Below are 57,671 nucleotides of genomic sequence, written 5' to 3'. Positions count from 1 at the left end.
TGGCTGCAAAGCCTACGGAGCTTGTTCCCATAACGATGATAGTACCAATGGAAGCGGGTCCCATACAAAGTGGAATTGCAAGTGGTACAACACTAATATCGTCATCACTGTTAATTTTATTCTTTTCTGGAGAATCATTCATTAGTGACACTGCAGTGATAAATAGCAACGCTCCAGAACCAATACGGAATGCATCAAGAGTAAAACCAAAGACACTAAACATGGTATTACCAAAAAAGAATAGCACTATACCGATGATAAATACGGCACAGGATGTTTTGAGTGCTGTTTTGCGTCTAAGCTGTTCGCCGTATTGTTTTGTGCCACTTAAAAATGCACTTAAAACAGCAGGAGGTGTCATTAATGCAAATAGCTTTACAGTTGTGGCAAGGATATTAACAAGATAGTCATCCATAGTGTTACCTTTCAAAGAATAACAATTAAATTCCCTTTAATTTTGTTAACATTATTAGTTGCTAGGGAATGATTTTTGTTAGATACAAAAACGGCCACCAAAAGGGTGACCATGTTTAATCTGATATTTTTTAATTGGTTTTAGACAATTAAACCAATTAAATTTAGTTAAGGCGCTCTTTGATACGAGCTGCTTTACCACGAAGTTCGCGTAAGTAGTAAAGTTTAGCTTGACGTACTTGACCACGACGTTTCACAGTAATTGAATCAACAATTGGTGAGTGAGTTTGGAATACTCGTTCAACACCTTCACCATTCGAAATCTTACGTACGGTAAATGCAGAGTGCAAACCACGGTTGCGAATGCCAATAACAACACCTTCATAAGCTTGAAGACGTTTTTTGTTACCTTCAACAACCCATACTTTTACTTCAACCGTGTCACCAGGGCGAAAAGACGGGATGTCTTTTTTCATTTGTTCTTGTTCTAATTGTTGAATAATTGCATTTTTCATAATATTATCTCTTACTAGTTATACTGAAATATTAATTGCTTAGTTTGTCACTGTATTCTTGTTGGAATTCAGCGAGTAAACATTGCTCTTCATCAGTCAGAGCTAGATTTGCAAGAAGTTCTTCTCTTCTTAACCAAGTTCGTCCTAGTGATTGTTTTAATCGCCAGCGACGAATCGCTTCATGGTGACCAGACATTAATACGTCAGGTACCGCCATTCCATCTAACACCTCAGGACGAGTATAGTGTGGACAGTCAAGTAAACCGTTAGCAAAAGAGTCTTCTTTTGCCGATGATTGGTGATTTAGCACGCCAGGAATAAACCTTGCTAATGCATCAATCATGGTCATCGCTGGTATTTCACCACCACTTAACACGTAGTCCCCAATTGACCATTCTTCGTCAATTTCGGTTTGAATAACGCGTTCATCTATACCTTCGTATCGTCCACAAATCAAAATTAAATTTTGATTTTGTGACAATTCGCAAACACCTTGTTGGTCTAATTTGCGCCCTTGTGGGGAAAGATAGATTACTTTTGTATTGTTACCTGCCACTGTTTTTGCCGCATGAATTGCATCTTTAAGTGGTTGAACCATCATTAACATGCCAGGACCACCACCATAAGGCCTATCATCGACAGTCTTATGCTTATCATGCGCAAAATCGCGAGGGTTCCAATACTCTACTGTTAACAGCCCGTTTTTAACGGCTCGACCAGTTACGCCATAACAGGTAATAGCTTGAAACATTTCGGGAAAAAGGCTAATTACGCCAATCCACATAGTTTTACCTTACCAATTAAAAAGCAGGATCCCAATCGACCACAATCATTTTTGTTGTTAAATCAACTTGTTTTATAAATTGATTATCAACAAAAGGGATTAAACGTTCTGTTGCTCCAAATGCATCTTTTAGATTTGCTTTAACTACTAATACATCGTTAGATCCGGTTTCCATCAAGTCAGTTACCAGTCCTAAATCATAGTTATTAATTGTTTTAACTCGGCAACCAATGAGATCCTTCCAATAAAAATCACCATTGCTAAGTGCTGGTAATTTTTCTGCATCAACAAACACTTCAATATTGGTTAATGCAATGGCTTGATCACGATCATCAATGCCTTTAAGTTTTACAATCATATCATGATTATGCGGTTTAAAGCTCTCTACAATTACCTCTTGCCATTGCCCAGCACGCTGGATATACCAAGGAGTGTAATCAAAAATGCTATCTGGGAATTCTGTAAACGAAAAAATTCTGAGCCATCCGCGAATGCCGTAGCTTGAACCAAGTTTACCAACAACAATAAGATTCTCAGTATTCATCATTACAGTGATTATCAATTACTAAATTAAGCAGCTTTTTGTGCTTGTTTAATTAGTGCATTAACACGATCAGAAACAGTTGCACCTAAACCAACCCAATGATTTACGCGATCAAGATCTAAACGTAATTCTTCTGCTTTACCTTGTGCAATTGGATTAAAAAAGCCAACGCGCTCAATAAAACGGCCATCACGTGGGTTACGGCTATCAGTGACAACTACTTGATAAAAAGGGCGCTTTTTAGAGCCACCACGAGCTAAACGAATAGTTACCATAACATCCTCTTAAATTAAAAAATAATCTTTTTCCTGCCCAACACGGACAAAATCAAAGCCCCAGAATTATACTCTTTCTAGCAAAAAGTGCAATGGCTGTTTGTTGATGAAGCGGTGTTATATTGATTAACTTAAAAAAAGAGTGGGAAAAATGATACTAACTATAATTTATTTAATTTAAGTGGAAATCGATAAATATAATAAAATAGTGATTTTTATTTTTTGTTCTTTTTGTGAAAAAAAGCTCTCTTTAAAACATCAAAAAAGCCAAGTGAGCGTACCATTTTTTGCCCGTCAATATAAACTCGAATGGCTTTTAATACCTTCTTGGGCTCTTTAGATGCAAAGGTGAATGTGCCGTTTTCTTTTGTTTGTATTGAATAACGAGGGATCCATCTACCACCTAACAATACAGAAGCAATCACATAATCAATTTCATTCCATGGTATTTGGATATATTTGCGTGGATCGTGTTGATGATAAAACTCGAAGGCTTTGTCACCAATTATTATATTGCCGTATTCAGATAAGCCTGTAAATGCGGTTGCTTTCATTGTTAAATCAATTTTAGTATTTAATGATTGAACCATCTACCCTATATCCATGCAAAGTTCGAATGATTAATGATACCTTTTCATCACATGGTGTGATGAAAAGGTTAATGTAATAGTAAATAGAAAGTTGGCGCTATTTTAAAATATCATACTTTCTAAATATATATAGGCATAGCTATATGTTTATAAAAGACCGATTACATGGCCAACAATACCGACTATAAATAATCCCAAAATAATTAGGATTGGTGATACTTTTTTACGAAGTAACCACATGCAAAAGAAAGTCAATAGTAAGGGGACAAGTCCAGGTATTAATTGATCTAAGTTATTTTGTAAGGTGGTTACCTTTTGTTGAGTCAGTGATAATCCGCTTTGCATTTGAATTAATGCTTGTTGAATGCCTTCAGCACCTGCTGGTAATGTATTCCAATCAATAAAAGCACCATTGTCTAGCTTGACAGTAGATACAACTGGTTGGAATTTAATTGATACCCATCTTTGTACTAAGGCTGCCAGTACAAACATCCCTAAAATAGAAGCTCCTTTAGTGATTTTTTGCAGTAATCCGCCTGATAAATTATCGGTTATTTTAGAGCCTGTACGGTAACCAAATTCTTGGGTATACCACATGAAGCCCCAACGAATAATATTCCATAATAAGAAGAATAAAATTGGTCCCATAATATTACCGCTTAGTGCAAGTGAAGCGCCAAGAGCGCCGAGCATTGGACGTACGGTAAACCAAAATACAGGATCACCCACACCCGCTAGTGGTCCCATCATCCCAACTTTTACCCCTTGAATTGCTACGTCATCAACAGCAGCTCCATTAGCCCGTTCCTCTTCAAGTGCAAGAGTTACCCCAAGTACTGGAGAAGCTAAATAAGGGTGAGTATTAAAAAATTCTAGGTGACGCTTAAGGGCAGCAGAGCGAGCCTCTTTGGTGGTATATAATTTTTTGATAGCTGGGATCATTGAATAGACCCATCCACCATTTTGCATACGTTCATAGTTCCAAGACCCTTGGAGGAAAGTTGAACGCCAAGCAACCGCTAAACGATCTTTTTTGTTTAATTGGATTCTATCAGTCATTTTCTTCTCCAAGTTTTTAGTAATCATTTAAAATATCATCAAGTGGATCACCTTTGTTACCACCATTGGATGAATTGCCACGTTCTGAAAGATTGAGGTAAATTAGTGCTAATGCTATACCTAAAGCACCAAGTGCAATCAGTGTTAATTGTGATATCGCGGCAACGACAAAACCAATAATGAAAAATGGCCATACTTCGCGGTTTGCCATCATATTGATTACCATCGCATAACCAACAGCAACAACCATTCCACCACCAATAGCCATTCCCGTTGTTAGCCATTCTGGCATTGCTTCTAGTGTACTTCTAACAACTTCAGCAGGAATAAAGAGTAACGCAGCAGCTGGGATTGCGATACGTAAACCTTGTAAACAGATACCTAAAATTTGTAACCATTCAATTTTTTGAATATTGCCTTCTTCCGCTGCAGTATCCATCATGTGTACTAATGGAACAGCAATAGTTCGTACAATCATGGTTAAGAATAGCCCTGCAACTGCAAGTGGAATAGCTACAGCTATAGCGGTAGATACGCCAGCTATACCTTGGCCGCCTAATACTAAAATAATTGATGAAGCAACCGATGCTAAAGCTGCATCAGGTGCTACTGCGGCCCCGATATTGGCCCAACCGAGTGCAATCATTTGCAACGAACCGCCCAATACAACACCCGCTTCTAAATTACCTGTTACAAGTCCAATTAAAGAACAAGCCACTAAAGGTTGGTGGAATTGAAACTGATCTAAAATACCTTCCATACCAGCTAGAAAGGCAATAACTATCACTAAAATGATAGTAATAATCGACAATGTCATAATATAACCCCTTAAATAAACTAATTCTTTTGTTGCGCCAATTCTTCTTTCGCTTTTTTCAATAATTCGTCCATATTACTGCTAGAGTCATTAGGCACTTTGCGAACATCAAATTTCACATTTTTTGCTTTTAATTTTTCAAATGTATCAACATCATCAGCATTCATTGACAGCACTTTATTAACCATAACCTTTCCTACGGAATGGGCCATTGAACCAATGTTAAGTTCATTAATATTGACACCGCCCTCTATGGTTCGTAGCACATCTTGTGGATTTTCAAATAGAAGTAGCGCTTTGGTATTGCCAAAACGGGGATCGCGTGAAACTTCAATAATTTTTTTAACTGGAACAACATTTGCTTTTACACCAGGAGGTGCTGCTTCTTGGATGAGTTTTTTTCTTAATTCATCTTTTGCAACCGAGTCAGAAACAACAATAATACGGTTAGGATTGGTTGATTTTGTCCATGCTGTCGCCACTTGCCCATGTAATAGACGTGAGTCAACACGAGCTAACACGATTTTCATTTTACCATCTCCAAGTACTGTTCCTTCTGGGATAGTAGTTGCGTGTTTAGTAGAAGCAGAAGATTGTGTTGGCATTTCGACAGTTGTTTTAACACCTTCTTTGCCTGGTTCAATAATTGCGGCAGCAATTTCTTTCGCTGTTTCCATTGAAAAACGAGATGAATAGGCTTCAATTAACATTGGTAAATTTAAACCAGCAACAATAGCCCAATTACTATGTTTACCACATAAATTGTTAGCCTGATTAAATGGTGTCCCTCCCCATAAATCTACTAAAAACAGGACTTCTTCTTGATTAGCAAATGTTGCAATGGCTTCAAGCATTCGTTCTTTTAAAGTTTCAGGACTATCACTTGGGTGCAAGGTAACAGCTTTAACATTTTCTTGCTCTCCAAATATCATCGATCCTGATTGTAGAATACCTTCCGCAAACTCACCATGAGTTGCTAGGATAATTCCAACCATATAACGACCTCCTAATTTTTTATATTAATTGCATAATATAAAGTATATAAAATAAAAATATCTAGTTATTTTACAGGAAAAAATAAGTTAAAAATTATGTGAGCATCACATTTTAATAAAAAACTTAATTTTTTATTGTTTATTAAAGTAAATTTAGTCTATCTTACAGAGTTTGACGAATAAAACCATTCTCTTTTTTTAGTCTCAGTCTGGCTTGCTCTGCATTTAAACCTGAAAGAATCATCAAAATAGCAGTTTTACAATGCTTATTACTTTCGGTTAATGCGGTAATGGCTTTTTCTCGACTGCAATCTGTAGCCTGCATAACAATGGATATTTGCCGTTCAACAAGTTTGGCGTTGGTAGCTTCTACGTCAACCATCAAATTACTATAAACTTTGCCGATTTTTATCATGCTGGCAGTAGTTAACATGTTGAGAACTAATTTTTGTGCTGTACCTGCTTTCATTCTGGAGGAGCCAGTAATTACTTCTGCACCAACAATTGGTGTAATAGCAATATTGGCTAAATTAATCATTGGTGCTAATGGGTTACAGCATAAGCTGATCACTGTTGATCCAATTGATTTAGCATATTGCATAGCACCTATTACATAAGGTGTGCGCCCACTAGCTGCAATGCCAACTAAAACGTCATTTGAGTTAAAATTAATGTTTTTTAAGTCAGTAATTGCCAGTTCTGGGTTATCTTCGGCGTTTTCAATTGCCTTAAAAATAGCTGTTTTGCCTCCAGCAATTAAGCCAATAACTTGTTCTGGTGATGTGCCGTAAGTTGGTGGACATTCACTTGCATCTAAAATACCTAGTCGGCCTGAAGTGCCAGCCCCTATATAGATTAGTCTACCTTGATTTGACAATGTCAAACTAATTGCATCAACGGCTTTTGCGATATTGGGTAATTCTTTTTCAATAGCCAATGCGACTTTTTTATCTTCATTATTGATAATTTGTAGCATTTCTAATGTTGAACAGTTATCTATTTTTTCGCTATTAGGATTACGACTTTCTGTTAGCATCGCTGATAGATTAATGTGATTCATTATTTTTTAACCCTAACCATAATAAAAATATAACTAAAGCAAATAAGCTCCCAAAACCAACACCGATAACAGTAACCGATAAATTTAAAGCAACGGCTAACGTATAAAGCCCTAACATTATCATCATCGCTGAGTATTCACTTAGGTTTTGTACCGAAATAACACTGCCAGCACCGACCAAATCTTTCCCCATTTTTTGAATAAAAGCATTTAATGGTACCAAAAAGAAGCCACCTAATGCTCCGATAACAATGAGTAAAATATAAGACGAAATTATGTTGCTTTGCAAAGTGAAGGCAATTACCGCTATACCCATCATTATACCAGCAGGAACGCAGCGTAAAGTTTTGTTAATAGAAATAAATGTACTAGCTAGACCTGCGCCAATAACAATACCGATAGCAACTATTGCATTAAGGTTTGTTGGTGTTGCGTTATCATGAATATTTAAGATAGCTGGAACCCAACTGATTAAAAGAAAACGTAAAGTAATACCTGCTCCCCAAAACAAACTAGTACCTAATAATGTAAATAAGATCTGCTTATTGGTGAAGGTAATTTTGATTGTGTTAGCAAAATCCTTGATCATGCCTATAAATTGCCATGAAATATTTTGTCGTGCAGCAGGTAATTTAGGAATAAAAAAGTTAGCAATAACAGCTAGCCCATACACTAACACGCACACAAGTAAGGAAGCGCTCACATTAAGATCGGCAATATGACCACCAGCTAGCGAACCAAGTAAAATGGCGGCAATGGTTGATGCTTCTATTAACCCATTTGCTTTAACTAAATTATCACCTGTAGTTAGTTCGCCTAAAATTCCATATTTAGCGGGAGAGTAGGCCGCAGCACCTATACCAACTAAAAAGTAACCAACAAAAGGACTTATATTTAAACAAATACAACCTGCACCTAATAATTTGATGCTATTTGAAATCATCATTGCTTTGCCTTTTGACATGCTGTCAGCAAATTGCCCCACAAAAGGTGAAAGTATGATAAACGGTGCGACAAAACTAATTTGTAATACCGATTGGCTCCATGTTGGATAATGTAAATTCTTAATGAAAGCTAAAATAGCAAAAAAGATTGCATTATCAGCAAATGCTGAAAAAAACTGCGCAAGCATGGTTGCAACCATGCCTTTGCTTAATAGAGAATGTTGTTTCATGTGACATCCTTTAGTTTATTCATCAGCCATTTTTCGTAAAGTAATAAAATCAATTTTCCCCGTACCTAGTAGCGGTAACTCTTTTACTATACGAATATCACGAGGAATAGATAGTGCTGGAATGCCCAATTCTTGAGATGCCTGATTAAGTTGCTCTCGATTTAATTTTGTTGAGGTAGTAAATAAGACAATTGCTTCCCCTTTAGCTGCATCGGCTTTGACTGTTGCACCGTGCATTGCATCAGAGTCAACTTTTTTTGCTAAGGATTCAACACTTTCCAATGAAACCATTTCACCAGCAATTTTTGCAAATCGTTTCAAGCGTCCTTTAATTGTCACAAACCCATCACTATCAATAGCAACGATATCACCGGTATCATACCAACCTTTTTCGGCTTGTCCATTTTCATCAGCTGCTACTGGTTCTTCAAGTTTGCCGGGATTTTCCACCCGTAAATAGCCTTTCATTACATTAGGCCCTTTGACTTGCAATTGACCTCCATCGCTAATGCCTGGAATGTGAATTAATCTTGATACCATGCCTGGAAGTAATCGCCCTACAGTCCCAGCTTTAAATGCCATAGGAACATTAAGGGCTACAACAGGTGCACACTCGGTAACGCCATAGCCTTCTAAAATACGAATGCCATATTTATCTTTCCATTGTTCTCGTACTGCATCTGATAATTTTTCGGCACCTGCAACAACATAGCGTAAACGCATAAAATCATATGGGTGCGCATAACGGGCATAGTTTGCCAAGAAAGTTGGCGTACCAAATAAAACCGTACAATTTTGGTCATAAATAATTTCAGGGACCATACGGTAATGTAATGGATTTGGATATAAAAATGTACGGCTACCTGAAAATAGCGGTAAAAATAATCCAGCTGTAATACCAAAAGCATGGAATAATGGTAGAGCCGACATGAAGCGATCTGCAGGGGTTGGATCTATAACCGTTCGAATTTGTTCAACATTAGCAAGTAGGCTTCCATGACTATGAGCAACACCTTTAGGGTTCCCCTCTGAACCAGAGGTAAACAGTACTAGTGCTTCGTCATCGCTTGATTGTTGGTATTTAATTAAGCGTGGAATATATTGATGCACTGCAACATAAAGCTTATCTTTTAAAGTTAAGTTTTTACGCAAATCTTCAAGAAAACACCATTTAACGTCTTTGATTTCTTCAAGTAGATAATCAAGTTTACCTTTTCTAATAAATTTGCGTGAAGTAATAATCGTTTTGATTTCAGCAGCAGTAATGGCACAGTTTAAGCCTTTTGTTCCCGCAGTATAGTTAAGCATTGCTGGAATTCGATTTTTTACTGACAAACCAAAAATAGTTGCAACAGTAATGGTTGCGTTGGGTAATAAAACACCAACTCGCTCTTTATTTTTAGTAATTTTGGCAATAATACAACTAACACCTATAATTTGTTTTAATAAACTGCGATAAGATGCTTCGTGAGTTGTCGGGTCTTGTACCATTCTTGATTTCACGCCATAGCGAACTTGTGCTTCTAATAATGCTTCAAACAGCGTTAATTTTGGACGACTTGCCATGCGTGCGTTCATCATAATTTGATGAAGTTTTTCACCTGCAATATAACGCCTTTCACTAGCTTTAGGCGCATCGGGCATTGGAATAGATGTAGGGTTAAGTACATGAATGGTTATTTTAGGAAATAAACGACGTTTAAATAAACCTTTTAAACGACTAGTTAAAGTAAATTCAGCGCCTTCGATCCACACTGGTACAATGGTAGCTTGAGAGCGAGCAGCAACAAAAGCAGCACCATCATAAATTTTCATTAATGAGCCAGTTATAGTAATTCTTCCTTCGGGAAAGATCACTATAGGACGACCTTTTTCGATTTCTCGAACTAATCGCTTAATTGCCATTGGACTGACTGGGTCCATTGGCACAAAATCAACATAACGCTTTGCTAAGCGAACTAACCAATGATTAATATAACCCGAATAAATAGCAAAGACTGGTCTTACGGGTAAAAATACGCCGATTAGAATACCATCAAGAAAAGATACATGATTAGGGGTAATGAGAAGTCTATCTTGTTTTAAGTTTTCAAAATTACCATGAATTCTTACATGAAATAGGATCTTTAAGAAAAATTTTAATATTTTAAATAGCATCTGATTTCTCAAATATCGTGCAATATTACACGCTGTAATAATAGTGAAAATATAGAAGATATACAAGAACTGCGATTTTTGTTATATAAAACAGTTTTTTATGGTTTAATTAACAATAAATCTTGATCTAAAAAATAGATAATAGATACTAAAGTTCAAAAAATATAGAAAATCAATTAAGGAGTAAAAATGCTTATTTTAACGGCCAATGATATTGAAAGATTTTATACAATGAAAGATGCGATAGCTGCAGATAAACAAGCTTTGAAAATCTATAGCCAAGGAAACAGTGATGTGCCGTTACGAATAAATTTTGATATGCAAAAGGGACAATCCTTGTTTATGCCCGCACATATTAAAGGTAGCGATATTGTGGGTATAAAAATTGTTTCGGTATTTCCTGACAATCCTAAATTGGGTAAACCATCAGTACCAGCTCAAGTTTTAATGTTAGATCCGCAAACAGGTGAAGTCTGTGCTATGTTAGATGGCACTTTTGTCACTCAGCTTCGTACAGGAGCCGTTCAAGGTGCAGCAACCGATTTGCTGGCGCGTAAAAATGCTAGTCGAGCAGTGTTGATAGGTACTGGTGGGCAAGCTGTATCTCAATTAGAGGCAATGTTAACTGTTCGTTCACTTACTGATGTCGCTATTTTTGATATTGATACACAAAAAGCGGAACAATTTACAGAAGAGATGAAATATCGTTTTGCTCATTTTTCTACTAACCTTTATTTTTCAAAAAATTTGGATGATGACATTAGTCAAGCTGATATTATTACTTCGGTTACAACCTCAAAAGTTGTGACATTTAATGGCGAAAAAGTAAAACCTGGCACGCACGTTAATGGAGTGGGTGCTTATACGCCAGAAATGCATGAAATTCCTGAATGTGTAGTTGAAAAGGCTAATATTCGGGTAGTTGATACTAAAGAAGGCGTATTTGCTGAAGCAGGTGATATTATTGATCCAATTAAACAAAAATTGGTATCAGAAGATGATTTTTTAGAGTTAGGAGATTTAGTGATAGATCCAACCCAATGCCGTCTAAATGATCAGCAAGTCACGCTGTTTAAAACTGTTGGTACAGCTGTATTAGACGTGTATATTGGCTACGATATTTATCTTAAAGCAAAAGAAAAAGGAATTGGTACGTTTTTATAATACTTAGATATCAAGTTAGTATAATTTTGTGTCAAAAAGTTTCAGGTAACTAGGTGTTTGAGTATAAAAATTAGCTTTTTAGTTCTTCTTTTTGTGAACGCCTAAGTAATGCCACTGCGGCTTGTTTTGGATCTTTATTTTCATAAATAACTTGATAAATTTGTTCAGTGATAGGCATATCTACATGATATTTTTGAGCTAATAACCAGACTTCTTTTGTATTGTTGCGACCTTCAACAACTTGGCCAATAGCATCTTGAGCTTCTTGAATGGATTTATTTTGGCCAAGTAACATTCCAAAACGACGATTACGGGATTGATCATCGGTACAGGTTAAAACCAAATCACCTAATCCAGCCATTCCCATAAAGGTTGCTGGATCTGCCCCTAATACTGCACCTAAACGCATCATTTCAGCAAGTCCACGTGTAATTAATGCTGTTCTGGCATTGGCTCCAAAGCCAAGACCATCAGATAATCCAGCACCAATAGCGATAACATTTTTGATTGCACCACCAAGTTGCACTCCAATAAAATCTTTGCTGCTATAGACTCGGAAGCTTTTGCTACAATGAAACAAAGTTTGCAGTTGATTTAAAAAATGCTCATTAGTTGATGCTACAGTTACTGCTGTTGGTAATCCAGATGCGACTTCTTTAGCAAAAGTAGGACCAGAAATGACCGCTAATGGAATCTTATTGCCCAAAATCTCCTCTGCAACATCTTGTAATAATCGGCCAGTATTAACTTCAAGTCCTTTTGTAGCCCAGACAATTTTTGTATCTTGGCGTAAAAAAGGTTTGATTTGAGTCAAAATACTTGCAAAAGCATGACTTGGCACCACAATAAGTAAAATTGGCGCAGCTAAAACTGCCGTTTTTAAATCAGTTTCAATTTGTAACAGATTTGGGAAAGGAATATTCGGTAGAAACTGTTTGTTTTGCCTATCATGCTGCAAAATGGTCATTTTATCAGGATTGTGCCCCCATAATAAAGTTGAGTGACCATTTCTTGCCAGCAAAATAGCTAAAGAGGTCCCATAAGATCCAGCGCCAATTACTGTTACTGCAGCATCTTTTTTCATAATAATCTAATAAATTTATTATCAGTTAATTGTAATACAATGACTATTGTAGTGTTTCTTTTGATTCAGCTTCAGCTTGTTGTTGCTGAATATAGTTCATAAATAGTGCTTCAAAATTTACTGGTTCTAAATTCACTTGTGGGAATGTACCTTTATTCACTAAACTTGAAATTACTTCACGAGCATAGGGGAACAAAATATTTGGACAATAAGCACCAACACAATGTTGAATTTGGCCTTCGTCAAATCCGACAAGTGAGAAAATACCCGCTTGAGTAACTTCACAGATATACACAACTTCGTTTTGTTGTTTTACTGTTACAGTCACACGAAGTGCAACTTCATATACATTTTCACTTAAAACTTGCGAAGATGAATTTAATTCAAGATTCAGTTCTGGTTGCCATTGTTTAGTAAAAATTTCTGGAACATTATTAGTTTCAAATGAAACATCTTTAGTATAAATACGTTGAATAGCAAACTGTGTTTCTGGTTGTTGTGTATTGTTTTGTTCTGTCATGATAAAACCTTATTTTTTATAATATTATTTTCTAACTAATGGTAAATTCTCGCCGTTCCATCCAGCAATACCATCTTTTAATACAAAGACATTTGAAAAACCTTGTTTGACAAGTATTTCACCTATACCTGTTGATGATAAACCATTCTCATCAATTAAAATAATGATATTTTCTTTAAACTTTTCAATTGTTTTTGCACTTGCATTTTTAATGTCGATAGGCAAAATGTTATGAGAATCTGTTATATGCCCTTTTTTGAAGCTATCAGCAGAGCGAATATCAATAATAACTGCATCTTGTTTATTTACCATATGGATTGCCTGAGCATTATTGATAACTTTAACTTTAGATAGTTTTCCTTTAATGGTTAGTACAATGATTGCAATAAACAGCACAATCCAACCTAGGGACAGTAAAAAATGATTTTTTACAAAAGGTAGAATTTCGAGTGTTATAAAGTCCATATTTGTATGATTACCTAGTCATTTCAATATAAGGTGAGATTATAACGATATTATGCACTGAAATACAGCACCAATAAGAAAATCTTGCTATTTTATAAAAAATATTTATTTAATTTTAAGGGATAGGTTAATGAGATTGAAACAATTTATCTTTTGGGTTTGTGTTGTATTTTCCATTATTTCTCCGGCGTTTGCTGATGATTCTTCTGAATTTAATAAATTTAATTCTCAAACTATTGAAGACGAACCTTTATTAGCTAATTATTATTTAGAAAATGGTGATTATCATCAAGCTTATGCTGAACATATTTTAATAAACAAATTTCTGAGTTAAAGAGAACAAAACTTCGTAACGTAAAAATCAAACATTCAGAATATTTCCCGCATTATGACTATGATCCCGATTTAATTTGTCGTGATTTTTTGCGTGAATTTGATGCAGATGCGCCCGATTTCTTTAAATATAATGATTGTATACAAAATGATAAAGAACAATGAAAACCTCTTAAAGTTATTTATAAAATTGAGGGTAAATATGCAAAACAAGCACATCAGTATTTAGCTAACACCATGGGAATAGGTGAACTTAAATTAATTTGCTGTTATTGGGGTACGGATGTTTATCCTTCTACATCTTTTGTAAATCCTAAAGATAATATGCTGTATCACGTGGTGTTTAGTTCAGAAGAAACGATTGAGCATGACTGGAATAAAATAACTTTTCATTTGAGCATTGAAGCACTGCGAGAAGATATATAGAGCATAAAAATTGGGTTTAATTTTTTATATGACTATTTTGGTGCATTATTCTGGTGCTTATTGCATTATTTTAGTGCAACTGTAATATTTATGTTACTATAGCTACTTATAAAGCCACCAAAAATAGAGTTAAAAAATTGGCATTATATTTGCATACGTTATAGCAATTTGGTAAGAATACCTTAAAAACTGAATAATTATTATTTGTCCTCAATGGAGAAGATACATGTCTATACTAAAAGTTTTAACACAAATTAAAGAAAATGATGTTAAGTTTGTTGATTTACGTTTTACCGATACAAAAGGTAAGGAGCAACACGTTACAATTCCTGTTAGTCAAATTGATGATAGCTTTTTTGAAGATGGTAAGATGTTTGACGGTTCATCAATTGCAGGTTGGAAAGGTATTAATGAATCAGATATGGTGCTAATGCCAGATACATCAAGTGCTGTTATCGATCCTTTTTTTGAAGATGTGACATTAAATCTCCGTTGTGATGTTTTAGAGCCTGCAACATTACAAGGATATGATCGTGACCCACGTTCAATTGCTAAACGTGCCGAAGAATTTTTAAAATCATCAGGTATTGCTGATACTGTTATTTTCGGCCCTGAACCAGAATTTTTCTTATTTGATGATGTTCGTTTCGGTTCGCCAATGTCAGGTAGCTTTGTACATATTGATGATATTGAAGCGGCCTGGAACTCAGGTACTAAATATGAAGAAGGCAATAAAGGCCATCGTCCAGGTGTAAAAGGTGGTTATTTCCCACTTCCTCCGGTTGATTCATCACAAGATATCCGTTCTGAAATGTGCTCAATTATGGAGCAACTTGGCTTAGTGATTGAGGCGCATCATCATGAAGTTGCAACAGCAGGTCAAAATGAAATTGCCTGTCGTTTTAATACGTTAACTAAAAAAGCTGATGAAGTACAAATTTATAAATATGTTGTACAAAATGTGGCACATGCATATGGTAAAACTGCGACCTTTATGCCTAAACCAATATTTGGTGATAATGGTTCTGGTATGCACTGTCACCAATCATTGGCAAAAGATGGTGTAAATTTATTTGCTGGTGATAAATATGCGGGTCTTTCTGAAATGGCATTATTCTATATTGGCGGTATTATTAAACATGCGAAAGCAATTAATGCTTTTACGAACCCTGCAACTAACTCTTATAAACGTCTAGTTCCGGGATATGAAGCACCAGTTATGCTTGCTTACTCGGCTCGTAACCGTTCTGCATCAATCCGTATTCCAGTTGTGACTAGCCCTAAAGCTCGCCGTATTGAAGTTCGTTTCCCAGATCCAGCAGGTAATCCATACTTATCTTTTGCCGCACAGTTAATGGCTGGTTTGGATGGTATTATCAATAAAATTCACCCTGGTGATGCAATGGATAAAAACTTATATGACTTACCACCAGAAGAGTCTAAATTAATTCCTCAGGTTGCGGGTTCACTTGAAGAAGCACTTAATGCATTAGATGCAGATCGTGAATTCTTAACACGTGGTAACGTATTTACTAACGATGCTATTGATGCATACATTGATTTAAAACGTCAAGATGTTGATCGTGTCCGTATGACACCTCACCCAGTTGAGTTTGAAATGTACTATAGTCTATAAGCTATATAGTAATTTAACCTATCAAACCACCGTTAATTTGCGGTGGTTTCTAATCAGGACGGAAAACCAACGATGACATTTGATAATGAATCTGATGCTAATCTTGTTCTCGATTCTATGATTACAAGTATTTTATTACTTGATACTAAGCTTAATATTCTGTATGCCAATATTGCTGCACAGCAATTATTAGCACAAAGTTCAAAAAAATTATTAGAAAGTTATCTTCCTGATTTGCTGGGATACTTTTCTTTGGATATAAATTTAATGCTCAGTACATTAGAGCAAAATCAGGGTTTTACAGATAATGAAGTCAATTTAGTTATTAATAATGAATTACATATTTTAACGTTGACAGCTCAACTATTAGGTAATGGACAGATTTTAATTGAAATGACGCCATTAAATAGCCATAAACGCCTTAGCCAAGAACAATTGCAACAAGCGCAACAGAGTGCAGCTCGTGAATTAGTTCGTGGACTAGCTCATGAAATTAAAAATCCTCTCGGAGGGCTTCGAGGCGCCGCTCAATTATTATCACGTGAACTACCTAAAAATGAATTGCAAGATTACACAAAAATTATTATTGAACAAGCAGATAGGTTAAGAAATCTGGTAGATAGGTTATTAGGCCCACAGCAGAGATTACAACAAAAAGAACAAAGTATTCATCAAGCAATAGAACGTATCTATGCTTTGCTGTGTTTGGAAAAACCAATCAATATTAAAATTCTGCGTGATTATGATCCAAGCTTACCTGATTTTATTCATGACTCCGAACAAATAGAGCAGGTAATTTTAAATATTGTTCGCAATGCTTTACAGGCTATCGGATCCAATACTGGCACAATTATTATCAGGACAAGAACTGCTTTTCAGATTACTTTACATGGACAGCGCTACCGTTTGTGCGCTCGTATTGATATTGAAGATACTGGACCAGGTGTGCCTGTTCATATACAAGATACTTTGTTTTATCCTATGGTGAGCGGGCATGAAGGAGGTACAGGTATTGGACTTTCGATTGCAAATAATATTGTTGATCAACATCATGGTAAAATTGAATTTAATAGTTGGCCTGGGCATACTCAATTTTCTGTCTATTTGCCAATTAGGCAGTGAGGTAAATGAAAATGAATGTTTGGATTGTTGATGATGATAGCTCTATTCGATGGGTATTAGAAAAAGCATTAACTAATGCTCATTTTAACTGTGTTAGCTTTGAGAGTGGTCAACAAGTTATTGATGCATTAGATACATATGTACAAAAACCAGCTGTACTAATTTCTGATATTAAAATGCCAGGACTTGATGGTTTGACATTGCTTCATCATATTAAAGAGCAAATGCCGAATTTGCCAGTTATTATTATGACTGCTCATTCCGATCTAGATGCAGCAGTAAATGCCTATCAAAAAGGTGCTTATGATTATATTCCTAAACCTTTTGATGTGGATGAAGTTATTCAATTGGTTGAACGTGCGATTTCACAAACCCAAAGTAATAAAACCAATAATAATACAACAAGTAAAGCCTCGACAGGTATTATTGGTGAAGCACCTTCAATGCAGGAAGTTTTTCGTATTATTGGTAGGCTTTCCAAATCATCAATTAGTGTATTAATTAATGGTGAATCAGGAACGGGGAAAGAATTAGTTGCAAAAGCATTACATATCCATAGCCCACGCTCACAATCCCCTTTTATTGCGCTAAATATGGCAGCCATACCTAAAGATCTTATTGAGTCAGAACTTTTTGGACATGAAAAAGGGGCGTTTACTGGAGCGGCTCAAATTAGGCACGGGAGGTTTGAACAAGCGAATGGTGGAACATTATTTCTAGATGAAATTGGTGATATGCCACTTGATGTTCAAACTAGATTATTAAGGGTGCTTGCTGATGGGCAATTTTATCGTATTGGCGGTTATTCACCTGTCAAAGTAGATGTCCGTATTATTGCAGCTACTCATCAAGATTTACAAGCTAGGGTTCGTGAGGGTAAATTTAGAGAAGATCTTTTTCATCGTCTAAATGTAATTCGTATCTTATTACCACCGCTACGCGATCGAATTGAAGATATACCAAAACTATCAGAACATTTTTTACATACAACCGCCAAAGAATTGGGGGTAGAAAGTAAAGTATTCAGTTCGGAAGCTTTAAATGTTTTATGTCGCTTTAATTGGCCAGGTAATGTTCGTCAACTTGAAAATATTTGTCGCTGGGTTACGGTGATGTCTTCAAATAAAGAGGTTTTAGTTCAGGACTTGCCTCCAGAATTGTTGCAATTATCGACAGTTAAAACAGTGGTTACAAATGAAAATACCACATTGCCTACAAGCCACTTTTCTCAACAAGAAGTTGATTGGAAAGTATTGCTGGAACAATGGGCAAAACAAGCTCTAATAGATGGTAAAACAGGAATTTTGACTGAAGCAATAAATGATGTTGAACGAATCTTACTAAGAAGTGCACTTAATTTTACTCGAGGTCACAAACAAGATGCTTCTCATCTGTTAGGCTGGGGGCGAAATACATTAACTAGAAAACTTAAAGATTTATCGCTTGATCCCACTAAACACCCTTAATCACCAATATTAATTATGCTATCGAACAAATCGATAGCTTTTTAATCCATTCATTTGAGTGCTATTTAATCTATCTTTTATCACATATTAAATTTTTAAATAGTTAAAGTGCATTGAATAGAGCAAATTTTTTGGTTACAATCTTAATGTAAATGATAATTATTATAATTATCGTTTTTTGTTTTTTATTTGGTTGATAATTAGGAGTTACAATGTATTCATATATCAAAGTGAAATTTTTAGTTTTGCTTGCTGTTTTGCTTGTTTTGGTTGGATGTGACAATAAAAAAGAACAGCAAACCTCTGCAAATACGCTTACCATTGAACATGCTCAAGGTAAAACCGATGTGCCTGAAAATCCTAAAAAAGTTGTTGTTTTTAATACTGCAACACTTGATATCATGGACGCATTAAATATTCCTGTGACAGCAGTGCCTCAATCAGATGTACATTATCCAACTTTCTTATCTAAATATGGACGCAAAGACTACACTAATGTGGGCACTTTATTTGAACCAAATTATGAAGTTTTAAGTTCAATTCAACCAGATGTTATTGTTGCTGGAGGTCGCGCTACTGATGCTTATAAAAAATTGAATGATATTGCTCCGACGATTTCTTTAGATATTGACCCAAATAATTTTTTAAGTAGTTTAACTCAAAGAACAGAACAATTAGGCTCAATCTTCAATAAACAAAATGAAGCTAAGAAACTTATTGCCGATTTTAATCAAAAAATCGAACAATTGAAAACCAAGACAACTACTGCTGGCACAGCACTAGTGATTATGATTAATGGCGGTAAAATGTCGGCTTATGGCTCAAAATCTCGTTTTGGTTTTGTGTTTGATGTGCTCGGTTTTCAGCCAGCAACTACTTTCCAAGAAGCTGGTCGTCATGGTAATGCTGTTACCTCTGAATTTATTTTGAGTGTTAATCCGCAGTGGATATTTGTGTTAGATAGAGATAATGCAATTGGTAATAAAGAAGCTCAGTCTGCACAACAAGTACTTGACAACGAATTGATCCGAAAAACTGCTGCATGGCAACAAAACCATATTGTTTATTTAGATTCTTCTTCCATGTATATTGCTGGCGGTATTCAAACCTATAGCCGTTTGATGGATCAAATAGGTGTCGCTTTGCAAAGTGAACCAGCGCATTAATGTAAAGCATGATTAAATCATTTTATTTTATTGCAGGTATGTTCATTTTATTGATCATGACTGCAATAAGTTTATTTATTGGTGCAGGGCATGTGACACTATTTGATTTATGGTCAGATAGCAATATGCGTGAGATTTTTTTTGTAAGCCGTATTCCTCGAACTGTTGCCTTATTGTTAGCAGGTAGCGCCATGAGTGTTGCAGGTTTGATTATGCAATTATTAACACAAAATCGATTTGTTGAACCTTCTTTAGTTGGCACTACTCAATCGGCTAGTCTTGGCTTATTAGTTATGATGGTTTTAGCTCCTGGCGCTAGTGTCATGACTAAAATGGTTGTTGCTAGCCTATTTGCTATGATTGGCACAATGATATTTATGGCGATTTCTCGAAAGATTATTTTAAAGTCAGCAATAATGGTACCTCTTATTGGCATTATGTTAGGTGCAGTTATTAGCGCTATTACTACATTTTTTGCCATGTATTTTGATTTATTACAATCACTTGGTGGTTGGGAATCAGGTGATTTTTCAGCTATTTTAAAAGGTCGTTACGAATTATTATGGTTGGTGGGTGGTTTGACATTACTTGCTTGTTGGTGTGCGGATCAGTTTACTGTAGTTGGCTTGGGGCGTGATTTTTCTATTAATGTAGGGCTTAACTATGGTCGTGTTATGTTAACAGGACTTATTGTTATTGCATTAATTGGTGGTATTGTCGTTGTAGTTGTTGGAGTTTTACCATTTTTAGGATTGATTGTACCAAATATTGTTAGTTTATTATTTGGGGACAATGTTCGTAAAACCATTCCATGGATCTGTTTGTTTGGTAGTGGATTAGTTTTAATTTGCGATATTATTGGGCGTGTAATTCGCTATCCTTTTGAGATCCCCGTGAGTGTTATTCTTGGCGTAGTTGGCGCTATTATTTTTTTAATATTGTTGAGTCGAAAACGTCATGTTAGTTAATCAAAAACGCCATATTTTGTGTCAAAAAAGAGTTCTTTTATTGTTAATTATTGCTTTAATATGCATAACATGTTTTATGACCTTCAACCTTAAAGGTAATATTAGCTATATTTTGAAGCATCGAACGTGGGTAATGCTAACTATGATTTTAGTCGCTTTTTCGGCTGCGACATCAACACTGCTTTTTCAAACAGTTACCAACAATCGAATATTAACACCTTCTATTATGGGATTCGAATCACTATTTGTACTTATTCAAACTGTTGTAATCTTTTGTATTGATTCACAAGGTATTCCTTATATTGGTATTATTGGTAAATTTGTATTCGAATCACTTTTATTAATTTTATTCTCTTTATTTTTATATCGAGGTTTGTTTACTAGATTCAAGAAAAATTTACATTTGGTATTATTAATAGGAATTATTTTAGGCACATTATTCCGTAGTTTTTCTAATCTATTGCAACGCTTAATGACCCCGTCTGAATTTGCTGTGCTTCAAAGTCGTATTTTTGCTACATTTACGCGAGCAGAGCCTGTATTGATTATCTTTTCGTTAGTAATAGTAGCTATTGTTGGTCTATTTTTATGGCAAATGCGATTTAAATTTGATGTACTTGCGTTGGGTCGGGATAATGCAATCAATTTGGGTATCGATTATCAAAAAAGTGTCACTATTATATTATTGCTAGTTTCAGTTTTAGTGTCAGTGTCAACGGCATTAGTCGGTCCATTCACTTTTTTAGGGCTTTTAATTACTAATTTAGCTTATAGTATTAGTGGATCAAGCCAACATCGTTTTTTGCTACCTACTGCTTTTTTGTTAGGTGTTATTTTTCTGGTCGGTGGACAAATGTTCTTAGAGCGAGTATTAAATATGGTTGGTGCATTATCCATTGTCATTGAATTCATTGGTGGTTCTTTGTTTATCTTCTTATTATTAAAAAAGGTTCCAAAGTGATAAAAATTGATAATGTTAGTAAAAACTATCAAACAGTATCTGTATTAAAAAATGTCAACGCGACGATTTCACAAGGTGGAATTACTGCTATTATTGGTCCAAATGGGGCGGGAAAATCGACGCTATTATCAATTATAAGTCGTCTTCTATTAGCTGATGAAGGACAAGTTAAAATTCAAAATATGGATGTTGTTAATACGCCAAGTGATAAACTTGCCACTTATTTATCAGTATTGAGACAAGAAAACCGTTTTACCAGTAGATTGTCTGTTTTTGAACTAGTTGGATTTGGGCGTTATCCTTATACCAAAGGGCGTTTAAATGCTGATGATTATAACCATATTTATCGAGCGCTCGATTTTTTAGATCTTACTGAATATAAAGACCGCTTTTTAGATGAATTATCTGGTGGTCAACGGCAACGAGCTTATGTTGCTATGGTGTTATGTCAAGATACTGAATATGTATTACTTGATGAACCACTCAATAATCTTGATATGAAACATGCTGTTGCCATGATGAAACAATTGCGTCGCGCAGCCGATGAGCTGGGTAAAACCATTGTGATTGTTATTCATGATATCAACTTTGCATCCGTATATTCAGATTACATCTTAGCGATGAAAAATGGTGAATTAATATACCAAGGCAATTCACAACAGATTATGAAAGCCAATATTTTAGAAGATATATTTGATACACCGGTCAAAATTGAAAATATTCACAATCAAAATATTGCTATTTACTATTAACAAATACAATGGAAATTAATTAATCTTAATAGTAAAAAGTTACAATTGTTTAATTAAGTAAATAAAAATTATTGTTTACTATTTATTTCTAACCATGTTAAATAATTGGCAATATTTTTGTTGAGATAATTATAATGAAATTACAGGAAATAGCACTTTTAGCTGGTGTATCAAGGACGACGGCCAGTTATGTGATCAATGGAAAAGCCAAAAAGTACCGCGTTAGTGATAAAACAGTCGAAAAAGTTATGTTGGTGGTGAAAAAACATAATTACCAACCCAATGCGGTAGCAGCGGGGCTTAGAGCAGGTAAAACCCGGACTATAGGCATTATTATTCCTGATTTAGAAAACAACAGTTACACTCGCATAGCTAATTATTTAGAACAATTGGTAAGAAAGGAAGGATATCAATTACTAATTGCATGTTCCGAAGATAATCCACAAGTCGAAAGAGAGTGTGTCAAACACCTTCAGCAGCGTCGCGTAGATGCCTTAATTGTTTCTTCTTCGTTTGTTTCTGCTCAAGATTATTTTTTTTATGATGAATGGCAAAACGAAAAGATTCCATTATTTGCACTTGATCGAATATTATCCATCTCTAAATTTAGAAATATTGTAGGTGCAGATAAACAAGATTCTAAATCACTTGCTCAAGCATTTAATAACTTTGTACAAGATTCAGTGGTTTATATAGGAGCCTTACCAAACTTATCTGTTAGTCAACTTCGTTTAGATGGTTTTAAAGATATCAAACTTGACAATTGTAATAAAGTTGATTTTTTATATGCAAATAACTATAGTCGACGAGATGCTGATTTAGCCTTTAGTCAATGGCTAGAAAGTCATGAATTGCCTAATGGCATATTTACTACCTCTTTTTCTTTATTACAGGGGAGCATTGATGCAATTTTAAGAAAATTTGGGCACTTACCCGAGAGTTTAACTATTGCTACCTTTGGAGATAATGAATTGTTAGATTTTTTACCATGTAAAGTTATATCACTTTCACAAGATCATAAAGAAGTTGCCGATGTAACAATAAAACTGTTTTTAAACTATCTACATAACAATAATTACCAATCGGGCACAACAATAATTCCAAGACGATTGATCTATCGAGGTAGCTTAAGCCGTTAAGGTATTAATAGGCATAAAAAATATGTTAATTTTAAAACAGTTCAAATTAAAAAATAAGATCCAGATCACAAATTACTTATTAATAGACATAATTTATTTGATAATTAATGTTTATTTATTCATTATTGCTGAAACGATTCAATTGATTAAAGGATTTGTATTTTCTAAGTCATTTTAGTCGACCCAACATTATTAACCCAGAGGTATTTATTATATGTTTCATTTAGTTAAAGAAAATATTCATTTAAATGAACAAGCTACCAATAAAACTGAAGCGATAAAAAAAATTGCTACGGCATTAACCAATGCAGGATTTGTTGAAGATGGTTATGTCGATGGAATGCTAGAACGAGAAGCACAAGCAGCCACATATCTGGGTATAGGCCTTGCTATTCCCCATGGAACTACTAAAACTCGCCATTTAGTCAAAAAAACAGGGGTACAAGTATTTTGTTTTCCTAATGGTGTTCAATGGGGGGATGATGGTGAAAAGGCCTATCTTGCAATTGGTATTGCAGCAAGCTCTGATGAGCATTTAGAATTACTCCGTCAACTAACTCACGTACTTGGAGCTGAAGGGGTAGAGGAGCGAATTAAAAAAATTCAGTCAGCCGACGAAGCAATTGCTATTTTAACTGGTAAAACAAGTTCTGAAGATAGCCAATTTTCTATAAATGAATCTGCATTATTATTGGATATTCCTGCTGATAGTTTAGCAACTTTACAAGCATTAAATGCATCACGTCTAAAACAGCAAAATGCTGTAAATTCAAGTTTTATTGCCGATGTGTTGGACAATAAACCTACATATTTAGGTGATGGAGTTTGGTTAAATGATAGCAAACAAGGTAATTTAAAAAATGCTATGGCGATTAGTCGCACCATCAGTAATATTAATGAAGATGGTAAGCCTGTTAAGTTACTCATCACCATATCAGCAGTTGATGATTCTATTTCTGATATTGTAAATAATATTGCAACTTTAGTTTTTAACCAAAAATTACAATTACTATTATCAGCAAATACAGGTGATCTTATCAGCCTTCTTTTATCTGGTTCTGCGACAATAGAATCTAATAAATCAGAAATCCAATCGACATCTTCAAATGAGTCGACTGTGGCTGAATCGAATAATGAATCATTAAGTCGTGAATTTATTATTCCAAACGAAAATGGCTTACATACACGCCCATCATCAGTACTAGTAAAATTAGTTAAAGAGTTTAATTGTAAGGTTACTGTCGCTAATTTAGATGGTAAAGGTGAGCCAGTAAGTGCAACGAGTTTAATGAAAATTGTTGCGCTAGGCGCTAAAAAAGGTAGTCGATTACGATTTACTGCAGTAGGTGAAGATGCTACTCAGGCGCTTGATGCTATTGGTAAAGCAATTGGGGATGGTTTAGGTGAGGGGACTGAATAATGACTTATCGTGTCGCAACAATAACTTTAAACCCAGCTTATGATCTTTTGGGGTTTTGTCCCAAAGTTGAGCTTGGTGATGTTAATTTAGTCCAAACCAATGCATTACTTGCTGCTGGCAAAGGTATCAACGTTGCTAAAGTTTTGTCGGATTTAGATGTTCAATTAACTATTGGCGGTTTTTTAGGTAAAGAAAATCGTGATGGTTTTAACTTATTATTCAAATCATTAAATGTGATTGATAAATTTGAAACAATTGAAGGTCGTACTCGCATTAATGTTAAATTAACCGAGGAAAATAGTGAAGTGACTGACCTTAATTTTTCTGGCTTCACGATTAGCGAGCAAGATTGGCAATGTTTTGTTACAAATTCTCTTGAATGGTTAAAAGATATTGACATGGTGGCTATCAGCGGTAGTTTACCTGCTGGAGTCTCACTTGATAAATTTACTAAGTGGATGGAACAAGTTAAAGCGATTTGTCCAAAGATCGTATTTGATAGTAGCCGAGATGCATTAGTTGCAGGATTAAAAGCAAAACCATGGTTAATTAAACCCAATGACAAAGAGCTAGAAATGTGGGTAGGTCGCAAATTACCAACATTAGAAGATGTTAAAGCAGCTGCTATGGAGTTAGTTAACGACGGCATTGAAAATGTAGTGATCTCGTTAGGAAGTAAAGGCGCTTTGTGGGTAACTAAAAATGAAGCATGGCTTGCAAAACCACCAAAATGTCATGTAGTTAGTACTGTTGGTGCCGGTGATTCAATGGTCGCCGGGTTGATGTATGGCTTAATGACTAATCGTTCAATTAAAGATACTTTAGTCTTTGCATCAAGTGTTGCAGCTTTATCAGTTGGGCAAGCTGGTGTTGGTATATCTGATTGCCAAGCTGTAAATAATATGCTAGAAAAAATTGAAATAATTTCTGAATAGGAGTATTCATGAATATATATATTATTGAAGGTAGTAATACAGGCCCAGTAAATGGACGTTTGGCTAAAGCGGAATTAGCTTTAGCCGCAAACGAATTAAATCTAAATCTGGTTGATAATGTAACATCAGCTGATGTTATAGTTGCTGTAGGCTCTGGAACTATCAGTGATAAAGCAGTTGTTGGTAAAAAGGTTTATGCCGTTGATGATTTAAATCAAATTTTTGCTAACCCAAAACAGATTTTAACAGATGCGCAAAGTAAAGCGAGTGTTTATCAACAAACAGCCGAAGCTATGTCTTCACCAAGCAATAATACCAGTGTAAAACGTATTGTTGCGGTAACCGCATGTCCAACAGGTGTTGCTCACACCTTTATGGCAGCAGAAGCGATTGAAGAGGAAGCCAAAAAACGTGGATGGTGGTGTAAGGTTGAAACACGTGGCTCAGTTGGTGTCGGTAATGAATTAACACCAGAAGAAGTGGCTTCAGCCGATGTTGTAATTGCGGCTTGTGATATTGATGTTGATTTGAGTAAATTTGCAGGTAAAAAACTTTATCGCACCAAAACAGGTCCAGCTCTGAAAAAAACAGCACAAGAATTTGATAAAGCATTTGAAGAGGCAACCGTATATCAACCGTCATCAAATACTTCAACCGCTAAATCAAGCAACGAGAAAAAAGGTATTTATCAGCACCTTCTAACAGGTGTATCTTATATGTTACCAATGGTGGTTGCAGGTGGTTTGATTATTGCGCTTTCATTCGCTTTTGGTTCATTTGAAATGGTTGATGGAGTACAAAAATTAATTGGAGAATCGCATTTAGCCGAAATCGGTGGTCTTGCTTTCTCACTTATGGTGCCACTGCTTTCAGGTTATATTGCTTATTCCATTGCTGACAGACCCGGTCTTGCACCAGGACTTGTTGGCGGTTTACTAGCAGTTTCGACGGGCGCTGGCTTTTTAGGTGGAATTATTATTGGTTATTTTGCAGGTTATCTAGCACTATTAATCACTAAATATTTACCATTACCAAAAAGTCTAGAGGCATTGAAACCAATATTAATCGTACCACTATTTGCAACGCTTATTACCGGTCTTGTGATGCAATTTATTGTTGGTACGCCTATTGCGTGGTTAATGAACGTTGTAACAGTATGGTTAAATTCAATGGGTACAGCCAATGCCGTTATATTGGGCGCTATATTAGGTGGCATGATGTGTACTGATATGGGTGGACCAATAAATAAGGTTGCCTATGCATTTGGTACAGGTTTAATTTCAGCGCAAGTTTATGCTCCAATGGCAGCGGTTATGGCTGGGGGCATGGTTCCACCTTTAGCAATGGGAATTGCGACATTGATTGCGCGCAAAAAATTTGCTAAAACTGAACAAGAAAGTGGTAAGGCTTCATTGGTATTAGGCTTATGCTTTATTTCAGAAGGAGCAATTCCATTTGCTGCGCGCGATCCATTACGTGTTATCCCATGTTGTATTGTTGGTGGTGCTATTACTGGTGGTATGGCGTTAGCCTTCGGTTCAACATTAATGACGCCGCATGGTGGTTTATTTGCTTTAGCAATTCCAGGCGTTGTTAAACCAGTAGTTGGCTACTTATTGTCTATTGTTGTTGGTGCCGTTATTGCTGGTGTAGCATATGCATTTATTAAACAACCAGAGTCAGAAGCTGTAACTGCTGCGTAATTTTAAACATATAAATAAAAGCGCCATCAGTGATGGCGTTTTTATATAATATGACATTTAAGCTATTTTTTTACCCAGCGCTGTAAATCTTTAGGGATAAAATGATCCATTTGTTGTAGTATAGTTCGATGATCTTCCGAAACAATTAATGTTTTATAAAAACTATCTCGAACAAAACCTTCATTAACTGCATGTTGCAAAAAATTAAGCATTGGTTGCCAAAATTCTAACACATTAAATAATGCAACGGGCTTTTCATGATAACCTATTTGCATTGCTGTCCAAACTTCAAAAACTTCCTCTAGCGTACCTGTTCCGCCGGGCATTGCAACAAAACCATCAGCAAGCTCAGACAGTCTTGCTTTACGTTGATGCATATTATCCACCACCTCTAAGCGCGTAATACCGTGGTGTGCAGTTTCGGCTTTGACTAAACGTTCAGGAATAATACCAATCACCTCACCGCCGTGCGCAAGTACTGTATTAGCAATAATCCCCATTAAACCTTTATTACCACCACCATAAATTAGCCGTCGATTTTGTTCTGCTAAAGTTTTGCCTAATTGTTCTGCTTGTGTACGATATTCTAATTGGCTTCCTTCGTTTGCTCCGCAAAAAATACAAATATTTTTTTTCATAAATGCTATTTTACCTGTTAATAATATATTTAATTATCTTAGCATATCTACAGATTAATTTGATTACAAGCTGAGCAGTTAATTCTATTTGCTGTTTTAGAGATTGACATTAGCGTTATATATAGTTAATATTCATCCCGTTAAGTGTTCCTCCATAGTTCAGTCGGTAGAACGGCGGACTGTTAATCCGTATGTCACAGGTTCAAGTCCTGTTGGAGGAGCCAATTTCTGAATTTATAAAACCTGCTTATGGCAGGTTTTTTTATATGCAACCCCTTCTGATTATTCGTTTTGTTATTACAGCAAATAGACCTAAATCCGAGTTTATTGGGTATGTATTTAGCCATTGCTAAATGGATTATTAGTTAAAATAAGATCAAAGCTTTGTGATAGTAAATTTTTGCTTTAGCATTGTGTTATTCTCGGCGCGGGGAAACAGCGTACAGCTGTTTTATGAACTAAATATAATAGCTCTAAAATCATACAAGAAACTAATTTAAGTTAAATAAAATAAACTAAACTAAACTAAACTAAACTAAACTTGCGAACAAGCTAAATTGTAATAACTAAGTTATATTTGTTTATCTAAGTTTTTAAGCATTTCGATGATCGGTCGATTGGCGTCAGGGAATTCGTCGGCATTCAGATCTTCTTGGTCAATCCAACGACTTGGTTGGCCTTCTTTAGCAAAAGGGACTCCATCCCATTCTTCAACTAAATACGCATGAATTGTGATATCGCGATCATCATAACTGTGTTTAAAGATATCTAAAAATTGAGCTTGGTGGATATGGATGTCAACTTCTTCAGCAATTTCTCGTTGTAAGGTTTGATATGGCGTTTCTCCGATCTCGATTTTTCCACCAGGAAATTCCCAAAAACCAGCAAGATGAGAGTCTTCACCGCGTTGGGTGATAAATATTTGACAATTTTGTGAACGAATAATACCTACAGCAATTTCAATATGTTTGTTCATAATTCTATTTGCCTATGAGTAAAATTAGGGAAAGTTGTAACTTTCCCTTTCAACCTATTGTCGATCCTAATCGACGATTTAATTATCAACTTTATTTGATGATACTAAATTTTTTCTTTACTGAACAGCACCATGGCAATGTTTATATTTTTTACCTGAACCACAAGGGCATGGATCATTACGACCAACTTTGGCTTGAGTTCGTACTATTGGTTGCGAAGAAGTGCCTGCTGATAGTTCTTCATTTTCGCCATTTATACTCGCTACCGAATCATGGTTAGCTTGTTGTTTAGCCATTAGTTTTTCCATTTCTGCTAGGCGTTGGCGTTCAGCTTCGTCAACTTCTTCTTGTGAGCGAATTTGTACGCGACTCAAAATACCAATAACATCATATTTTAATGATTCTAGCATGTTAGCAAACATATTAAACGATTCTCGTTTATATTCCTGTTTTGGATCTTTTTGTGCATAGCCGCGCAAATGAATACCTTGGCGTAAATAATCCATAGCTGCTAAATGTTCTTTCCAAAGCGTATCAAGTGTTTGTAACATAACACTTTTCTCGAAATGTCTAAATGCTTCAGCTCCAGCCATATTTTCTTTTTCTAAATATTTGTCTTGAGCAATTTGTAAGATTCGTTCACGCAATGTTTCTTCGTGCAGATTTTGCTCTTCATCTAGCCATTTTGCGACCGGTAAATCCAAATCAAAGTCTGTTTTTAGTGCAGTTTCAAGACCTGGTATATTCCACATATCTTCAATTGATTGTGGTGGAATGTATTGGTCAATTAGAGTGTTAAATACATCACCTCGAATTGAATCAATGGTATCTTTTATATCGGTATTATCAAGTAAGCCGTTTCGTTCTCGGTAAATTACTTTACGTTGATCGTTGGCGACATCATCATATTCAAGAAGTTGTTTACGAATATCAAAGTTGCGACTTTCAACTTTCTTTTGAGCATTGGCAATGGCTTTTGTGACCCATGGGTGTTCAATAGCTTCACCTTCTTTCATACCCAATTTACGCATCATATTACCCATACGATCAGAGGCGAAAATTCTCATCAATGGATCTTCCAGTGATAGATAAAAGCGTGAAGCGCCAGGGTCACCTTGACGTCCTGCACGACCTCGTAGTTGGTTGTCGATACGGCGTGACTCGTGACGTTCAGTACCTAAAATATAAAGTCCACCTAACTCAATCACTTCTTCGTGTTTTGTTTGCCAAGCTTGTTTCGCTTTTTCGATGTCTTCTTGTGTTGGATTTTCAATTTTTGCTATATCATTTTGCCAGTTACCACCGAGCATAATATCAGTACCACGACCAGCCATGTTGGTTGCAATAGTAACTGCACCTTTACTCCCTGCATTAGCAATGATTTCTGCTTCTTGAGCATGGAATTTAGCATTTAGGACATTATGTTTGATACCTGCTTTTTTAAATGCTTGTGAAACTAATTCTGATTTTTCGATTGATGCTGTTCCGACTAAAACAGGTTGACCGCGTTTTACACATTCTTGTACATCAGATACAATCGCATTTATCTTTTCCTTTTCGGTCATATAGACAAGGTCGGATTGATCTTTTCGTTGCATTGGGCGATTAGTTGGAATAACAATCGTATCTAAACCATAAATTTGATTAAACTCAAATGCTTCAGTGTCAGCAGTACCTGTCATGCCCGCTAGTTTTTCATATAAACGGAAATAGTTTTGGAAAGTAATTGAAGCCAGTGTTTGGTTCTCATTTTGGATTTTAACGTGCTCTTTTGCTTCAACAGCTTGATGTAAACCATCAGACCAACGTCGACCATCCATTGTTCTTCCAGTATGTTCGTCAACGATGATAATTTCGTTATCTCTGACAATATAATCAACGTCGCGATGGAATAGGTGGTGAGCGCGTAGGGCTGCATTAACGTGATGCATCAATACGATATTGCTTGGCGCATAAAGTGACTCATCACCTTTCATGATACCTTGTTTTATCAGTAATTCTTCAACTTTAACTAAGCCTCGTTCTGTTAAGTTAACTTGGCGTGATTTTTCATCAATTGAGAAGTCACCATCACCTTGGAACTGGTCAGAGTCTTCTTTTTCTTGACGGGTCAAGTAAGGAATGATTTTATCAACGCTAATATATCTGTCGGAACTATCTTCCGCTTGACCTGAAATAATCAGAGGTGTTCTTGCTTCATCAATTAAAATTGAGTCAACTTCATCGACTAAGGCGTAATGTAATGGACGTTGTACACGAGCATCTTTGGTAAATACCATATTATCGCGTAGGTAGTCGAAACCATATTCATTATTGGTACCATAGGTGATATCTGCGTTGTAAGCCTCACGTTTTATGTGTGTGGGCATATTTGGCAGGTTAATCCCTACAGTTAAGCCCAAAAATTCGAATAAAGGACGATTATTTTCAGCGTCTCGCTGCGCTAAGTAATCATTAACTGTAACAACGTGTACACCTTTACCTGTTAGTGCATTTAAGTAGGCAGGTAATGTCGCTGTTAAAGTTTTTCCTTCACCCGTACGCATTTCAGCAATGCAACGTTCATTTAATACCATACCACCGATTAACTGCACATCAAAATGACGCATGCCAAATACACGTTTACTCGCTTCACGTACCACTGCGAAAGCTTCTTCCAAAATATCATCTAATTGAGTTCCAGAGGCAATCCTGTCTTTAAATTCTGTAGTTTTTGCTTTTAGTTCATCATCAGTTAATGCTTCCATGTCTGGTTCAAGTGCATTAATTTTTTCAACTCGTTTACGCATACTTTTTAATACGCGCTCATTGCGGCTACCAAATACTTTTGTCAATAATTTTAATAACATAACTTTTCTCTTGTTTTTTAATACGGATTTTAAGGCTTTTGCCTTGAATAAAAATTAGTTTTATTTGTGCGTAAATTCTAAGAGGTAGTTTTTGGTCCAGCTCGTATGCCGTTGTAAGGGGATAGTCGGATTGCCTTGCTAGGGGAAAGATCATCATAATTAGGCATTATTAAAAGTACTACAGTATGCTGTTTTTGGGAACATGCTAGTGTTTGTGGCTTTCTTTGTGCTGTTTCTCTGTGATCTTGTACAATGGATGTAATAGCAATAATTCTACTGTGCGAAACATCAGATTCCGATGGGAGCGCTTCGTTTTGACATAAACCAAACCCAGCAGCAATCACACCTAATAATAAGTGCGACAAAGCGGTTTTAATAATCAATCGTTTGCGGAGTTTTTGCCAATAGTTAATGACGATCATAATCTGTGCATTTTAGCATTTTTTAGCAAAAGAAAAAACCCTTATTACAAGGGGAATAATTTAATAAAAGGAATTTTAATAAGATGATAGGTTTATAAAAACTCGCTTTTTTTTCGGTAATGATAAGCGAGTTTTTGTTAATTTAACTTCCCTTAATCCAACCATACTAAAAATTGAATCAAGGAAAGGAATAAAGAAAGAAATATTATTCCACCATTAATTGCCCCATCATGCCCGTTGTTTCATGTTCAATAATGTGACAGTGATACATGCGAAGCCCAGGAAGATTTTGCTGTATTTTGATGGTAAGTTTTTCGTGTGGTCGCAAATTAATGGTATCTTTTAAGGCAATATAATCAGGCTGAGTTTTTTTACCATTTAACTCGTGCGATTGTACAATAAATTGTGCGCCATGGATGTGGAAATTGTGATCCATATGGGAATTATTGAATATTGTCCATTCTTCAATATCGTGAATTTTGCTTTTTAGATCAATTCGCGACATGTCATGACGTTTACCATTAATTAAAAATAACACACCACCACGCGGCTCTTTCATATCCATCACTTCGGTATATTCCAGTAATTTATGGACGACAACAGGCCCCATATTAGGTAGTTGGTTTAATGTGTTTGGTAAGGTGATTGGATCGGATTTAGTCAGTGTTAACTCACCTAATATTATATCTTGTTCTGGTGGTACATTGCCCATTTTATTGCGATCATAACCGATTGATTGTAAATATACAGTACCAGTTTGTTTTGGTATTATGACTAATTCAGCACGTTCAGCCGGAGTTAATAATAAGGGTTTGGTAAGCAGATAGGGTTTAGCTAATAGTCCACCATCAGTGCCAACTAAAAAAACATCGCAGTTAGGGATAGAAAGATTGAGATATCGACCTGAACACGAATTCCATACTCGGATATGTGTGGCTGAATCTATTTTGATTTTTGGGCGGTAACTGCCATTTATCAATACAAATTGGCCTTCACGTCCATTCATCCAATCAACCATTGAATTATCAGCAATTTGGCCTTTGTCGGTTAATTTTAAGTCAGAAAAGAACCAATTTTGTTCAGGGAACGATGCAAGTGGATCGTGTTTGCTACGAACAATAAATGTACCAGCTAAACCTCGATAAACTTGTTCTGCTACTGTATTGTGTCCGTGAGGATGATACCAATAAGTGCCAGCCGTATCTTTAGGAATGGTAAACTCATAAGTTCGACTGCCTCCTGCTGGAATTTCGTTTTGTGGGTTGCCGTCTTGATCAGATGGAATGAGCAAGCCGTGCCAATGAATTGTCGTTGATTGAGTAAGTTCATTTTTTACAGTGATTTTAACATGGTCTTCTTCAAATACTTCAATTTTCGGACCAGGTATCATTCCATTATAGGTCCAAAATTCCGTAGTTAAATCTGGCGTTAATGCAATTTTGGTTGGTTTTATATGTAATGTTGCTTCAAAAATACCTTTTTGCTTGCTCTCATTTTTTAAGTTGGTCAAAGTTGGTAGATCCATTCCTTGTGGTAGTGCTGAAGTCGATAAAAGTTTTTGCGGCATTTGATTGTGATTCATGTCCATATTCATGTGTTGGTGCATATTATCCCCCTTTTGACATTCATCAGAATGAGTATCACACATTGTGTCATGCATATTATTGTGCCCCATTTGGGCTATAGCTTTAGTTGCGACCAATCCACCGATAGCTGTGGTAATATTTATCAAAAAATTTCGGCGTTTCATGATGTTCCTCAAAAATAGTTAAGTTTAACAATAACCTGCTGGTTATACTGATAAAACAAATATCAATATAATTCAGTTATTACGTGTTGTGTTACTTACTGCTTTTATTTACATAAATCAATTAAACAGCTTGCGGCGGTCTTAACTCTGGAATAAATTCGTTATATTGTAGAATAGGCTTAATGGGCAGATATCGTTCACTGCTAGACGAAATATAAAGTTTTGTAGGAAAATGAGAATTTAAAATATTACAGGTTGAACACTGATGAAACAAAGCACAAGATGATATGATCGTGTTTTTTCGCAAAACCAAAACTGGCTCGTTAGAAATAGATTCGTGTTTAGGTGTTAATTCAGATGTGAAATGAGCAGAATGACAAGTTAAAGCTGGTGATAATAGTAAGTTAGATAAATGCCATGAAGAATAACTAAACCAAAATAGTATTGATGCTAATACAATTATTTGGCAAATTGGTTTATTTTGGGGTGTTATAGGCATCTTGATATCTCGCTATTTTTTGTAAAATAAATAATAGCCCTACTTAAAGTTTAAATATCACCTTGATATAACTAGTTTAATTTAATTCTATTGATTTGTCGACTTGTCTATTAATATATTAAAAATACTAAAATTTTAAGTTAATGTGTAAAAAAAATAAGATAATTATGACGTGTTCTGGTATGATATTTATCAATAATAATTGGCAAATAATATTGATATGAAGATTCTCTTTGGTGTTCAAGGAACAGGAAATGGCCATGTCAGTCGTTGTAGAACTTTAGCTAAAGCATTAAAAAAAGCTGGAGCTGATGTTGATTATATTTTTAGTGGACGTGATCCTAAAGACTATTTTGATATGCAAGTTTTTGGTGATTATAAGACTTATCGAGGTGTCACCTTTGCAACACTAAACGGTAAAATTAATTTTCGTAAAACCATACAACGAATTCGCGCTTTCAGGCTGATTAAAGACGTGCGGGAACTCGATTTATCAAAGTATGATTGTATTATTAGTGATTTTGAGCCAGTCACTGCTTGGGCCGCACATCATCAGCAACGTGACTGTTTAGGTATAAGTAATCAGGCCGTATGCCAATATCTTAAACCTAAAGAATATGGGTTAGTTGCCAATGTAATTATGAAATATTATGCGCCAGTTACTAAACCTATTGGTTTGCATTGGTTTCATTTTGGGCATAAGTTATTGCCACCGATGATTGATTCATTTAATGACACACCAACAGAAGATGGCAGCATTGTGGTTTATTTGCCGTTTGAAGGTATAGATGAAATCATTGGTATGTTAAAACAATTTCAAGATCATCAATTTATCTGTTTTCACCCAGATATAAAGCAAGAATCGCAACGAGGTAATATTAATTTTCAACCTCTTAGTCGTAATAGTTTTACGCAAGCTTTAGTCAATTGCTCTGGCATTATTTCAAATACGGGCTTTGCATTGATTTCTGAAGCATTAACGCTTGGTAAAAAGATTCTTACTAAGCCTGTGGTAGGTCAATTTGAACAAATTTATAATGCTCAATGTTTACGATCTCTTGATATGGCAACGGTTATGGAAAGTTTAAACTGTATCAAACTTAAGTATTGGTTAGATTTACCTTCACCAAAACCAATAATATACCCTGATGTTGCTACAGAATTGTCTAATTGGATCGTTGCTGGACAAAAAGAGTCGTTACTTTCTTTAAGCGAACGACTTTGGAGTCAAACTATCTTTCCTGAGCATGTCAATCAGCGAATAAAATCTTTAGGGTATGTGTAAAGGAACGGATATGATATTAAGTATTATTGTAGCCATGGCCGATAATCGTGTAATTGGCTTAAATAATCAAATGCCTTGGCATTTACCTGCAGATTTGGCATGGTTTAAAAAAAATACACTTAATAAACCCGTTATTATGGGAAGGAAGACATTTGAGTCTATTGGTCGTCCACTACCAAATCGTCATAATATTATTATTTCAAAGCAAGCACCAAGTGAATGTAATTCAACTCAAAATGTAAGCTGGGTTCAATCAATTGATGCCGCCATAGTGTTAGCCCAAGAACAGAATGTTGATGAGGCATTTATTATTGGTGGTGGTAATATTTATAAGCAGACTTTACCGTTAGCAAATCGACTTTATTTAACGCACATAGATGCGGAACTACAGGGGGATACCCATTTCCCTGATTATTCACCTGAGCAATGGCAAGTTATTTATCAAGAAGGACACCAACCTGACGATAAAAATAGCTATTCATATCAGTTTGAAATTTTAGAGAGAAAGCAATAAATATTAAACTTAATTGCCACTAAAAAAGTGGCAATTTAACATGTTAATTAACCTTGAAAACGTTTAGCTTTAATAACATCGGGTAGTTGTTTTATTTTATTGAGCACTCGATTTAACGAATCTTGATCAAAAATTTCCATATCTACGTCGATAGTGGCTAATTGTTGCTTCATATCTGAACGGCTCATTAAACCAAGAACATTAACCTTTTCATTAGCTAAAATCGTGGTGATATCTCGCAATAAACCACTTCGATCGTTGGCAACAATCTTTATCACCATGGTATAACTTGATTGGGTATTGTTGTTCCAAACAGCGTGAGTAATACGTTCAGGCGCATGATTTTTAAGGTCTTGCAATTGCTCACAATCAGCTCGGTGAATTGAAATACCTCGCCCATGAGTTACAAACCCCACAATTAGATCGCCAGGAATAGGGCGGCAACAGTTTGCAATGGTATACATTAAGTTACCCACACCCTCAATAATAATTTCACTTCCTTTTTTGTTGTTGAATTTATTAGTATTTTTAGATTGTATATTCGTTTTTTGGGCAATCTGTTTTAATGCTGCTTCATCTTCCTCTTCAGCAGTTGGTTTATTAAATTGTGCATTGATAAAGTTAACTAATTGGTTAATCCTTACATCACCACTACCAATACCTGCTAATACCTCGTCAAATGAATGAGCGTTATATTTATTAATTAAGATTTTTTCGACACTTTTTACACTAATGTTTAAAGGTTCAAGTTCACTTTGTAAAATTTGCTCACCTGTGGCGATATTTTTATCTCGATCTTGCTTTTTAAACCAGGCTTGAATTTTAGCTCTGGCACGACTACTATTAACGAATCCTGTATTCGGATTTAGCCAATCTCGACTAGGATTTGGTTGTTTTTGGGTAATGATTTCAACTTGATCGCCCATTTTTAAATTATAGGTAAATGGTACAATTCGCCCGCCTACTTTGGCTCCAATACAGCGGTGACCCACATCGCTATGTATATGATAAGCAAAATCAAGTGGAGTTGACCTAGCAGGCAAGTCAACAACATCACCTTTAGGCGTAAAAACATAAACTCGGTCATCAAAAATTTGGCTACGAACGGCTTCTTGTATTTCACCACTTTCCGACATTTCTTGTTGCCATGTTAATAATTTACGCAACCAAGAAATTCGTTGATCATAAGCTGTCATTTTGTCGGTACTGCCTTCTTTATATTTCCAATGTGCAGCAATACCTAGTTCAGCCTCATTGTGCATTTTTTCAGTACGAATTTGAATTTCGATTGCTTTATCTTGTGGACCATAAACAACAGTATGGATCGATTGATAACCATTTGGTTTAGGATTTGCTACATAATCGTCAAATTCTTTTGCGATATGTTTATAATGGCTGTGGACAATACCTAATGCATTATAACAATCTTCAATACGATCGCAGATAATGCGCACAGCACGAATATCATATAAATCTTCGAATTGAAGGTGTTTACGCTCCATTTTTCGCCATATACTATAAATATGTTTAGGACGACCGTATACCTCAGCTCGAATATGATCTTGATTCATCAAATCTTGTAAATGGCTTACAAATTGTTTGATGTACAGTTCACGATCTAATCGTTTTTCTTGCAATTTTTTTGCTATTAATCGATATTCATCTGGATGTAAATAGCGGAAGCAGAAATCTTCTAGCTCCCATTTTAATTGACCTATGCCTAAACGGTTGGCTAAGGGCGCATAGATGTTAAAACATTCTTTAGCTGCAAGGACCTGTTCTTCTTGAGGTGCATTGATTAAATTGCGTAAGTAGGTAATGCGTTCTGCCAATTTAATCACTACACTTCTGAAGTCATTTACCATCGCTAGTAGCATTCGGCGAATACTATCAATTTGTTCGGAAGTAGCACTGCCGTTACGAATTGCTCGTAATTGGCGAATTTCTTTCATCCTAACAATACTAGAAATAATATGAGAAATTTCACGATCAAAATCTTCTGGAATATCTTCTCGGCGAATAATTTTGCTATCAACAAAAGGAAGCAATAAAGCCGCACATAAACTATTAATATCCATATTAAGTGTCGATAGAATTTCGACCATTTCTATCGCATTTTGGAAACAGAAAATTTGCTCTGATGCACCTGCGCTGTTTTCAAAACAAAAATCCCAAACTTCTCTAAACTTCTTATAAGATGCAGGATTAGTTAATAACAATTCTTGTTTTACCCATTGTTCTACATCAAATTGAGCAAGGGAATAGTGTTCTTCACTATGTTGGTGTGCGCCTCTAATAGATACCATAACTTATGTTCCTGATTTTATTAGCAACAACATTGATTCAATGTGTTTGGTTTGCGGAAACATATCTAAAATAGCAATTTGAGCAATTTGATATCCTGCATCGATAAGTTGTTTACTATCTCGAGCTAGTGTAGCAGGATTACACGATATATAAACAATTTTTGATGGTGCTAATTTTGCAATTTCTATTGTTGCATTAAACGCTCCTGCTCTTGCTGGATCTAATAATACTTTATTATAATTATATTGTGATTGACTCCATATCGAAAATTGTTGAGAATCATCTAAATTGCTGGTTAAAAAATTAGTTTCCGCACAAATCTCAGTATTATTTAATATAGCGTTGAATTTTGCTTTTTCAACCAAGGTATCAACACCTTCAACTCCCGTTACAGTTTTACTTAATTTTGCTATAGGTAACGAAAAATTGCCCATTCCGCAAAACAGATCTAAAACCCGATCTGTTGGTTGTAAAGTTAGCCAGTTAAGCGCCTGTTCGATCATCTTTTGATTAATTTTACAATTTACCTGAATAAAATCTAGAGGGCTGAATGTTAATTTTAAATGATTAATTAAATAAAAATGCTCAGTATTACCGGCAATATGTATTAAATCATCGCCGTGAAAATAAAGTGAAATATTGTTATTTTCGGCAAATTCTTTTAATAGGTTAACATCATGATTGCTTAGAGGCATAGTGTGCCTTAAAACAAGAATAATACCACTATCGACCGAAATTAGTTCAACGTGACCCAGTACTTTTTTCTGTTTTATGTTATTGAGCATGCTTTGTAATGGTGCTAGCAATGAATCTAATTCATCAACTAATACAGGACAATGTTTGATATTGATTATTTGATTAGATTCTGCTTGGCGAAATCCAATTGCTAATTGGCCTTTAACGATATTAATTGAAAGTCTTGCACGTCGACGATAATGGTAAGGTTGATCGGCAATAATTTGCGGTGAATTTTTAACGATATTTGATAAAGGTTGTCCTGTCTCTTTTTGTAATAGATTTATCAACGCATCATATTTTGCTTGTTGTTGCATCTGTGGTGCAATATGTTGTAGCTCACAACCTCCACATTGTTGATAATATTCACATAGAGGTTTAACGCGGTATTTGCTTTGATTATGATATCTAATGACTTTAGCTTTAGCGTAATTTTTCTTATTTTCAGTTAACTCAATATCAACGGTTTCATCAGGCAAGGCTGATTTTACAAAAATTGTTTTACCTTTATGATTGGCCACACCTTGCCCAAAGGCATCTAAAGATGAAATAGTTACTGTCAATTTTTGTGGTGTGAACTTTTTTCTTTGTGGAGTGTAAAAATTAACCATAGACGTTTTTATTTATGTTAAGCGTTTTAATAAAGCTGTTTTGACATGTAGTGGTACTAAATTTGTTATATCACCGCCATGGTAGGCAACATCTTTTACTATTGTCGATGAAATAAATCCCATTGCAATTGATGGCATTAAAAAGATAGTGTCTAAATCAGATTTTAATGCACGATTCATTTCGGCAAGTTGCCTTTCGTATTCAAAATCGTGTGTTGTACGAACGCCTCGAACGATAACTGTGGCATTATGGGTTTGTGCAAAATTAGCCATTAAATTGTCAAAGCCAATAACTTCGACATTGAGTAAATGTTCAACTGCTGTTGACGCTAAATTTACGCGTTCTTCTAGAGTAAAGAGTGTTTTTTTATTAGGATTTTCGGCAATAGCGACAATTAATCGAGGAAACAGTAACGAAGCTCGTGTAACAAGATCAATATGACCATTAGTGATGGGATCAAAAGTACCCGGAAAAATAGCAGTTAAACTTTTGCTTTTCATATTTAATATTATCCATTAGGTATGATGACTGTATCATACCTAATTTTACTTAGGATTGTTAGTTTAACCGTGCAAAATTCTTTTGCTCAAATTGTTAGATTTCTAGTAATGTAAATATGAAAAAGCTAGATGTTATTAATATACGGCAATAATTAAGTCAAACAACTTATTGATTTATAAAAAATTGGTAAGCAGTGTAATGTTCATATATTTGTTCTGGTTGTAAAAAGCAGCTTGGTTGTGGCCAGTCAGGATGATTAGGGCTGTCCGGTAAAAATTGGCTTTCTAATGCTATGCCAGCAAAATTTCCACATTCACCATTATGCCGGTTTGGTGTATGTTGTAAAAAGTTACCTGTATAAATCTGTAATGACGGTTTGGTTGTAGTAACATTCATTGTTACTTTTTTATCAGATGAAATGAGTTGAGCGGCTATCGCTTTGGTTTTATCTAATAAATAAGCATGATCATAACCACCAGTTATTTGCCTTTCTGCGCTTTCAAGTAGTTTTTCCGATAAAAGTTTTGGTTGACGTAAATCCATATCGTGCATGGCAACACTAGCTAAGCCCTTATTAGGGATACCATTGGCATTAACTGGCAAATAATAGTTAGCATTTACTTTTAATCTGTGATTAAGTATATTCTTGCTTATTTCACCATCTAGATTAAAGTAAGCATGATTAGTCAAATTCACTGGCGTAGTTTTTGTTGTAGTTGCATTAAACAAGATAATTACTTGATTGTCATCGGTGAGTTTATACGTTACAGTTACATTCAACTCACCAGGAAAACCTTGATCACCATCAGGTGAAATCAAAAGGAAGGTCACTTGCTGATCGGAGCAAGTTTGAATTAACCATAATTGTTTATCGAAGCCTAATTTTCCGCCGTGTAATTGATTTACACCTTGATTCGCAGTGAGATAATATTGTTTATTGTCAATATTAATAGTAGCATTGGCAATACGGTTAGCATATCGGCCTATTGTAGCACCTAAATAGGCATCCTGTTGTTGGTATTGTTCAAGTGAGCGACAGCCGAGTAGCACTTCACGAGTCTGTCCATTAACGGGCAATTCACAGGAAAGCCATGTAGCTCCCCAGTTTGAAAGTTTTATTCGCATTCCTTGTTTATTGGACAGTTCAATAATTTGCGTTATAGGCATATCGCGTGTGCTCCTTCACTTGGTTTACAGACATAAAAATCTTCTTTAATACCGAATTTTTTAGCATAACTATCGCTAACAACGGTTTTAACAGCATCAACTTTATCTTTTGGTACTATTGCCACAATACAACCACCAAAGCCACCGCCTGTCATGCGAACACCGCCTTGTTCACCAATTACACCGTGAATTATTTCAACTAGATAATCAATAGCGGGGACTGTAATTTCAAAATCATCACGCATTGAATTGTGACTCTGTGCCATGAGTTTTGATAATAATTTATAATCACCATCTGTAAGAGCTTGTGCTGCCTTTAGTGTGCGCTCATTTTCAGTGATTACATGATGAGCTCGTTTAAAGACAATTGGATCGAGCGTGTTTTCAATATGTTGTAATTCAGTTAAGGACGCGTCTCTTAAGGCTTTTACCCCAAGGGCTTGTGCTGCTGCTTCACACTGTTTACGTCGAGTATTATATTCACTATCAACTAATCCTCGTTTGATATTTGAATTGATGATAACTACAGCAAAATCTTTAGGAATTGAGACTGGTTTAACTTCTAATGAACGACAATCAATTAATAATGCATGTTGGCTTTGTCCAAGGGAAGATATTAGTTGATCCATGATGCCACAATTGCAACCAACAAATTGGTTTTCGGCCTCTTGACCAATTAGGGCTAACTTGGTGCCATCTAAAGCCAAGTTATAAAGAACTTGGAACATTTTAGCTACCGCAACCTCTAGAGATGCTGATGAACTTAGTCCTGCTCCTTGAGGAACGTTTCCACTAATAGCAAAATCGACGCCATGGATATTATTTGCATATTTTTTTAAGTGCTTTACCACCCCACGTATGTAGTTAGCCCACATATAATCTGGATGTTTTTCAATAGGAGAATCTAAAGAAAATTCATCTTGTTGATTATCATAATCAACCGCAATAACTCGAACAAGATTATCTGAACGTTTGTGACAACTTATTATCGTTTGATAATCGATAGCACAAGGTAAAACAAAACCATCATTATAATCGGTATGCTCGCCAATCAAATTTACACGACCGGGGGCTTGTATAAGTGTATCGGGTTTATAATCAAATTTAGATTCAAATGCTTGTGTAGTTGCTTTGATTAATGCGTTCATCTATTTATCCTTTTTGTCTTTATAATGCACATCACTAACGTTACGTAACCTTTCAGCTGCTTGCTCTGGGGTTAAATCACGTTGTACTTCGGCTAACATTTCGTAACCTACCATAAATTTTTTTACTGTGGCGGAACGTAATAAAGGGGGATAAAAATGTGCATGTACTTGCCAATAATCATTTTTATCTTGCATAAATGGCGCACCATGCCAGCCCATAGAGTATGGGAAAGAGCAATGAAATAAATTATCGTAGCGACTCGTTAATTTTTTGAGCGCAATTGCTAAATCACTTTGTTGTTTGTCATTTAATTGGGTTAATTGTGGAATGTGAATTTTTGGTAATAATAATGTTTCAAATGGCCATATTGCCCAAAAAGGAACAACGGCAAGCCAATACTTAGTTTCTACAACGATTCGCTCACGATTAATAAGTTCCTTTTCAGCATAATCAACCAATAAATTGCGATGATATTTTTCAAAGTAATTACGCATATTTAGATCTTCACGCGCAATCTCATTTGGTAAAAAGCTATTTGCCCAAACTTGTCCATGTGGATGAGGGTTAGAGCACCCCATTGCTGATCCTTTGTTTTCAAACACTTGTACCCAAGGATAGTTTTCACCCAACTCCTGTTGCTGTTCTATCCAAGTTTTAATTACTCCTTCAATTGCAGGTAAATCAAGTTCAGGTAATGTTTTACTGTGATCGGGTGAAAAACAGATAACTCGACTAGTACCTTTTGCGCTTTGCATTTGGAATAAAGGATCGGCGTTTTTTGGTGATTCTGGAGTATTTTTCATTAATGCTGCAAAATCATTAGTAAAAACAAATGTTCCCTTATATTGGGGGTTGATATCTCCTGTTACCCGTTTATTTCCTGGGCACAAAAAGCAAGTTGGATCATAACTTGGTTTTTGCTCTTCGTTTAATACTTCTTGTTGTCCTTGCCATGGGCGTTTTGCCCTATGTGGTGAAACAAGTACCCATTGATTGGTCAATGGGTTGTAACGACGATGAGGATGGTCAACTGGGTTAAAAATATCCATTTTTGCCTCTTCTGTTAATTTTGTATGTTTTATAAAATGTATTATTAATCAGGATAGCCTTGAGGGTTATTTGATTGCCAATTCCATGAATCTTTTACCATGTCATCAAGCGTGAGTTTGGTTTTCCAACCTAATATTTGCTCAGCTTTATTAGCATCAGCCCAGAATGCTGGTAAATCACCTGCTCGTCTTGGGGCAAAGTGCCAATTAAGAGGTTTTCCTGATGCTTTTTCAAAAGCTTTAATGACTTGTAATACGCTATAACCAACACCTGAGCCTAAATTGTAAATATGCACACCAGCTTTGTTTTGATCGGTTTTGAGTGCAGCGATATGCCCATCGGCCAAATCAACAACATGTATAAAATCACGAACGCAAGTTCCATCAATTGTTGGATAATCATTACCAAAAACAGCTAATGACTCTCTTTTGCCTACAGCAACTTGGGTAATATAAGGCATAAGATTATTAGGAACACCAAGTGGGTCTTCGCCCATTAATCCACTTGGATGGGCTCCAACAGGATTAAAATAACGTAGTAAAGTTAGTGACCAATCGGGCTCAGCAACGGCTAAGTCCATAATACATTGCTCAACCATTAATTTACTTTTTCCATACGGACTAGTAGGTAAACCTTGTGGTAATGTTTCAACATAAGGAACAGGGGCTAATTCGCCATAGACAGTGGCCGACGAACTAAATACTAACTGTTTAACGCCAGCAGCTCGCATTGCTTTCATAAGTACGATACTGCCGTAGACATTGTTTTCATAATATTCTAGCGGTTTGTGGACTGATTCACCGACTGCTTTTAAACCAGCAAAATGGATCACCGCTTTAATGTCATGTTCTGAAAAAATCTTAGTTAATAGTTTTTCATCGCATACATCGCCTTGATAAAAAATGACGGATTGCCCAGTAATTTTTTGTATTCTATCTAGTACTGATGCTTTACTGTTAAACAAATTATCAATAATAATTGGTGTATAGCCAGATTTAATTAGTTGAACACATGTGTGACTTCCTATATATCCACAACCACCAGTTACTAATATTTTCATAATAAAACCTTCATCTAGTTTAATAATAGTTATAGTGAGTGTCTGCTAATTTTCAGACTCTTCACTGTTGTTATGTTTCCACAGATCCCATGGTCCACGCCCTGATAATGTAAAGGATGAAATAAGCGTAAAACTAAATGCGATCAAGCCAAGGATTAAATATGCTCCTTCGAAACCTATTTTAACATACATTAACCCCGCAAAAGTGGACATAAACATGATAGATAATTGTTTTGCAAAACAAAATGCAATTAAGTAAACAGTTGCTGATAAGTGAATAGGGAAGTGTTTAGTAATATATTTAAATGCACCGACAAGTAATAAAGGTGCTTCGAACATATGTAGCGTTTTTAATATCACCACTTCAACAGCTGTGCTGGCAAATGCTGAGCCAGTAATACGAATGGACATGATAGCACCAGCAATGAGTAATGTATTTTTACTGCCTAATTTCATTACAATCAGAGGAGCAAAAAACATCACAGTGGCATTTAAAAATTCACCAAGCGTAGTTACATAGCCGAAAGCTTCACGACCCACTTGTTCGTTAGTAAAAAATGAGGTGAAAAAGTTTGCAAATTGTTGATCAAATACATCATAAGTACAAGCAACCCCAACAATGTAAAGCATGAAAAACCATGTTTTACGCATACTAAGTAAATCAAGGGCAAGTTTTAGATTGAATGGCTTTGGTTTATTTAATCCCATTTGCTCAACAACTTCAGTCGTTGTGGTTTTTGCAGGATCGGCGATTTTAACTAAAATTAAAAGAATCAATGCAAATCCAGAACATAACCAAAAAACGGCATTGACATCTTTAGAAATCATAATTCCAACAAACGAAGCACATATAGCCCAACCAAAACAGCCAAACATGCGACAGCGACCAAATTCAAAACCACTACGTCGACTTATTTTTTCGACAAGTGCTTCAATAGCTGGTGCCCCACCACTAAATACCATACCAAGATAAAGCCCTCCAACAATTGCGCCCAAGGTGACATTTAATTTGAGTAATGGCCCTAAAACGAAGATAAAAAATGGACCAAATAGTACAAGAAGAAGTGTGATAACCCAAAGAAGGTGTTTTTTTAATCCTAGTTTATCAGAAATTAACCCGAACAAGGGTTGAAAAAAAAGCGCAAATAGTGAAATAAATGAAAAAACGTACCCAGTATTTGCCTCATCAAGTCCGTTCATTTTTAGCCAAACGGGAAAAAAAGGGCAGTATGCTCCCATAATAAAAAAGTACAGAAAGAAGTAGAGACTGAATATCCAATAATTCTTATTACTTAGTGATGACTTTATTTTTTGATTCATAATGAACTTCCTATGTTAGGCTTTAAATGACCACACAATCATTTAAAAAAACTTCTGTATGTATATGAACAGGTAAGTTATTTGTTGAGGCGATAATAGCACTAAAATAATTTTGAAAAAGTGATCTAGATAACATTTTATGAAATCGATTACATTTAATGTTAAATTAATTTTTGTTAAAAAGTTTCAGGTAAATATGTGTTTGAGTATAATTTTTGTATTTTATGATGACAATAGTGCAAATTAAAGATCGGTAATCTACTAGATAGGAGGTTTAAAATAATTAATTGGAATAAAAATAAAATAAAACAAATAAAATGCAATTAATTATTGAAAACGATTACATCTTATCTATCTACACTCTATTTGGTCTATTGTAATTGACTATGATTTAAGTAAGCTAAACAATTGACATTTATACTAAAACGTATATTTACCTGAAACTTTTTGACAAGGAATTTTTTATTAATTAGAATTAGCTTAACTTTTTATTATTAACTTGTTTAATCCCAGTTAGATAGGAAAAATTAGATAACCTAATGGTTAATTACCTAGTTTTAATTGATTTTATTCGTTCCTCAAAATCTGACCAATAATAATAACCATCATTATTAACAGAAGCATTTTCCAAATGAAGTTGATAATGTTGTGGTAAATTATTGTCATCAAGTGCTAGCCCGTTATGGAGTTGTTCAAAACTTTGATAAATATATTCGGCTTTAAAAAAGTATTCGCCTGTAGATAGGTGACGAAAACGCTGTAAAGCTACTTTTCCACCAATTGGGGTTATTTCAAATTGATTTGGTAGTTGGTAGTCTTTAAAGTCTAATGCCCCCAGTAATGAAGCGATGGTACTATCGTGTCCAACAAGTAAATTGACTTTACTATCTTGTAGCATAAGATCGTTTATCATGTTGATAATAAGTGCAGCTGAGTGTTTGGCAAGCGTCTTAGAATGGCAAACTAAATTTATATATTGATTACGAATTGCGCTAATTTGTTGCCACTGCTCTTGGCTAGTCAGTCTACCCCATGCAATTTGTTCTTTTGGAAAGGCTGAATAGTATTGCAATAAGAATGCATCAACGGCTGAAATACCTATCGCAAGTGGTCCGAGGAGTGCTGGTTCTTCATGTTTTTTAAAATAAAGTTCGGATGGAATATCGGCTAAATCGCATTTATATTCAGCATATAATTTTGAATGCTTATAATCTAAAATATCTGAAAGAGTTTCATAAGCTGGTGCTAGGCTTTTAAAAATATTAGCTGCTTTGTCAGCTTCTTCAATATCACGCAATACCGCATTTTTAAACTCAGTTGAATCGTCTTGCAAGCTAGGATCGAAAATCGGATCCATTTTTTCAATGGCATATTTATGATGAATAGGAATATCATACCCAGCAAAGGCACCAGCTGTCATAAATTGAGCGGTCGCGACAGTTCTTTGCAAACTATTAGAATACACGAATAATTCAGTATTATGTTTTGATAATTTTATATTGTGTTTTTCAAGCCAAGTCGATAAATAGCGGCCAAAATAAACTTCTAATATTCCACCACGAGTGGTCAAATAACCATATGGATGATCCCATTTAGGCCATTTAAAGGGAGTCACTTTTTCTAAAAACTGCAAAGTATTTTGTAATGGCGTACGAATACCATGACGGCTAAGTATAACGATTTTATCTAATTGGTAATGGTTATTTTTCATTTTGTGATCCATCCTTGTTTATGTAAATAATCTAAAATAAAATCACGTTGTTCATTATTTATTGTATTTGCAATTTTATCACTCCAACCACCGGTTTTTTGATTAGTACTACGGTTTTGATAGTAATCACCTATTTGGGTATCATATTTTGCTAAAGTTGCATGATCAAGTGGTTGATATTGGTTTTCAAAAAAGAGAAGCTCTTTAGGTAACCTCGGTTTTATTTCTGGATTATGATCGGGGTAACCAAGGCAAAGCCCAAAAAGAGGAAGAACATATTTTGGTAACTCAAGTAATTGGGTTACTTTATCAAGATCATTTCGCAGTCCACCAATATACACAGCACCAAGTCCTAAGGATTCAGCCGCTATTACTGCATTTTGAGCCATAATTGCTGTATCAACACAGCCCAATAATAACTGCTCTGCTTTGCCAAGATTGAGTGTTGGATCAATTTGAAAATGACGATTAAAATCGGCGCAAAATACCCAAAATTCAGGAGCTTGGTTAACATATTTTTGATCACCAGCATAATGAGCTAGTTTTTCGCGTTTTTGAGGATCTGTAATACGAATAATTGTCGAACATTGAATAAAGTTAGAACTAGAAGCCGACTGTGCTGATCGAACTATAGACGCTATTTGTTCTTGAGTTAAACTAGTTGTTTTATAAGCACGAATAGAGCGGTGTCGACAAAGTAGATCGATGGTTTGATTTTGCATAGTGGCTCCTTAGCATAATTATTTGTTTACAAATTGAAGATCCCAAACGCCATGGCCTAAATTTTGACCTCGTTTTTCAAATTTAGTAATTGGTCTATCATCAGGTCTCGGAATATAGTCACCGCTTGGTGATAAATTTTCAAAACCTTCAGCTTGGGTTAAAACCTCTAACATATGTTCTGCATAATGTTGCCAATCGGTAGCTAGGTGCAAAATTCCACCTAATTTTAATTTTTGTCGAATTAACTGTACAAATTGGGGTTGAATAATGCGGCGCTTGTTATGTCTTGCTTTATGCCAAGGATCAGGGAAAAAAATTTGTACTTTGTCTAATGTATGATTAGGGATCATATTTTCTAATACTTCAACAGCATCGTGACACATCACTTTTAAGTTTGATAATTGATTTTCTCCAATTGCCATCAAACAAGCACCAACGCCAGGTTTGTGGACTTCGATTCCTAAAAAATTCTTATCTGGTGCATTTTTAGCCATTTCAATTAACGAAGCACCCATACCAAATCCAATTTCAAGAACAACCTGTTTGTTAGAGTCAAAAACCATTGGTGAATTTACATCATATTCAATACCAAATACCGGCCATAAACTTATTAATGCCTGTTCTTGGCCTTTTGTTAAACGACCTTGCCGTAAAACAAAACTACGAATGGTTCTTTTAGATTTGATATTTTCGTTATCTGAGTTTAATTGTTCGTTCATCACGTTATCTACTTTTGTTGTGGAATTTATTAAAGCCAAAGAATGGTTTGTTAGTTAGTTTACTCGATTTTGAGTTCACAGCAAAAGCATCTTATGGCCAAATTGTTTTATTTAATGATTTATAAAAATATATCAAATATTTTCAATATATTTTTATATTGTAGTTGAGCATAATCGATAAATGATTATATAATTATAGCCCCAGTTTAACCGATTACGAATAAAGTAATCATGAATACATGCTTGAGGATTTCTCGTGCCTGATATGAAGCTTTTTGCTGGTAATGCCACACCAGAACTAGCAAAACGTATAGCTAATCGTCTTTATACTTCTCTTGGTGACATTGTGGTAAGCCGTTTTAGTGATGGTGAAGTTAATGTCCAAATCAATGAAAATGTCCGTGGTGAAGATGTTTTTATTATTCAATCAACTTGTGCTCCTACCAATGACAATTTAATGGAATTATTAGTTATGATCGATGCAATGCGCCGAGCATCTGCTGGTCGTATTACTGCTGTTATTCCTTATTTTGGTTATGCAAGGCAAGATCGTCGAGTTCGTTCGGCTCGTGTACCTATTACTGCTAAAGTTGTTGCTGATTTTCTATCAACTGTTGGTGTCGATAGGGTATTAACCGTTGATCTTCATGCCGAACAAATTCAAGGCTTCTTTGATGTGCCTGTTGATAATGTATTTGGTAGCCCTGTTATTTTAGAAGATATGCTACAACGTGAGTTTGATCGCCCAATTGTTGTTTCCCCTGATATTGGCGGAGTGGTGCGTGCTCGTGCGATAGCTAAACTACTTAATGATACTGATATGGCAATTATTGATAAACGTCGTCAACGTGCCAATGAAGCAGAAGTGATGAATATTATTGGCGATGTTGCTGATAGAGATTGTATCTTAGTTGATGATATGATTGATACTGCTGGAACACTTTGTAAAGCAGCTGATGCTTTAAAAGCTCGAGGTGCCAAAAGAGTATTTGCTTATGCTACCCACCCGATATTTTCAGGTAAAGCAGTAAGTAATATTAAAAACTGTGCCATTGATGAAATTGTTGTTTGTGACACAATTCCATTAACGGCTGAAGTAAAAGCATTGAAAAATGTTCGCCAATTAACATTATCAGGTATGCTTGCTGAAGCAATTCGTCGAATTAGTAACGAAGAATCAATTTCAGCAATGTTCCATCAATAACCTATTTTATCATTGGTATAATGCCCCTTTTTTGGGGCATTTTTATCGATAAAATCTAGTGACAATAAAAATATTATGACAACGATAAAACTGATTGTAGGACTCGCCAATCCCGGAAATGAATATGCAGCAACAAGGCACAATGCAGGTGCGTGGTTTGTTGAGCAATTGGCTGAACGTTATAATCAATCATTAAAAAATGAACAAAAATTTTTTGGTTACACATCACGAATCAACATTTCAGGTCATGATGTACGTTTATTAGTTCCAACTACTTTCATGAATTTAAGTGGTAAAGCTGTTCAAGCTATGGCGACATTTTACCAAATAAAGCCAGAAGAGATCTTAGTTGCACATGATGAACTCGACTTAAATCCCGGAATAGCTAAACTTAAGTTTGGTGGTAGTCATGGTGGGCATAATGGGCTAAAAGATATTGCTAGTAAATTGGGAAATAATTTAAATTTTTATCGGTTAAGAATTGGTATTGGACATCCTGGCGATAAAAATAAAGTTGTTGGTTATGTTTTAAATAAGCCATCTAAACCTGAACAGGAATTAATTGATAAAGCTATTGACGAATCTTTGCGTTGTACAGATATCTTATTGTCTGATGGAATAGACGTTGCAATGAACAAGTTACATGCTTTTAAAGCTTAGTTAAATTGTTGAATGTTTCAATAACGTAAAAATCAATAAATATCCACTTTAATAAAAAAATCCACCTAAAATATTAGGTGGATTTAATTGTCTTAATATACTCTTTTAAGAAAAAAGATGGGTTACATTACCACCTTTTTCAGCAATTTTTTTCATTACTTCTTTAATTAACCATGTATTCATTGCTGCGGTATCATCAGTATTGCCTGGATAATTCAGTTCTTTCGCTAAATTTTTCCGTGCATCTAAACTACTATCTATACCTAATAATTTCAATAGATCAACGATAGATGTTTTCCAATTAAGCGTTTCAGGGTGCTTTTTAGCTAAATTCTCAAGAATAGAGGAAACATCAACATTAGTTTCAGATGCGCTTTGCTCTACTTTATCTTGGACTTTCTCTGAACCACTCGATACTGTATTTTTAACAGATGCGGTGATATTTTCAACTTTATCCTTCACAGCATCAACAGCATTATCTACTTTTGCTTGAGCATTTGGAAATACTTTAGAAAAAATGTTATTTAAAATGTTCATATTACATCTCCTTTAAATTTAAACTGCTTTAAAAAAACTGCTTAACGATATAGATGTAGAAAAGATCACATTCAATATAGCGCTTAAAAGAATGTAATGTCAAAATTATTACACATTAATAGCATTTTCTGTATTACGATAAAGTGTTTACTAAGATATAAAACAATTATTTTAAATATTTTTCTAATATTAACTGAATTGAGGTAGTAAGTGCCTTCCAGTTGACTTATACAATTGGTCAACCAATTATAATCTTTTTATTGATACTATTGGATTAAGGCTAGGCCATGCTATTTGTGCTATTGTTTTATGGACTTTTATTAGAGAAAATAAGTGGAATAATCAAAGCTAACCTTTATAATTAGCTTTCATTTTTATAAAACTGGCAGATATTATATTAATAGTATTTGCCAGTTTTTTATTTTGTTCTTCTAATTTTGAGTTATTTGTGAACTTTTTATAAAGTGTTAATTAAGTGAAAATATTCTTTTTTTAAGGGACTTTTTCATTCAAATAAGATAAATTACTTAAACATTGGTGGAAAATATTTTTGCATTTTAGTTATTACTATTTTTTAATAAAAGGCATAATTATGCGTTATAACGAACCACAAATGTTGACGTCAATTTTGACACAAGCCTCTTCTCTGTCTAAGATTCAAGATAGAACTAATGCATTATGCTCTTTAGCTAAAGTTGTTTATGATTTATTGCCTTCACCATTAAATCAACAATGCCGAGTTGCTAACTATCGCCAAGGTGTGTTGATTTTAGAGGTTAGCTCAGCTTGTTGGTTAACTAGATTGAAATATGAACAAAGCAATTTAATTTCTGAAATACGAAAAATTATTTTACCATCCTTATCTTCTATTCAATATCAGATTAATCCAGATATTTCAGTGAGGTGGTCACAGAGCAATTATCAAAGTGATAAGTCATCTTTAGCTTCAAGTGTGATGACACAAAAAAGCGCAATGTTTCTATCTGCATTAGCAGAAAATGCACCAGACAAGTTAAAAAAACAATTGATAAAACTTGCTAACCATGCAAAATAAGCGCTGATAATTAGTCTTCAATTTTATAAAATTATATATCTTAAAGATATAAGGAGTGAATAATGGATAAAGGTATGCTTACTTATCTGATAATTGGATTTGTGATTGGTTTTATTATTTGTTTCATTTTTATTAGTGTTATTAGTCCTAAGGCACGTAAATATGCCAAAGTTAAACAAGAGTTAGATCAAACAAAAGATGAATTAATAGCCCAAAAACAAATGATTGCTAAACATTTTTCACATAGCGCAGAAATATTGGATAATATGGCTAAAGATTTTCGTCGCCTTTATCAACATATGGCTGAAAACTCCAGTCAATTTATGGATAGTGGTAATATTCAATCTTTAGATTTTGATTCAAATACAGATTCTAACGAAACAAAAGAAATTACGCTTGATAAGCAGCCTAGAGATTATTCTGATGATTCTTCAGGTTTATTTAAAACGGATGAAAATAAATCTTAACCAATGATTTTATTCTCCGTTACTTAATATTCAAGCAATTTTATAGAGTGTAAATTTTTGTAAAAGCGAGAGTTCTGAGATGATTAATTCATTAAAACAACAAAAAAAATTATTAAGTATTTTAGCTTTAAGTTTAGGAATAAGTTTATCTGTACTTCCGAATACTTATGCAGCTTTTCCTCCTGCCTCAACCGATAATAATACGCAACTGCCAAGTTTGGCGCCTATGCTTGAAACTGTATTACCATCAGTTGTTAGTATTAAAGTTGAAGGAACAGCTCAAATGCAAAATAATATGCCAGAAGAATTTAGACGTTTTTTTGGTTATCCAGATAGCCAATCAAGGGCGTTTACAGGTTTAGGTTCTGGTGTGATTATTGATGCAGAAAAAGGCTATGTTGTTACGAATAATCATGTTATTGATGGTGCTGATAAAATTACGGTTGCTCTAAACGATGGGCATGAATTTAAAGCAAAACTAATCGGTAAGGATCCACAAAGTGATATAGCATTACTTAAAATCGATGATGCCAAAAAATTAACAGCTATTAAATTAGCAGATTCTGATAATTTACGTGTTGGTGATTATGCTGTTGCTATTGGTAATCCATTTGGCATTGGTCAAACTGTTACTTCAGGGATTATTTCAGCTTTAGCTCGTAGTGGACTTAATATGAATGGTTTTGAAAACTTCATTCAAACAGATGCTTCAATTAACCAAGGTAACTCTGGTGGGGCACTTGTGAATTTAAATGGTGAGCTTGTTGGTATAAATACCGCAATTATTGCTCCAAGTGGTGGTAATGTAGGGATAGGATTTGCAATTCCTAGTAACATGGTAAAAAGTTTAACTTCTCAGCTTATAGAATTTGGTGAAGTAAAACGTGGCGTGCTTGGTATCAAAGGTAATGAATTGACATCGGATATAGCAAAAGCGTTTGATGTTGATGTTCAAAAAGGAGCCTTTGTTAGTGAAGTTATTGAGAATTCAGCCGCACAAGCAGCAGGAATTAAATCAGGCGATATTATTGTCTCGATGGATGGTAAACCAGTTGATAGTTTTGCTGAACTACGTGCAAAAATTGCGACAACTGGAGCAGGGCGAACTGTTAAGCTAGGTTTAATTCGAGATGGCAAAACAATATCTGTCGATGTAAAACTAAAAAATAGCGACGAGACAACAACGGATGCGAAATCGCTACATTCTGCTCTTGATGGTGCAACGCTTAGCAATGGTGAAATTAAAGGCCAAAAAGGTGTTTTAATAGAAAGCATTGCTAAAAATTCGCCTGCGTCTCGACTCAGTTTGCAAGAGGGAGATCTTATTACTGGAGTTAATAAAGAACGAGTAACTAATATTGCAGATCTTAGAAAAATTATTGATAGTCACCCATCAGTAATTGCATTAAATATAATTCGTGGTGATAGTCGTTTATATTTAATTTTACGATAATTAGTCATTTTTTATATCGTCGATGCTTTAGCATCGACGAAAACTTTAATTTTAACCTTTATATAGATGTGTTAAAATCTTCATTATTCTTCCCATTACAATTCTGAAACTAATGCTCAAAAAAATTCTATGGCCAATATTAATTGGAACGGTTTTAGCTATTGTGTTATTGATTATTTTTCCTTCTTTACAAAAAGGAAACCAATCAAATTTTCCAACTTCAATTTTTCATGATGATCCATTAAGTTTTTCTAGTGCTGTTAAAACAGCAGCCCCTGCAGTAGTTAATATTTATAGCCGCTCAATTAATTCTTTTTCTCAGGAATCACAAGATAGTCCAATAACTCCGCTCGGTTCTGGAGTAATTATGAATGGGAATGGGTATATTGTTACTAATTATCATGTAGTTGAAGATGCAGAACAAATTATCGTCGCATTGCAAGATGGACGAATATTTGAAGCTTTATCTGTAGGCTCAGATAAACTTGTTGATCTAGCGGTATTAAAAATAGAGGCTTCAAATATCCCCACTATATTGATAAATCCTCAACGCGAACCTAAAATTGGTGATGTCGTATTAGCCATAGGGAACCCTTACAATATAGGGCAAACTATTACACAAGGTATTATCAGTGCTACAGGTCGTGATGGATTGAGCCCATACAGAAGGCAAAATTTTATTCAAACTGATGCATCAATAAATCATGGCAATTCAGGTGGAGCGCTGGTAAATAGCAAAGGTGAATTAATGGGAATTAATACTCTTACCTTTGCAAAAAATCTAGGCAATGATATTCCTGAAGGAATTGGATTTGCTATCCCAACTGCATTAGCAGTTAAAATCATGAATAAATTAATTCGCGATGGAAAAGTTATTAGAGGATATATAGGAATTGATGGATTAGAATTTGCACCAACTCAAAATCCAAGTGATATGCCAGTGGTGTTAGGTATTTTAGTCACCAGAGCGGAAGGTCCTTCATTACAAGCGGGAATACAAGCTAATGATATTCTGATTATGGTAGATAATAAACCTGTTAAATCAATTGTTGAAACAATGGATCAAATAGCTGAGTTGAAACCTGGTACAATTGTCCCCATTATAGTTCAGCGAAATGGGGAAAAGATTGAACTGCAATTAACAATAGGTCAATTACCTGTTTAATTGTTCTTTTATTTCTTGATTAACTCGACTATTGGCCGTATAATCTGCTGTCTTATCATGTTTTTTAACACTCGTATGGTGTATAGATTTTGCTTTTATGGCCATTTATATAGCGATACGAAAAACTTTAGAGGTTTATTATGAAAGAAGGTATTCATCCAGAATATACTGCAATTACAGCAACTTGTTCTTGTGGTAACGTTATTAAAACTCATTCTACTGTTGGTCATGATATTCATCTTGACGTATGTGGCGAATGTCACCCATTCTATACAGGTAAACAACGTGATGTTGCAACTGGTGGACGTGTAGATAAGTTCAAACAACGTTTTGCTATGGTTGGCGGTAAAAAATAATTTTTCGGAAAACCATGTCCCAAAATTAATAATAATAGAAAAGGCGCATAAGCGCCTTTTGTTTTTCAAAATTAGTTTTTTAGTTAATAATCAATCAAAATCGGGATTAATACCTAAATCTTGCATCATCTTTTTAGCTTGCTTAGGAATACCGTCTTCACGATCTTTTTGTAAATCATCGTCACAAGGTAAAGGTTGACCGGTATAAGCATGAAGAAAGGCTTCACACAATAATTCACTATTTGTTGCATGACGTAAATTATTGACTTGTCGGCGAGTGCGTTCATCAGTCAATATTTTTAAAACTTTCAACGGAATTGATACTGTAATTTTTTTTACTTGTTCGCTTTTTTTACCATGTTCAGCATAAGGGCTTATATATTCGCCATTCCATTCCATCATCTTGTCACCAAATTACATCACAAATAATGTGGGCAATTCTAACGTTTTTTTTATTTTTCTGCAATCTACACACCAAGATAGTTAGACGTCTAGACATGTTGACGTCCTTATTGAATGTGTTATTCTTATACAATTTGTTGTTGAAGTAAGTAAAGTATTATTTAGAGGAATATTATTATGGTTAGTCAAACCAACAATTTAAGCCAAGGAACAATAGCTGTTCGTGGTGGGATTAATACTGATGAGCAATATGGTAGTGTTGTACCTGTTATTACACCATCTACTTGTTATCGTTATGAAGAATTTGCAAAACCAAGAAAGTTTGATTATGCACGAAAAGCTAATCCTAGTCGACGATTAGTGGAAGAAACCGTTGCGAAATTAGAAGGTGGTGCAGATGCTATTTTAACAAACTGTGGTATGTCAGCAATTCATCTTATCAGTGTTGCTTTATTAGCGCCAAATGACTTAGTTGTTGCTCCTCATGATTGTTATGGCGGCAGCTATCGACTTTTTAATAGTCTAAGCCAAAAAGGCTATTTTAAAGTGAAATTTGTTGATCAGTCCGATGCAATAGCTTTACAAGAAGCACTTAATTTACATCCTAAATTAGTATTGATTGAAACACCAAGTAACCCATTACTTCGTGTTGTTGATATCAAGAAAATAGCCCAACAAGCACATGATGTTGGATCTTTGGTTTTAGTAGATAATACATTTATGACGCCAATTTTACAAAAA

General features: G+C 35.1%; 57 protein-coding genes, 1 tRNA gene and 1 pseudogene (2 of these 59 cut by a window edge). 25 read left to right on the top strand and 34 right to left on the bottom strand.

Annotated features, from left to right (window positions below; genetic code table 11):
- The 12 genes from J6569_RS01445 to aas all read right to left on the bottom strand — a co-directional run.
- On the bottom strand, window positions 1–415 hold the 5' portion of the coding sequence (locus tag J6569_RS01445; protein WP_296317278.1) for a MarC family protein. Its footprint begins 188 nt before the window's first position; only the first 415 of its 603 coding nucleotides appear in the window; it begins with the start codon at window positions 413–415; the stop codon falls past the left edge of the window.
- Window positions 416–578: 163 nt separating this feature from the next.
- A complete protein-coding gene (rplS, locus tag J6569_RS01440) occupies window positions 579–929 on the bottom strand; it encodes a 50S ribosomal protein L19 (RefSeq protein WP_034913735.1) in 351 nt (116 codons plus the stop codon).
- Window positions 930–960: 31 nt separating this feature from the next.
- Window positions 961–1,713 (bottom strand): tRNA (guanosine(37)-N1)-methyltransferase TrmD, encoded by a 753-nt coding sequence (gene trmD, locus J6569_RS01435; protein ID WP_296317275.1) that lies wholly within the window; start codon window positions 1,711–1,713, stop codon window positions 961–963.
- 16 nt (window positions 1,714–1,729) lie between these two features.
- Window positions 1,730–2,260, bottom strand: coding sequence for a ribosome maturation factor RimM (gene rimM / locus J6569_RS01430; RefSeq protein WP_065561481.1), 531 nt, complete (start codon window positions 2,258–2,260; stop codon window positions 1,730–1,732).
- Between the two features lie 23 nt (window positions 2,261–2,283).
- On the bottom strand, window positions 2,284–2,532 hold the full coding sequence (rpsP, locus tag J6569_RS01425) for a 30S ribosomal protein S16 (RefSeq protein WP_034900786.1): 249 nt from the start codon (window positions 2,530–2,532) through the stop codon (window positions 2,284–2,286).
- Window positions 2,533–2,747: 215 nt separating this feature from the next.
- The gene (locus J6569_RS01420) at window positions 2,748–3,122 is read right to left on the bottom strand and encodes a DUF956 family protein (protein ID WP_296317273.1); all 375 of its coding nucleotides are present in this window, start codon (window positions 3,120–3,122) and stop codon (window positions 2,748–2,750) included.
- A 147-nt stretch (window positions 3,123–3,269) separates the two neighbouring features.
- Window positions 3,270–4,181, bottom strand: coding sequence for a PTS system mannose/fructose/sorbose family transporter subunit IID (locus J6569_RS01415; protein WP_034946776.1), 912 nt, complete (start codon window positions 4,179–4,181; stop codon window positions 3,270–3,272).
- A 16-nt stretch (window positions 4,182–4,197) separates the two neighbouring features.
- Complete coding sequence (locus J6569_RS01410) at window positions 4,198–4,992, bottom strand: PTS mannose/fructose/sorbose transporter subunit IIC (RefSeq protein ID WP_366941223.1); 795 nt, start codon at window positions 4,990–4,992, stop codon at window positions 4,198–4,200.
- A gap of 26 nt (window positions 4,993–5,018) precedes the next feature.
- Window positions 5,019–5,993: a mannose/fructose/sorbose PTS transporter subunit IIA gene (locus tag J6569_RS01405; RefSeq protein ID WP_296317269.1), complete on the bottom strand. Its 975-nt coding sequence runs from the start codon at window positions 5,991–5,993 to the stop codon at window positions 5,019–5,021.
- 163 nt (window positions 5,994–6,156) lie between these two features.
- Complete coding sequence (murQ, locus tag J6569_RS01400; RefSeq protein WP_296317267.1) at window positions 6,157–7,053, bottom strand: N-acetylmuramic acid 6-phosphate etherase; 897 nt, start codon at window positions 7,051–7,053, stop codon at window positions 6,157–6,159.
- Window positions 7,040–8,227, bottom strand: a complete 1,188-nt coding sequence (gene lplT, locus J6569_RS01395) for a lysophospholipid transporter LplT (RefSeq protein ID WP_296317266.1) — start codon at window positions 8,225–8,227, stop codon at window positions 7,040–7,042. The genes murQ and lplT overlap by 14 nt, the downstream gene beginning before the upstream one ends.
- Window positions 8,228–8,242: 15 nt before the next feature.
- Window positions 8,243–10,384 carry a bifunctional acyl-ACP--phospholipid O-acyltransferase/long-chain-fatty-acid--ACP ligase gene (gene aas / locus J6569_RS01390; RefSeq protein WP_174798697.1) on the bottom strand — a complete coding sequence of 714 codons (2,142 nt, stop codon included), beginning with the start codon at window positions 10,382–10,384 and terminating at the stop codon, window positions 8,243–8,245.
- Between the two features lie 189 nt (window positions 10,385–10,573).
- Between aas and J6569_RS01385 the strand changes: the two genes are divergently transcribed.
- Complete coding sequence (locus tag J6569_RS01385) at window positions 10,574–11,548, top strand: ornithine cyclodeaminase family protein (RefSeq protein ID WP_065589389.1); 975 nt, start codon at window positions 10,574–10,576, stop codon at window positions 11,546–11,548.
- A 70-nt stretch (window positions 11,549–11,618) separates the two neighbouring features.
- Here J6569_RS01385 and gpsA read toward each other — a convergent pair whose 3' ends face one another.
- From gpsA to J6569_RS01370, 3 genes are read right to left on the bottom strand one after another with little or no spacing between them, the layout of a single operon-like run.
- The gene (gene gpsA / locus J6569_RS01380) at window positions 11,619–12,632 is read right to left on the bottom strand and encodes an NAD(P)H-dependent glycerol-3-phosphate dehydrogenase (protein WP_174798696.1); all 1,014 of its coding nucleotides are present in this window, start codon (window positions 12,630–12,632) and stop codon (window positions 11,619–11,621) included.
- A gap of 43 nt (window positions 12,633–12,675) precedes the next feature.
- Window positions 12,676–13,152 (bottom strand): protein-export chaperone SecB, encoded by a 477-nt coding sequence (gene secB, locus J6569_RS01375; protein WP_065561473.1) that lies wholly within the window; start codon window positions 13,150–13,152, stop codon window positions 12,676–12,678.
- A 24-nt stretch (window positions 13,153–13,176) separates the two neighbouring features.
- A complete protein-coding gene (locus J6569_RS01370; RefSeq protein ID WP_065589391.1) occupies window positions 13,177–13,617 on the bottom strand; it encodes a rhodanese-like domain-containing protein in 441 nt (146 codons plus the stop codon).
- 130 nt (window positions 13,618–13,747) lie between these two features.
- On the opposite strand from J6569_RS01370, the gene J6569_RS01365 reads away from it, so the two are divergent.
- The 13 genes and pseudogenes from J6569_RS01365 (at window position 13,748) to fruA (ending at window position 27,644) form a co-directional block, all read left to right on the top strand.
- Complete coding sequence (locus J6569_RS01365) at window positions 13,748–13,951, top strand: hypothetical protein (protein ID WP_174798695.1); 204 nt, start codon at window positions 13,748–13,750, stop codon at window positions 13,949–13,951.
- Between the two features lie 176 nt (window positions 13,952–14,127).
- A pseudogene (locus tag J6569_RS11205) lies at window positions 14,128–14,376 on the top strand (hypothetical protein); the annotation flags it as partial.
- Between the two features lie 226 nt (window positions 14,377–14,602).
- On the top strand, window positions 14,603–16,012 hold the full coding sequence (gene glnA, locus J6569_RS01360) for a glutamate--ammonia ligase (protein WP_296301829.1): 1,410 nt from the start codon (window positions 14,603–14,605) through the stop codon (window positions 16,010–16,012).
- A 72-nt stretch (window positions 16,013–16,084) separates the two neighbouring features.
- Window positions 16,085–17,134 (top strand): nitrogen regulation protein NR(II), encoded by a 1,050-nt coding sequence (gene glnL, locus J6569_RS01355; protein WP_085164323.1) that lies wholly within the window; start codon window positions 16,085–16,087, stop codon window positions 17,132–17,134.
- 5 nt (window positions 17,135–17,139) lie between these two features.
- Entirely contained in the window at window positions 17,140–18,600 is a 1,461-nt protein-coding gene (gene glnG, locus J6569_RS01350; RefSeq protein WP_296301828.1) for a nitrogen regulation protein NR(I), read from the top strand.
- A gap of 224 nt (window positions 18,601–18,824) precedes the next feature.
- Window positions 18,825–19,766, top strand: coding sequence for a siderophore ABC transporter substrate-binding protein (locus J6569_RS01345; RefSeq protein WP_366941222.1), 942 nt, complete (start codon window positions 18,825–18,827; stop codon window positions 19,764–19,766).
- An 11-nt stretch (window positions 19,767–19,777) separates the two neighbouring features.
- Window positions 19,778–20,734, top strand: a complete 957-nt coding sequence (locus J6569_RS01340) for an iron chelate uptake ABC transporter family permease subunit (RefSeq protein WP_065589458.1) — start codon at window positions 19,778–19,780, stop codon at window positions 20,732–20,734.
- Window positions 20,724–21,695, top strand: a complete 972-nt coding sequence (locus J6569_RS01335; protein WP_366941221.1) for an iron chelate uptake ABC transporter family permease subunit — start codon at window positions 20,724–20,726, stop codon at window positions 21,693–21,695. Before J6569_RS01340 ends, J6569_RS01335 begins: the two co-directional genes overlap by 11 nt.
- The gene (locus J6569_RS01330) at window positions 21,692–22,447 is read left to right on the top strand and encodes an ATP-binding cassette domain-containing protein (protein ID WP_065589397.1); all 756 of its coding nucleotides are present in this window, start codon (window positions 21,692–21,694) and stop codon (window positions 22,445–22,447) included. The genes J6569_RS01335 and J6569_RS01330 overlap by 4 nt, the downstream gene beginning before the upstream one ends.
- A 134-nt stretch (window positions 22,448–22,581) precedes the next feature.
- Window positions 22,582–23,586 (top strand): catabolite repressor/activator, encoded by a 1,005-nt coding sequence (cra, locus tag J6569_RS01325; protein WP_296317260.1) that lies wholly within the window; start codon window positions 22,582–22,584, stop codon window positions 23,584–23,586.
- A 214-nt stretch (window positions 23,587–23,800) separates the two neighbouring features.
- On the top strand, window positions 23,801–25,006 hold the full coding sequence (gene fruB, locus J6569_RS01320; protein WP_085164314.1) for a fused PTS fructose transporter subunit IIA/HPr protein: 1,206 nt from the start codon (window positions 23,801–23,803) through the stop codon (window positions 25,004–25,006).
- Complete coding sequence (fruK, locus tag J6569_RS01315) at window positions 25,006–25,941, top strand: 1-phosphofructokinase (RefSeq protein WP_296300479.1); 936 nt, start codon at window positions 25,006–25,008, stop codon at window positions 25,939–25,941. Before fruB ends, fruK begins: the two co-directional genes overlap by 1 nt.
- A gap of 8 nt (window positions 25,942–25,949) precedes the next feature.
- Window positions 25,950–27,644 carry a PTS fructose transporter subunit IIBC gene (gene fruA / locus J6569_RS01310; RefSeq protein ID WP_296317258.1) on the top strand — a complete coding sequence of 565 codons (1,695 nt, stop codon included), beginning with the start codon at window positions 25,950–25,952 and terminating at the stop codon, window positions 27,642–27,644.
- A gap of 62 nt (window positions 27,645–27,706) precedes the next feature.
- Here fruA and J6569_RS01305 read toward each other — a convergent pair whose 3' ends face one another.
- Entirely contained in the window at window positions 27,707–28,282 is a 576-nt protein-coding gene (locus J6569_RS01305; RefSeq protein ID WP_174798686.1) for a TIGR00730 family Rossman fold protein, read from the bottom strand.
- 148 nt (window positions 28,283–28,430) lie between these two features.
- Between J6569_RS01305 and J6569_RS01300 the strand changes: the two genes are divergently transcribed.
- Window positions 28,431–28,506, top strand: a tRNA-Asn gene (locus J6569_RS01300).
- A gap of 347 nt (window positions 28,507–28,853) precedes the next feature.
- Here the strand turns inward: J6569_RS01300 and mutT are convergent.
- The 5 genes from mutT to J6569_RS01275 form a co-directional block, all read right to left on the bottom strand.
- Window positions 28,854–29,258 carry an 8-oxo-dGTP diphosphatase MutT gene (gene mutT, locus J6569_RS01295; protein ID WP_296301816.1) on the bottom strand — a complete coding sequence of 135 codons (405 nt, stop codon included), beginning with the start codon at window positions 29,256–29,258 and terminating at the stop codon, window positions 28,854–28,856.
- A 117-nt stretch (window positions 29,259–29,375) separates the two neighbouring features.
- Window positions 29,376–32,108, bottom strand: a complete 2,733-nt coding sequence (gene secA / locus J6569_RS01290) for a preprotein translocase subunit SecA (RefSeq protein ID WP_085164304.1) — start codon at window positions 32,106–32,108, stop codon at window positions 29,376–29,378.
- Window positions 32,109–32,185: 77 nt separating this feature from the next.
- Window positions 32,186–32,530, bottom strand: a complete 345-nt coding sequence (locus tag J6569_RS01285) for a hypothetical protein (RefSeq protein WP_296317255.1) — start codon at window positions 32,528–32,530, stop codon at window positions 32,186–32,188.
- Between the two features lie 205 nt (window positions 32,531–32,735).
- Entirely contained in the window at window positions 32,736–34,280 is a 1,545-nt protein-coding gene (locus tag J6569_RS01280; protein ID WP_174798684.1) for a multicopper oxidase family protein, read from the bottom strand.
- 121 nt (window positions 34,281–34,401) lie between these two features.
- Entirely contained in the window at window positions 34,402–34,779 is a 378-nt protein-coding gene (locus J6569_RS01275) for a hypothetical protein (RefSeq protein ID WP_296317253.1), read from the bottom strand.
- A 220-nt stretch (window positions 34,780–34,999) separates the two neighbouring features.
- On the opposite strand from J6569_RS01275, the gene J6569_RS01270 reads away from it, so the two are divergent.
- Both J6569_RS01270 and folA read left to right on the top strand, forming a co-directional pair.
- A complete protein-coding gene (locus J6569_RS01270) occupies window positions 35,000–36,064 on the top strand; it encodes an MJ1255/VC2487 family glycosyltransferase (RefSeq protein WP_296317250.1) in 1,065 nt (354 codons plus the stop codon).
- Window positions 36,065–36,074: 10 nt separating this feature from the next.
- A complete protein-coding gene (gene folA, locus J6569_RS01265; protein WP_174798681.1) occupies window positions 36,075–36,578 on the top strand; it encodes a type 3 dihydrofolate reductase in 504 nt (167 codons plus the stop codon).
- A 47-nt stretch (window positions 36,579–36,625) separates the two neighbouring features.
- Here the strand turns inward: folA and relA are convergent, their stop codons facing one another.
- The 11 genes from relA to trmB form a co-directional block, all read right to left on the bottom strand.
- Window positions 36,626–38,884 carry a GTP diphosphokinase gene (relA, locus tag J6569_RS01260; RefSeq protein WP_296317247.1) on the bottom strand — a complete coding sequence of 753 codons (2,259 nt, stop codon included), beginning with the start codon at window positions 38,882–38,884 and terminating at the stop codon, window positions 36,626–36,628.
- Window positions 38,885–38,887: 3 nt separating this feature from the next.
- On the bottom strand, window positions 38,888–40,231 hold the full coding sequence (gene rlmD / locus J6569_RS01255) for a 23S rRNA (uracil(1939)-C(5))-methyltransferase RlmD (protein ID WP_296317246.1): 1,344 nt from the start codon (window positions 40,229–40,231) through the stop codon (window positions 38,888–38,890).
- Window positions 40,232–40,243: 12 nt separating this feature from the next.
- A complete protein-coding gene (gene coaD / locus J6569_RS01250; protein WP_065575058.1) occupies window positions 40,244–40,732 on the bottom strand; it encodes a pantetheine-phosphate adenylyltransferase in 489 nt (162 codons plus the stop codon).
- Window positions 40,733–40,898: 166 nt separating this feature from the next.
- Window positions 40,899–41,900 carry a galactose-1-epimerase gene (gene galM / locus J6569_RS01245; protein WP_296317242.1) on the bottom strand — a complete coding sequence of 334 codons (1,002 nt, stop codon included), beginning with the start codon at window positions 41,898–41,900 and terminating at the stop codon, window positions 40,899–40,901.
- Window positions 41,891–43,048: a galactokinase gene (gene galK / locus J6569_RS01240; protein ID WP_296317240.1), complete on the bottom strand. Its 1,158-nt coding sequence runs from the start codon at window positions 43,046–43,048 to the stop codon at window positions 41,891–41,893. Before galK ends, galM begins: the two co-directional genes overlap by 10 nt.
- Window positions 43,049–44,098: a galactose-1-phosphate uridylyltransferase gene (gene galT, locus J6569_RS01235; protein WP_065589413.1), complete on the bottom strand. Its 1,050-nt coding sequence runs from the start codon at window positions 44,096–44,098 to the stop codon at window positions 43,049–43,051. It abuts the gene before it with no gap.
- A gap of 44 nt (window positions 44,099–44,142) precedes the next feature.
- The gene (gene galE / locus J6569_RS01230; protein ID WP_065589414.1) at window positions 44,143–45,159 is read right to left on the bottom strand and encodes a UDP-glucose 4-epimerase GalE; all 1,017 of its coding nucleotides are present in this window, start codon (window positions 45,157–45,159) and stop codon (window positions 44,143–44,145) included.
- A gap of 45 nt (window positions 45,160–45,204) precedes the next feature.
- Window positions 45,205–46,479, bottom strand: coding sequence for an MFS transporter (locus J6569_RS01225; protein WP_065589415.1), 1,275 nt, complete (start codon window positions 46,477–46,479; stop codon window positions 45,205–45,207).
- Window positions 46,480–47,026: 547 nt separating this feature from the next.
- Window positions 47,027–48,190 carry a histidine-type phosphatase gene (locus tag J6569_RS01220; RefSeq protein WP_296300468.1) on the bottom strand — a complete coding sequence of 388 codons (1,164 nt, stop codon included), beginning with the start codon at window positions 48,188–48,190 and terminating at the stop codon, window positions 47,027–47,029.
- Complete coding sequence (nfsA, locus tag J6569_RS01215; protein WP_065609093.1) at window positions 48,187–48,912, bottom strand: oxygen-insensitive NADPH nitroreductase; 726 nt, start codon at window positions 48,910–48,912, stop codon at window positions 48,187–48,189. Before nfsA ends, J6569_RS01220 begins: the two co-directional genes overlap by 4 nt.
- A gap of 18 nt (window positions 48,913–48,930) precedes the next feature.
- Entirely contained in the window at window positions 48,931–49,635 is a 705-nt protein-coding gene (trmB, locus tag J6569_RS01210) for a tRNA (guanosine(46)-N7)-methyltransferase TrmB (RefSeq protein WP_366941220.1), read from the bottom strand.
- A gap of 253 nt (window positions 49,636–49,888) precedes the next feature.
- On the opposite strand from trmB, the gene J6569_RS01205 reads away from it, so the two are divergent.
- Both J6569_RS01205 and pth read left to right on the top strand, forming a co-directional pair.
- Window positions 49,889–50,836 (top strand): ribose-phosphate pyrophosphokinase, encoded by a 948-nt coding sequence (locus J6569_RS01205; RefSeq protein WP_034915766.1) that lies wholly within the window; start codon window positions 49,889–49,891, stop codon window positions 50,834–50,836.
- A gap of 75 nt (window positions 50,837–50,911) precedes the next feature.
- Window positions 50,912–51,496: an aminoacyl-tRNA hydrolase gene (pth, locus tag J6569_RS01200; RefSeq protein WP_065561443.1), complete on the top strand. Its 585-nt coding sequence runs from the start codon at window positions 50,912–50,914 to the stop codon at window positions 51,494–51,496.
- 105 nt (window positions 51,497–51,601) lie between these two features.
- On the opposite strand, the gene J6569_RS01195 is transcribed toward pth, so the two are convergent.
- On the bottom strand, window positions 51,602–52,033 hold the full coding sequence (locus J6569_RS01195; RefSeq protein WP_174798674.1) for a DUF3597 domain-containing protein: 432 nt from the start codon (window positions 52,031–52,033) through the stop codon (window positions 51,602–51,604).
- 592 nt (window positions 52,034–52,625) lie between these two features.
- Here J6569_RS01195 and J6569_RS01190 point away from each other — a divergent pair.
- The 5 genes from J6569_RS01190 (at window position 52,626) to rpmE (ending at window position 56,528) form a co-directional block, all read left to right on the top strand.
- Window positions 52,626–53,087, top strand: coding sequence for a DciA family protein (locus J6569_RS01190; protein ID WP_034914376.1), 462 nt, complete (start codon window positions 52,626–52,628; stop codon window positions 53,085–53,087).
- 62 nt (window positions 53,088–53,149) lie between these two features.
- The gene (locus J6569_RS01185) at window positions 53,150–53,554 is read left to right on the top strand and encodes a YhcB family protein (protein ID WP_065561406.1); all 405 of its coding nucleotides are present in this window, start codon (window positions 53,150–53,152) and stop codon (window positions 53,552–53,554) included.
- 79 nt (window positions 53,555–53,633) lie between these two features.
- Window positions 53,634–55,007 carry a Do family serine endopeptidase gene (locus J6569_RS01180; protein WP_065609090.1) on the top strand — a complete coding sequence of 458 codons (1,374 nt, stop codon included), beginning with the start codon at window positions 53,634–53,636 and terminating at the stop codon, window positions 55,005–55,007.
- Window positions 55,008–55,119: 112 nt separating this feature from the next.
- Window positions 55,120–56,172 carry an outer membrane-stress sensor serine endopeptidase DegS gene (gene degS / locus J6569_RS01175; protein ID WP_174798672.1) on the top strand — a complete coding sequence of 351 codons (1,053 nt, stop codon included), beginning with the start codon at window positions 55,120–55,122 and terminating at the stop codon, window positions 56,170–56,172.
- Between the two features lie 140 nt (window positions 56,173–56,312).
- On the top strand, window positions 56,313–56,528 hold the full coding sequence (rpmE, locus tag J6569_RS01170; protein ID WP_034914396.1) for a 50S ribosomal protein L31: 216 nt from the start codon (window positions 56,313–56,315) through the stop codon (window positions 56,526–56,528).
- Between the two features lie 90 nt (window positions 56,529–56,618).
- Here the strand turns inward: rpmE and metJ are convergent, their stop codons facing one another.
- On the bottom strand, window positions 56,619–56,930 hold the full coding sequence (gene metJ, locus J6569_RS01165; RefSeq protein WP_034914400.1) for a met regulon transcriptional regulator MetJ: 312 nt from the start codon (window positions 56,928–56,930) through the stop codon (window positions 56,619–56,621).
- Between the two features lie 177 nt (window positions 56,931–57,107).
- Here metJ and metB point away from each other — a divergent pair, with 177 nt between their 5' ends.
- Window positions 57,108–57,671, top strand: the beginning of a protein-coding gene (gene metB / locus J6569_RS01160; RefSeq protein ID WP_174798671.1) for a cystathionine gamma-synthase. Its footprint extends 603 nt past the window's final position; 564 of the gene's 1,167 nt are visible here — the first part of the coding sequence; the start codon lies at window positions 57,108–57,110; the stop codon falls past the right edge of the window.

The sequence above is a fragment of the Gilliamella sp. genome (assembly GCF_024104075.1).
In the GTDB taxonomy this organism is placed as follows: Bacteria; Pseudomonadota; Gammaproteobacteria; order Enterobacterales; family Orbaceae; genus Gilliamella; species Gilliamella bombi.
This window is presented reverse-complemented; position numbering and strand designations above follow the sequence as displayed.

What these genes read in the sequence shown, in the direction of transcription:
- rplS (WP_034913735.1), bottom strand. Translation starts at nt 929, where the DNA reads ATGAAAAATGCAATTATTCAACAATTAGAACAAGAACAAATGAAAAAA.
- trmD (WP_296317275.1), bottom strand. Translation starts at nt 1,713, where the DNA reads ATGTGGATTGGCGTAATTAGCCTTTTTCCCGAAATGTTTCAAGCTATT.
- rimM (WP_065561481.1), bottom strand. Translation starts at nt 2,260, where the DNA reads ATGATGAATACTGAGAATCTTATTGTTGTTGGTAAACTTGGTTCAAGC.
- rpsP (WP_034900786.1), bottom strand. Translation starts at nt 2,532, where the DNA reads ATGGTAACTATTCGTTTAGCTCGTGGTGGCTCTAAAAAGCGCCCTTTT.
- J6569_RS01420 (WP_296317273.1), bottom strand. Translation starts at nt 3,122, where the DNA reads ATGGTTCAATCATTAAATACTAAAATTGATTTAACAATGAAAGCAACC.
- J6569_RS01415 (WP_034946776.1), bottom strand. Translation starts at nt 4,181, where the DNA reads ATGACTGATAGAATCCAATTAAACAAAAAAGATCGTTTAGCGGTTGCT.
- J6569_RS01405 (WP_296317269.1), bottom strand. Translation starts at nt 5,993, where the DNA reads ATGGTTGGAATTATCCTAGCAACTCATGGTGAGTTTGCGGAAGGTATT.
- murQ (WP_296317267.1), bottom strand. Translation starts at nt 7,053, where the DNA reads ATGAATCACATTAATCTATCAGCGATGCTAACAGAAAGTCGTAATCCT.
- lplT (WP_296317266.1), bottom strand. Translation starts at nt 8,227, where the DNA reads ATGAAACAACATTCTCTATTAAGCAAAGGCATGGTTGCAACCATGCTT.
- aas (WP_174798697.1), bottom strand. Translation starts at nt 10,384, where the DNA reads ATGCTATTTAAAATATTAAAATTTTTCTTAAAGATCCTATTTCATGTA.
- J6569_RS01385 (WP_065589389.1), top strand. Translation starts at nt 10,574, where the DNA reads ATGCTTATTTTAACGGCCAATGATATTGAAAGATTTTATACAATGAAA.
- gpsA (WP_174798696.1), bottom strand. Translation starts at nt 12,632, where the DNA reads ATGAAAAAAGATGCTGCAGTAACAGTAATTGGCGCTGGATCTTATGGG.
- secB (WP_065561473.1), bottom strand. Translation starts at nt 13,152, where the DNA reads ATGACAGAACAAAACAATACACAACAACCAGAAACACAGTTTGCTATT.
- J6569_RS01370 (WP_065589391.1), bottom strand. Translation starts at nt 13,617, where the DNA reads ATGGACTTTATAACACTCGAAATTCTACCTTTTGTAAAAAATCATTTT.
- J6569_RS01365 (WP_174798695.1), top strand. Translation starts at nt 13,748, where the DNA reads ATGAGATTGAAACAATTTATCTTTTGGGTTTGTGTTGTATTTTCCATT.
- glnA (WP_296301829.1), top strand. Translation starts at nt 14,603, where the DNA reads ATGTCTATACTAAAAGTTTTAACACAAATTAAAGAAAATGATGTTAAG.
- glnL (WP_085164323.1), top strand. Translation starts at nt 16,085, where the DNA reads ATGACATTTGATAATGAATCTGATGCTAATCTTGTTCTCGATTCTATG.
- glnG (WP_296301828.1), top strand. Translation starts at nt 17,140, where the DNA reads ATGAAAATGAATGTTTGGATTGTTGATGATGATAGCTCTATTCGATGG.
- J6569_RS01335 (WP_366941221.1), top strand. Translation starts at nt 20,724, where the DNA reads ATGTTAGTTAATCAAAAACGCCATATTTTGTGTCAAAAAAGAGTTCTT.
- cra (WP_296317260.1), top strand. Translation starts at nt 22,582, where the DNA reads ATGAAATTACAGGAAATAGCACTTTTAGCTGGTGTATCAAGGACGACG.
- fruB (WP_085164314.1), top strand. Translation starts at nt 23,801, where the DNA reads ATGTTTCATTTAGTTAAAGAAAATATTCATTTAAATGAACAAGCTACC.
- fruK (WP_296300479.1), top strand. Translation starts at nt 25,006, where the DNA reads ATGACTTATCGTGTCGCAACAATAACTTTAAACCCAGCTTATGATCTT.
- fruA (WP_296317258.1), top strand. Translation starts at nt 25,950, where the DNA reads ATGAATATATATATTATTGAAGGTAGTAATACAGGCCCAGTAAATGGA.
- J6569_RS01305 (WP_174798686.1), bottom strand. Translation starts at nt 28,282, where the DNA reads ATGAAAAAAAATATTTGTATTTTTTGCGGAGCAAACGAAGGAAGCCAA.
- mutT (WP_296301816.1), bottom strand. Translation starts at nt 29,258, where the DNA reads ATGAACAAACATATTGAAATTGCTGTAGGTATTATTCGTTCACAAAAT.
- secA (WP_085164304.1), bottom strand. Translation starts at nt 32,108, where the DNA reads ATGTTATTAAAATTATTGACAAAAGTATTTGGTAGCCGCAATGAGCGC.
- J6569_RS01285 (WP_296317255.1), bottom strand. Translation starts at nt 32,530, where the DNA reads ATGATCGTCATTAACTATTGGCAAAAACTCCGCAAACGATTGATTATT.
- J6569_RS01280 (WP_174798684.1), bottom strand. Translation starts at nt 34,280, where the DNA reads ATGAAACGCCGAAATTTTTTGATAAATATTACCACAGCTATCGGTGGA.
- J6569_RS01275 (WP_296317253.1), bottom strand. Translation starts at nt 34,779, where the DNA reads ATGCCTATAACACCCCAAAATAAACCAATTTGCCAAATAATTGTATTA.
- J6569_RS01270 (WP_296317250.1), top strand. Translation starts at nt 35,000, where the DNA reads ATGAAGATTCTCTTTGGTGTTCAAGGAACAGGAAATGGCCATGTCAGT.
- folA (WP_174798681.1), top strand. Translation starts at nt 36,075, where the DNA reads ATGATATTAAGTATTATTGTAGCCATGGCCGATAATCGTGTAATTGGC.
- relA (WP_296317247.1), bottom strand. Translation starts at nt 38,884, where the DNA reads ATGGTATCTATTAGAGGCGCACACCAACATAGTGAAGAACACTATTCC.
- rlmD (WP_296317246.1), bottom strand. Translation starts at nt 40,231, where the DNA reads ATGGTTAATTTTTACACTCCACAAAGAAAAAAGTTCACACCACAAAAA.
- coaD (WP_065575058.1), bottom strand. Translation starts at nt 40,732, where the DNA reads ATGAAAAGCAAAAGTTTAACTGCTATTTTTCCGGGTACTTTTGATCCC.
- galM (WP_296317242.1), bottom strand. Translation starts at nt 41,900, where the DNA reads ATGCCTATAACGCAAATTATTGAACTGTCCAATAAACAAGGAATGCGA.
- galK (WP_296317240.1), bottom strand. Translation starts at nt 43,048, where the DNA reads ATGAACGCATTAATCAAAGCAACTACACAAGCATTTGAATCTAAATTT.
- galT (WP_065589413.1), bottom strand. Translation starts at nt 44,098, where the DNA reads ATGGATATTTTTAACCCAGTTGACCATCCTCATCGTCGTTACAACCCA.
- galE (WP_065589414.1), bottom strand. Translation starts at nt 45,159, where the DNA reads ATGAAAATATTAGTAACTGGTGGTTGTGGATATATAGGAAGTCACACA.
- J6569_RS01225 (WP_065589415.1), bottom strand. Translation starts at nt 46,479, where the DNA reads ATGAATCAAAAAATAAAGTCATCACTAAGTAATAAGAATTATTGGATA.
- J6569_RS01220 (WP_296300468.1), bottom strand. Translation starts at nt 48,190, where the DNA reads ATGAAAAATAACCATTACCAATTAGATAAAATCGTTATACTTAGCCGT.
- nfsA (WP_065609093.1), bottom strand. Translation starts at nt 48,912, where the DNA reads ATGCAAAATCAAACCATCGATCTACTTTGTCGACACCGCTCTATTCGT.
- pth (WP_065561443.1), top strand. Translation starts at nt 50,912, where the DNA reads ATGACAACGATAAAACTGATTGTAGGACTCGCCAATCCCGGAAATGAA.
- J6569_RS01195 (WP_174798674.1), bottom strand. Translation starts at nt 52,033, where the DNA reads ATGAACATTTTAAATAACATTTTTTCTAAAGTATTTCCAAATGCTCAA.
- J6569_RS01190 (WP_034914376.1), top strand. Translation starts at nt 52,626, where the DNA reads ATGCGTTATAACGAACCACAAATGTTGACGTCAATTTTGACACAAGCC.
- J6569_RS01185 (WP_065561406.1), top strand. Translation starts at nt 53,150, where the DNA reads ATGGATAAAGGTATGCTTACTTATCTGATAATTGGATTTGTGATTGGT.
- J6569_RS01180 (WP_065609090.1), top strand. Translation starts at nt 53,634, where the DNA reads ATGATTAATTCATTAAAACAACAAAAAAAATTATTAAGTATTTTAGCT.
- degS (WP_174798672.1), top strand. Translation starts at nt 55,120, where the DNA reads ATGCTCAAAAAAATTCTATGGCCAATATTAATTGGAACGGTTTTAGCT.
- rpmE (WP_034914396.1), top strand. Translation starts at nt 56,313, where the DNA reads ATGAAAGAAGGTATTCATCCAGAATATACTGCAATTACAGCAACTTGT.
- metJ (WP_034914400.1), bottom strand. Translation starts at nt 56,930, where the DNA reads ATGATGGAATGGAATGGCGAATATATAAGCCCTTATGCTGAACATGGT.